The organism is Vibrio sp. B1FIG11 (assembly GCF_905175335.1).
GTDB classification, from domain to species: domain Bacteria; phylum Pseudomonadota; class Gammaproteobacteria; order Enterobacterales; family Vibrionaceae; genus Vibrio; species Vibrio campbellii.
The window spans coordinates 1037671-1095341 of sequence record NZ_HG992752.1 but is presented as its reverse complement, the minus strand read 5'-3'; the positions used below and the strand labels follow the sequence as shown (position 1 = coordinate 1095341).

Below are 57671 nucleotides of genomic sequence, written 5' to 3'. Positions count from 1 at the left end.
CATGGTCAGCGGGTAGCGTTACGTCATAAGCTTTGTTTACAACAGCGCATAGAATAGAAAACACCTGTAGGAATATAAAGTGTGCAAAAGTAGCGTTGACTTCCATGAAAGGAGAGACTTCATCTGGATCTCCCTCATCTACACCAGAGATAGTAGCTTTGAAGTCTTCGTCACCGATCGCAACCCACATAGCAAAACCGCCAAGAGTGAAGCCCAATAGGTTAGGCATTACCGACAGTACAGTGTCCCACCATCCTGTTTTTGTCCACTGTGTGTATAGTAAGGCAGTAAAGGCTATTGCTAGATAGAAAAAGGCACTACTAAACAGGGCTTTAATCCCACCGTAAGCCTTCCAGTATCTTCTAATAACATTTTCCCGATTGAGCTCTGACATAGTTTAAATTAACTGATCCAATCTTTTACTCGTTGTTTGATCGTAGCTCCGACACGAATGAGTTCGTCGTAAGCACTGGAAATTGCAGGGTTATAAAAGTTGTCTTCTTTTAATGGATGTTCCTTAGTGCTAAACACTTCTATATGTCCAGATTCATTCTTTCGTTTGAACTCAACTTCACCATTCTTTGCAGCGACCTTAGCTTCAAGTTTAGTTATCTCGTCTAGCAATAGCTCAGCTTCTCGGTCTGCTTTTAGGATGCGTTCCTCACTGATGGCATTGATTTTTGCGAGACGCGATTTAATCTTACCTTCAGTTTTAGATAGCTGATCCGGATTAGGGCGGTTGGTAACCATGCGTAAGCATTTTAAACCCGAAAGAGACAGGAAACTATCGATTGTATCTGTTTCTGGGACGATTGTTACTTCTACATTACCAAATTTATTCGCAATTGATGGCGAAGCAAACAGTGATTCAAACAATGACTTGGCATAGTGCGCGCTGAACGTTTGTCCATCATATAAAGATTCAAAAACCAAAAGGTGTGTATCTGGGTAAAAAATGAAGCTGAATTTCGACATGTTCGGCTTCAGGTGATCTGGAATATCTTTGATTTTTTCTAGGTCTTCATCTGATGCGATATCTTGAGAGTTGATGTCATACCAATCTGCATCTTTATCGATGTTTGTATACTTAACGATCTCACCAAGAACAGGACTACTAGACTTATTCTGCTTATCGAAGTAACTAATATGAATAACTGTAGCGTAAGTATCCCCTCTAAGTTTAACTGGAGCACTTTGCTTCTTTAAAGTGAAAAAGAGCTCAATGTAAGTCTGTTGCGAGTGGGGGTGGGTGACGATATTTAAGGCAGAGTAAGAAAGTTTTTTCGTTAGCTTCATGCGTTTTTCTCTCATTAAACAGGATGATGTACTACACTTGTCCGGATTCTATGCTATGAAACGAAAGCCATAAAGCTGAATTTTGTTAGATAGTGAAAATACGTCACACTTATTTGATCCCAAACATACGTTTTTGCGATCAATGATTAGTAGACACACCGAAAAAAGGCTCAATGGAGCCTTTAATTAACTTTGTCTTATTGGTTTCTAGATGAAGCTTGAGTATTTATCAATAAATGCTCTAACTTCGCCAATAGATTTTGCGGCCACAGCTTCTGTTACAGCTCCGTCTGGCAACTTACCATGCTGGTTATAAATGCTTGCTGAAGTAACAAAAGCTGCATGTGTCACTGGATCTAAGACATCACTGTCACTCCCTTCGAAAGCACCCTGGTTTGCAATCCAACGACCATCTTCACCTTTCACTTCGTCGAAGGCTCTGCGTACAAAACCTTCATCTCTAATACCACGATCCATTTTTTTCCTCGATCAATAATTTATTCGTCAACCCCATAAGTACAAGGGGAATAATTACCACTGCAAATTACAGTAAGCGCGATGATAGCAGTGCAATGGCATAGGGTATAGTTGCATATTCGTATCTAATTATTTCAGAAAAACAATGCACACTGAAAAATCGAGGAATTTACCCCCGTAATACAGATACGGGGGTTTTGACCTCCCGCCGCACGTCGCGCAATCGTCCTAGCCCGTCCTCACTTGCTCCGCGCTCTAGTCGGCAGTCAAACCAAATCATTAGAAAGAGAAAAGCCTTGCTCGACACTCGCAAAGCTTCAGATGTGTCCCGGTGGGTTTGCGCGCCTCTGTTGTGGTGAGGCTCTGCAAGGCGGGCTTAGCAGGAAAGTAGGGCGACGGAAGCGCTGCCAGACAGCTGGAAACCAAACAAAAGTGTAGGGGGCTTGGATGGAAATCGCCCTAGTTAACGCATTATCCGATCTGGACTTTTTGTCTGAGTCGCTTGTGATGTTTGCGCTGACGGGGATGAATCTGAAATAACAGATTGCTATCAACAAGCAACTCCCCAAGGGGCTGCAAGATATTCGAGAAAGCGTGTTGGTTCTAAAAGCTCCGCGCAACGCTCACGCATAAAGGATTAAAACGTGCGACTGACTTCGAACCCACACTAATGACTATTTATACAGCGGGCAGGGAGCCTATACATTTGACAGGTCGATTGACCTCTACAGGCTTCCAATTCGTTTTCATCGACGTCCACCAAAATCAAGAAGCCTAAGAAAGCCGAACCTTAGCGATGGGGTTCGACTTTTTTGCGTTAAACATTAGGCAATTAGTTTATATGAAACCATAAATAAATGATAATGAGGCGTGAATGTGAAACTTTAAAGAGTAAACAATGTGTTTGATAGAATCATTAGTTACATAGAAGCAGGAGATTATCTATTTGTTTTTATGGCAATTGCCTTTTCTCTTCTAGTGAATCTTAAGCATATCTTGGACAGCATAAACGAGCACAAGAAAAAGAGGTTTAAGATTCTTGAGCAATCCATAAACCTACCAATCCAAGATCATCGGCTAAAATCACACCTCAACTCTGAGTTAGATGCGGAAATTTTTTACTTAGCGCACAACGTTCGAGTAAGCAGCGTATTACTCGATAGCCTGTTAAAGCTAAAAGATGAAATCGGGGACAGAATATCATTCTTGCATATCGTCAGGTGCAGTAAACTCGCTCCAGATTTAACAAATATAGAAGATAAGGATTTCCAAATAAAGCTTAGCTTTTTTGACAGGGCTTATGGAATATACAATTTTTCATTTGGATTAATTGGGTTCACCATTGGGATATTTTGGTTTGCCTATAGTCTGTACTTGCTATCAACTTCACCTAACGTTAATAGCCTCATAGTTTCCTTACTAACTTTAATTGTTGGCTTTGCTATGATGCATCAAGCGACACCAATGATATCCACTAGGTTGATAAACAAAGAATTAAAGTTAAGATAAAATCAAAGTCAGGAGTTAAATTTGGGGAAAGAAGTACAATTGATTTAGAACCTTAGAAATGACTCCTGAAACAGGACAACGCTCGCATATTGGATAATTCAAACCAATCTTTGAACGAGCTCGCCTAAACAATCACGTCGGTAGCGAGGTTGGTAAACTTTAGGCTTGCGTTTAGAGTGTGGAACCCAAAGACCATCAGCGATCATCCATTGGCGAAGCGTTTCCAAGGAGATATTAAATCCGTGAATCTCTATAAGCTTTTCATGTACGAGCGTTGGGCCAAAATTTAGATAGTATTCTGAGATAAGTTTGAGTACGTGGAGCTTGGTGTCATCGCTGATGCGATTACTCGAAGGTTTACCACGGTTGCCATGAGCTAGGGATTCAACGCCAAGTTCCTTAAAAGCTTTAAGTATGCGAGACAAGTGTCGGTAGCTTATTCCAAGAATGGATATGGCATCTCGGCGCTTTAACTTATTGTTTAACACATCTTGGATAATGGAGAAACGTTGTAATTCATGGTCGTTCATCGTAACTAGCATCCTAAATACCTCCAAGCAAACATAGGACATATTCACTTGGAAATATTAGGACATTATCGCTTTGGGTTTACAGATTCAGTACGCATTATGTATATTATGTTAAATCAAGTATCAACGTACGCCAAATCTTCTCTGGATTGGTCTCCTATCCTCTCAGATTTTAAAATACGACGCTTTTTGATAGTGTCATTAAACATAACCGTTATTTACCATAAAATAGCTAATCTGGATCTATCAATCTACGATTGCTCGCTCTGCTATTAGCTGGGTTTCTTTCAATAGCTGTTTTGTGTGTCGTGCTTTGCAGATGTTTATTTGGGTTAAGTTCTACAAACTTGTCCAAACTGCAGATAAAAAAAGAGCGTCATAGTCGACGCTCTTTAAAATCTTTTGCTCAGTTTGAATTAACCACCGGCTAATTTTACTGTCATGCCTTTCTTTTCAAGATGTGCTTTGATCTTGTCACGAGCATCACCTTGGATTTCGATGTTGCCATCTTTTACAGAGCCACCACAGCCGCAAACTTTCTTAAGTTCAGCTGCTAGTAATTTCAGTGGTGCGTCATCCAAGTCCAAACCTGTCACGATGCAAACACCTTTGCCTTTACGGCCTTTAGTTTGTCGTTGAATACGAACAATGCCGTCGCCTTTAGGGCGTTCGACTTTTTCTTCTTCTGGTTTGATGCGACCAGTCTCTGTTGAATATACGAGTGTCATATTCTTATTTCTTTTGTTGTTGTGCTTGTAGCGCTTTTTGTTTTGCAACTAAATACGCTTCGATATGGCGTTGAATGGCAGGTTTGGCACCTTTTATCAACTTGCCGTTGAACATACAGTACCAAGCATTTGCCTCACCTGTATCGTTCTTTATCGTGTAGCCGTTAAATACTTCAGATTGTGGACTGCTGGTGCTTTGTGCTCTCTGACCAAGAGTCGCAAACTCTTTAGGGTCAATGATAGATGCAGTGTCACACCACCAATCTATGCTCTTTTTTACCGCCGTTAAACTGCCTTGTAGAACGTGGTTCTTGATCTTGACCTTCCAAACGGCACCGTCAGGTCCGCCTGATTGCAGGTTAAAACCTCTATAATTTGAAATTGCCATACCACTGAGCCATCTATTTAATGCTTTGATACAATCATAAATGCAACCGAGTAATAGTCAAAGTTTAGCACTGTGTCATTACTCAGTTATGCTTAGGTTTACCACAAAATGAACGACGGTAACGTTAGTTAGATTGCAGTATTAATACAATCTGCTAAGAACTCATGGAACTTGTGACCGTTGTTTTGTAGCATTTTCGGGAACATCGAGATTGGCGTCATTCCTGGGAAGGTGTTGACTTCGTTAAGGTAAATCTCACCATCTTCTGTTAGGAAGAAGTCGATGCGCGATAAATGACGTAAATTCATTTGCTTAAAGACGGTTTCCGAAGCAACTCGAATCGCTTCCACCTGCTCTTCTGTCAGGTTTTTCGCTTCTACTTCAGTCAGTGAATGGCTAGACGTGCTGTACTTCTCATCGTAAGAATAGAAGGCACCATCAGGCGCAATCACTTCACCAGGCTTAGTAATGTGTAACTCGCCGTTCATCTCATAAGCGGCAACTTCCAGTTCACGAGGTTTGACTGACTTTTCTACCAAGACTTGCTCTGAGTAACCAAATGCATCGTTCACAGCTTGGGAAACAGATTGCTTATCAGTGACACTGTAACATCCAACAGAAGAACCTTGACGTGCTGCTTTGACAAACACTTTTCCCCATTTATCAAACGCTTGTAACGCTTGTTCATGAGCTTGCTCATCGTTACGTGTTAAGAATAAGTATGGAGTGTTCGGAATGCCAATCGCATCGTACCAAAGCTTAGATGTGATTTTGTTGAAGCTGTTGCTGCTTGCTTCAGGGCCACAGCCTAGGTAAGGAATGCCCGCGATTTCAAACATAGATTGAATGTCACCGGTTTCGCCAGGGAAACCATGAATACAAGGGACAATGAAATCAACGTCTAGGCTTAGGTTGTCTGAACACAGCTTTTTCTGGTTAAGGTCTAAGTAAACCAATTCACCTTGGTTTGTTACCCAACCTTCATTTTTGATTTCTACGCGTGTAACGCTCACGTTTTCAATCAGATTCAGCTGTTGCTCTACAAAGTTTGCAGAAAGTAGTGAAATCTCGTGCTCTGAAGAGCCGCCACCGCATAGTAAAAGAATATTTTTAATCATGAATCAATCTTTCCGTGATCTCCAAAAGATACTATTCAGTATGATAAACCTTTGAGTAGTAACGTACAGTAATTTTACTGTGAGGAATGCTGTTCGAATAGGATTTGACCAAAGAAAAAAGGGAGCAAAACGCTCCCTTCTCTTGTTCTATTAATTTAGCTTGTTAAGCGTTGGATAAGCCGAGTTCTTAATGGCATCAATGCTCTTCACAAATGGCTTAAGCTGTTGGAAGTGCGTTGGCAATGTCGAGATTGCTTGCTTGGCTTCTGCACTTGTTGCGTAGTCACCGTAAAGTACTGAGAACCACTTAGTTCCATTTACCACTTTGTAGTTTTCCCAAATTGGCTGGCTGTTTTGTGGTAGCTGACGCGCAAACTGGTCGACTTTTGCTTGGCTGCCTACGGCAACAACTTGGATGGTGTAACCAAAGCGCTGAATGCCCGCTTGTTTCTTACTAGGCGGAATGATCTTAACTGGTTTCGCCTGATCTTTAGGTGTTAACTTAACGACCTTTTTCTCTTCAGGCTTCGCAGTCATTTTTACAACTGTTGGTTCTACGTCTTTCTCTACCACTGCGTTCTCAGACGACATAATTGGCTTTGAAATAGACTGAGATTGGTAGTCTTCTCGGTAGCTTTCTGACGTTACGTCAGTGATGTAAGATTCAGATGCACAAGCAGAAAGCAGTACTGACAAGCCGATGATTGCGATTTTTTTCATGAAGTAACAAACGCTCTGGATAAATATTACGATAAATCATGCCGATAGCAGGCTATTTTATCAAGCACCAAACACAATAAACTGTGATTTTGGTGTGATGAGCGACACAAACTCTGTACGCATGGTTTAGTTTTGCACCAATGTCTGGCTTGTTCATATTTAAAGAGAAGCTTATTCGTTTATGATTGTATGAGGAATGACCGACCGTTCTCGTCGTCGATGGCAAAGGAGTCACAATGAATAAGCTACAAAAACTCTTCAAACCGAATTCTGTTGCTGTGATTGGCGCATCTCAAAAAGCGCTGCGCGCAGGCCAAATTGTAATGCGTAATTTGCTTCAAAGTGCTTTTGGCGGCGCGATCATGCCCGTGACACCAAAATACAAATCGGTGTCCGGTGTTATTGCTTATCCAAACATTGCTTCCCTGCCCTATACCCCTGATATCGCCATCCTCTGTACTAATGTGGCACGCAATAAGAAGTTGCTGAAAGAACTGGATGAGCGAGGGACAGAATTCGCGATTGTTATTTCTGACGATGCCGAAAACATCGATGTTTCTGACTTAAACATCCGAGTCATTGGGCCAAACAGTCTTGGCGTTATTCTTCCTTGGCATAACTTCAATTGCTCGTTTTCTCCTGTTGCTGCGTTACCCGGCAAGATTGCTTTTATCTCTCAATCCGCGGCCGTTTGCACAACGGTATTAGATTGGGCGAATGACAAGAATATCGGTTTCTCCTCTTTTATTTCTATTGGCCAAGGACAAGATGTCGATTTTGCTGAATTGCTCGATTACTTGAGTATGGATGCAAAAACAGAGGCCATTCTTCTTTACGTGGATACGATTAAAGATGCGCGCCGCTTCATGTCTGCTGCTCGTGCAGCCTCTCGTAACCGACGCATTTTGGTTTTGAAAGCCGGTAAATCGACTCAGGCTAGAACACTGGGTGATCAAGACGTTGATTCGTTGGATGTGATTTATGACTCGGCGATTCGTAGAACCGGTATGCTACGCGTAGGTAACACCCACGAATTGTTTGCCGCTGTAGAAACTCTGACCCACTCTGTTCCACTCCGTGGTGAACGTCTTGCGATCATTACTAACGGTGGCGGACCTGCTGTTATGGCAGTGGATACGTTGCTAGAACGCGGCGGTAAGCTTGCTTCACTTGATGAGGTGTCTGCCGAGCAGTTGAGCACGGTATTACCAACCAACTGGCGCGGTGTGAACCCTATCGACCTTGCGGGCGATGCGACGAAAAAGCGCTATGTCGATACGATAAACACACTCATGAATAATGACTGTGCCGATGCGATTTTGATCATGCACAGTCCTTCTGCTGTGTCTGACTCTTTGGAAACCGCCCACGCGGTAATTGAAGCTATTCAAGCCCATCCGAGACACAAACACTTTAATATTCTGACTAATTGGTCTGGCGAACAAACCTCTCGGGAAGCTCGTCTTGCGTTCACTCAAGCTGGCATTCCTACTTACCGAACGCCAGAGAGTGCCGTTGTCGCTTACATGCACTTGGTCGAGTACAGGCGTAACCAAAAACAACTGATGGAAACACCAACGACGGCGGAACCATTACACTCTGGTAGTGTAAATTCTGCGCGCGAGTGGGCCCGCGAACAATTACTGGATAAAAACACAGCAACACTAGATACCCACCAATCCAGTCCATTATTTGAGCAGTTTGGTTTTCATATTCTCCCTACTTGGATCGCTTCGGAAGTCACAGAAGCCGTACATATGGCAGAGAACATCGGCTATCCGGTGGCGGTAAAACTTCGCTCTCCTGACATTCCTCATAAATCGGACGTACACGGCGTCGCGCTTAACCTACGTAACAGCCAAGAGGTCTCGAGTGCCGCACAAGCGATCTTAGACACCGCCAAGCTAAGTTACCCTACCGCGAATCTTCAAGGCCTTTTGGTGCAAGGGATGGCGAAGCTTGGTAGCGCCGAAGAGTTGCGCGTCAGTATCGCGGTGGACAAGGTGTTCGGGCCGGTGATCTTACTTGGGCAAGGTGGTTCAGATTGGAATATCACGCAAGATGCGGTTGCTGCCCTGCCTCCGCTCAATATGAACCTGGCACGCTACTTAATCGTCATTGCACTGAAATCAGGTAAGGTTCGATTACAGAAACATAAAGATGCGCTAGACATTACCGAACTGTCTAAGTTCTTAGTTCGTATCTCTCAAATGGCAGTTGAGTTGCCAGAAATAGAGAGGCTTGATATACATCCAGTACTCGTATCTGGTAGCGACTTAACCATTATTGATGCCGACGTAACATTGAAGCAATACAAAGGTGATGCGCAAGAACGGTTAGCGATTCGTCCTTTCCCTGCCGAGTTTGTTGAAACCGTCACATTGAGAGATGGCCAACCTATTCTGCTTCGTCCTATTTTGCCGGAAGATGAACCTATCCACGCAGAGTTCATCAATAGTGTCTCTAAAGAAGATCTGTACAACCGATTCTTTTCTGACGTGGGCGAATTTAACCATGAGGCGCTCGCTAATCTCACTCAAATCGATTACGACCGAGAAATGGCGTTTGTTGCAGTGGCGTTTGATGAGAACGGTCCTTCTATCATAGGTGTAGCGCGGGCGCTGATTACTCCGGACAACAGCGATGCCGAGTTTGCCATTTTGGTGCGTTCAGATTTAAAAGGAAAAGGTTTAGGCAAAGTGTTGATGCAAAAGATCATTACTTACTGCCAAGCGAAAGGCACAAAGCAGATGTCTGGTATGACAATGCCAACCAACCGAGGCATGTTGTCACTCGCGCAAAGTTTGGGTTTTGAATTGGATGTACAGTTCGCTGATGGTACTGCCGATATGATTCTTCCTCTCAACTAATTGAGTCCTATCAAGAGAAAGATCGGCATAACTGATTAAAAATAAATAAAGGGACGCTCAATCGCGTCCCTTTGTTGAGCGAACTTACTGTTTGCCTTGCAAAACTAAAATAAAGTTACAGCATCACTTTAATTTCCAATTCTTCTTTAAGTATTGAACGCACCATGATTTCGCTTCACCCATCGCGTTTCTGCGCCACGCAAGAATAATATCAACCGGCTGGTCTTCTGTACCTTCGATTCGCTTTAAGGCGCCACTTTCAATCAAAGGCTGAGCAATTTGGCTTGGGAGAGTGCCGATCCCCAATCCGGAAGTCAGTGCTTCCACTTTCGCGGGAAAGTTGGTGACGGTGAGCCTTGGCTGTTTCTGCATAACATTAATCGACATTGCTGGCTGCTCTCTTGCCGTATCCGCGATCGCAATCACTCGGTATTTCGCCCTCGCAGCATCATCGAAGTCACCACTCCGTTTATGTACATAGTGATCGGATGCAGCCACCCATACCATGCTCATTTTACCTATGTTTTCGGCCTTTACGTCCTGAGGTAAAGTGTCTAGCGGAGGACAAACGAGCAGATCTGCACGGCCTGCGTTGAGTGACTCCCATCCCCCCGCGAGAATCTCTTCTTGCAGTCTTACCCGCGTACTACTTACGTTGGCTAGCGCGTCGACCATTGGGAAAAAGTTTGAAATCGGAATAATGCCATCAAACGCGACCGTAATATCGAGCTCCCACCCATTAGCGAGCAAGGTGGCGTCATTAACGAGCTTTTCGCTTGCTTGCAGAATCGCCCTGCCACGTTCAAGTATCAATTTTCCCGCTTCAGTGAAATGTGCTTTGTGGCCTGAACGGTCAAAAATGTTGATATCAAGGTCTTGTTCAAGCTTTTGTATTTGATAACTGAGTGACGAAGGCGCGCGATCTAACTCGTTCGCGGCAGCAGCAAAACTTCCTCTTCTATCAATAGCATCAAGAATATGAAGTGCTTCTAAAGTGATTGGGCTCTGCACAGAAACTCCTATTTATGTGATAGCTATCACAGTAGTGGTGTTTGAGAAAAAATTAAAAATGTAGCTTCAACCAATATAACAGATTGATATTTAAAGACTACCTTTCCTATAGTACAAATTTTGACTTACAGAATTAACAATAAACACTAATTGTAATGATAGTAATTACCATTTAGATCCAATAAGATACCGCACGTTGTTATTGCCTCTTATGGATTTAAGGTATTGAAGCCAATGTATAAAAAATCAATTTTGTCAGCCTCTATTCTTATCGCCCTCTCCCAAGGTGCTTACGCTGAAGATACATCCACATTTAATGAAGTCGTTGTATCAGCAACTCGTACAAACCAAACTATGGATACTGTAGCAGCTTCTGTTGCCGTTGTTTCTGAGAAAGATCTCGAAGAGAACATGGCAAAAGATCTCAATGATGTATTCGAGTACACCCCTGGTGTTACGGTGAATGGCACTCAACGCCAAGGTGTTCAAAGCATTAACATTCGTGGCATGGAAGGCAAGCGAGTGAAAATCTTGGTGGACGGTGCATCTCAGCCAGGTGTTTTCGATGGCGGCCCATACTCTTTCATCAACTCTAGTGCGGTTACTGTAGACCCTGACATGCTAAAGAGCGTTGAGATCGTAAAAGGTGCGGCTTCTAGCTTGCATGGTAGCGATGCTATTGGTGGCGTTGTGGCGTTTGAAACCAAAGATCCAAGTGACTTCTTAAAAGATGGCAAAGACTTCGGTGGTCAAGCTAAGCTCTCTTACTCTTCTGAAGACAACTCATTTAGTGAGCATGTTGCTTTGGCAAAGCAGTTTGACAATGTTGAAGCATTGGTCGCTTACACACGCCGTGATGGCTCTGAACTACAAAACTTCGCAAAAGCCCCTTATGACGATTATTCAGTAACAGACCAAGATTACTACAAGAACGATTTGTTGGTAAAACTGCAGTCGCAACTTAATGACGATCATCGTTTAGAGTTTTTGGGTGAAGTTATTTACAACCAAACGGATTCAGACATTGCGAGTTCGTCTTACAAAAACTTCAATGCTGAAGACACAACCAAACAAAACCGTCTAGGTCTGAAACACATTTGGTTCGCAGATTTGGCCATCTCTGACACCATCACTTCTCAACTTACTTGGATCAGTAAAGAAGAAAATGGCGTAACAAATCGATTTAAAGAAGCCAGTGCAGGTCATCCACCTTGGGTTCCAGCAAACGGTGACAACCAGCAGAAGAAAGATTACGAATACACGGAAGATAAAATTGAATTTGAAACTCAGCTAGATAAAGAGATTCAAAACCACTACCTCGTGTACGGTTTATCATACAAACACAGTGACATAAGCAATACTAACCGCGAGTTTAACTCTGATCCTAGTACTCCAGACAAGGTTTATGTCTACACACCAGACGCGAAAGAACAAAGCTTTGGCCTGTTCCTTCAAGACGAAATCGCGTTGCTAAACGACAAGCTAATCTTAACGCCGGGTGTTCGCTACGACTACTTCTCTACCGATCCATCAGATACGTCTGACGAGTCATTCAAGAAGTTTAGTGACTCTGCATTTACGGGTCGTCTAGGTGCAACTTACAAAGTGTCTCAGCCAGGAACTGTGTTCGCTCAAGTAAGCCAAGGTTTCCGAGCTCCGTCATTTGATGAGCTTTACTACACGTATGACAACCCAGGCCATGGTTACACTAACCGCCCTAACCCAGATCTAGAATCAGAAAAAAGCTTGTCTTACGAATTGGGTTACCGTCATAACACAGCAGCATCGGCAACCGAGTTCGCGCTTTACTACAGCGATTTCACTGATTTTATTGTTCAAACATCAACAAGTAATGGCGGCTTAACAGAGTACACATTCATCAACATCAATGAAGCAACCGTAAAAGGTGTTGAACTGTCTAACAGCCTTGATTGGCATGCGATTGCAAGCCTTCCGCAGGGTGTTACAACGCGCGTAGCCGCTGCATACACTGAAGGTGAAGATGGCAATGGTAACCCACTTAATAGTGTCAACCCTTGGAATGCTGTGGCAGCGGTTAACTACGACTCGCCAAACGCGCTTTGGGGTACAAGCTTAAAAGTTAACTACACTGCGAAGAAGTCTGACAGTGATATCAACTCAGATGGTAATAATGGCGGAACTAAAGACCAAGTTGCACTACCATCAGCGACAGTTGTCGATCTAACTGCTTACTACAAGCCAATGAAAGACCTGACCGTTCGTGCAGGTGTGATGAACTTGACGAATGAAGAGTACTACTTGTGGAACGATGTACGTGGTGAAACTGAGCTAAGCCGTGACATCACGCAGGCAGAGCGTAACTACAACATTAGTGTCAAATACGAGTTCTAAGTGTTACAAACACAAAAAAGCCAGCATTATGCTGGCTTTTTTTATCCGTTTTCATTTCAAAAATGTTAAGAAAAGAATGAAAAATGAAAACTTACTGCTTTGCCATCTCTTTCTTCACCATAACTGCTGCTGCTACGATGAAAGCGATGATTAGACCAAGTTCCATGAACTACCCCGATAGTCTTGAAAAAATTTACGACCTAAATTAAGAGTCGGACATAGTTTAGCACTTCTATTTATTGAAGCTACCTTTTAACCAGTAATTTACGAATTTTTCCGATTTAGATCAAAAAAGGCGCAGAACTGCGCCTTTTTGTTAATAAAGTGTAAAGCTTAAGATTTTAAGCGTCTGGGTAACCTTGAGGGTTATTTGACTGCCAACGCCAAGTATCACTTGTCATCTCTTCAAGCGTACGAACCGCTTTCCAACCAAGTTCGTTAGCTGCTTTTGAAGGGTCAGCCCAACATTCAGCAATGTCACCAGGGCGACGATCCACCAGCTTAAACGGAACTTCTTTACCAGATGCAGCTTCGAACGCTTTTACCATTTCTAGTACGCTGTAACCGTTGCCTGTACCAAGGTTGTAAATATGAAGGCCTGCTTTGTTACCTACTTTGTCTAGTGCCGCTACGTGACCATCAGAAAGATCCATTACATGGATGTAGTCACGAACGCCTGTACCGTCTTTTGTTGGGTAATCACTACCAAATACTGATAGGAATTCACGACGGCCCACTGCAACTTGAGAAACGAATGGCATCAAGTTATTTGGAATGCCTTGCGGATCTTCACCAAGCTCACCCGTTGGATGAGAGCCAACTGGGTTGAAGTAACGAAGCAGCGTAATACTCCAATCAGGGTTTGCTTTTTGGAAGTCAGTCAAACACTCTTCTACCATCAGCTTGCTGCGGCCGTATGGGTTTGTCGCGCTTGTTGGGAAGTCTTCCATAATTGGCACAGAAGCTGGATCACCATAAACCGTTGCAGAAGAGCTAAATACGATAGATTTAACACCCGCTTCGCGCATTGCATCAACCAGAACAAGCGTACCGTTAACGTTGTTGTCGTAGTATTCCAGTGGCTTTTCTACAGACTCACCCACTGCTTTAAGGCCAGCAAAGTGGATAACGGCTTCAATGTTGTGCGCTTTCATTGCATCGACAAGCGCAGCTTTGTCACGAATGTCAGCTTCAATGAATACTGGTTTTACGCCGCAAACTTTTTCAATGCGCTCGAGCACGGTTGGTTTGCTGTTGTAAAGGTTATCGAGAATCACTGGTGTCATACCAGCTTCGATCATTTGAATACAAGTGTGGCTGCCAATGTAGCCCATACCACCCGTAACAAGTACTTTCATTTTATCATTCCTTCTGACGCGAATCGGGCTAGTCTAAAGGTTTCTAACCCGTTTTTAAACTGTATCTGGGGATTCGCAACCCATTAAAATTGCTTGGCCTTTACCTGCTTTCTTCGCTTGATACATGGCAGTATCCGCGCTCTTAAGAATTCTAGTCGCATCTCGTTCATTTACACCAACCAGTTTCACACCAATACTAACGCCAACTTTAAGTAGTGAGCCTCGGTATTCAATTGGCGAACAAATCGTCTCAAGCAACTGTTCCGCGATTCGTGTTACGACTTTTTGATTGGCAGGATTAACCAACATTACGAACTCATCGCCAGACAAGCGTGCGATTAAATCGCTGTGCCTCGTTGCACCAGTCATACGTTTAGCAACGATCTTGAGTACTTCATCGCCCGCATCATGACCATAAGTATCGTTGATACCTTTAAAGCCGTCCAAGTCGAGATAAAGTACCGCAAACTCGTCACGTAGATAGCCTGATCTTTGTACTAATTCTTCAAGCTCTAGATGGAACTTGGAACGATTCGCCAGTCCTGTTAACGCATCGTGATGAGCTAAGTACTCTAGACGCTCCATCTCTTTTGCACTTGAGAGGTCGGTTAAAATAATCACCATGTCATACGCATTTTGATCTTCGCTCTTAATGATACGATTTACTCTTGCGAACATGGGTATGAGCTGACCTAGATGATTCTTTTCAATGACTTCCCCTTGCCACATGCCATAGTTATCGATCGACTCGAGGATGCTTGGCATCATGGCTTGCAGTTTGCGCCAGCGAATAGATTTTATGAATGGCTTACCAACTAATTGGTCCGAATCCAAACCAACAAGTTTGGTCACTGCGGGGTTCACCATGGTAATGATGCCTTGATGATTCAGTACAACGAGTCCATCTTGACTGCTCTCAAACACACGCCCCGCGACACGCTGACGATTCATTGCTTCTTCAATTTCAGTAATATCTTGAATCACGAATAAAAGGTAGCCGTGCTTGCTAAGAAGTCGGCTCGTTAGGCTCAGCTGCTGTTCGCCTTCCCTATTTTCAAGGTGGATGTCATCGCACTCTAAGCCACGACTCAGAATTTGTCTGAGCTCATTTGGTGTTTTAGTCTGAATCAAATCACAAATGTTAGCCGTTTCTATACCATGGTAGGTCTTTTCAAAAATTCGATGTGTCGCCCTGTTGCAATGTATTACACGCCCTAAATTGTCAGTCACGATCAGTGCATCTTGAATAGAGTCCACGACTTCTTCAGCGAAGGCTTTACGGCGCTCTAATACTTCCAAGCTGTGCTTACGTTGTTTCTCCAATCTTTGTTGGCGATCGAGCATGAAGTTAAAAGAAGACACCAACTCACCGACTTCATCTTTCGCGCGATGCTCAATACGGCCACTAAGATGATGACCATTTGCTACGTCCTGAAGCGCACGATTCACTTCAATGATTGGTCGCAATACGCGGCGCTCTACACCAATGTAAAACACAACACTACCGACCAAAAGAATCGCCAAGAACAGCAGCCCATCTTGCAGAAGCGCATCTCTCACTTCCATCAGAGGTAACTGGGAAATAGTGACCCGTATTGTACCGACAACCTTGCCGTCATGAATGACAGGTTCTAATACATAAAGAAAGTGCGCCGAAAGAGCGTAACCCACCTCATGCAGACGACTACGCTCTGTCACTGTCGGCGAAGGGAGCGTCGCACCATCCAAAGTAAAGATCGCAAATAACTGATTCTCTTTGTCGTAAAGCTTGACGCGTGATACGTTTGGCTCCTCCAAGAAATCAGCCAAGATCAATTGTGCTTGTTGCTTGTTCTTTGTTGCGAGCGCATCTTTAATTGAATGAGAGACATCGTTGATGAGAACCTTGGTTTGATCAACCAGTTCATGTTTCGCGGATTGATAAGTAATGTATGACGTGTAACTTTGAGATGTAACAAAGATGACCGTGATGAAAGCGAGAATCGGCCATATTAGCTTTGCTCGTAATGACATATATATTCCTGTCGCAGAAAGCAATCAAAAGACCAAAAGGATTGCTATGCAAACTATCACACAAAAAGAAGAAATAAGATTAACACGACATGCAATGAAATAAACCTGAAATTCTCAGATATTAGACTGATCAGTCATGAATTTCTTGAAACTTCGGATCATTTCAAAGAACTGATGATCTTTTCATCGTTCTATCAATAACCTTCTGCTCGAAAAATGAAGTTAGTCACTGAACTTAAACGCATTTTCCTGCATTTTTAAGCATACTTTGGACTTTATAAACGTATGACATTGAATAATCAGCAACTGACACTAAATTGCGACATGGGTGAAAGCTTTGGCGCATGGAAAATGGGCGCAGATGAGTGCGTGATGCCTTTTATCGATATGGCAAACATCGCTTGTGGTTTTCATGCTTCTGACCCGAATGTCATGCACGATACGATTACCCTCGCCAATCAACACGATGTAGAAATCGGCGCTCACCCAGGCTACCCAGACCTACAAGGTTTTGGGCGTCGCAGCATAAAAATGACCAACGACGAAATCACTAATATGGTGATTTACCAAGTCGGAGCTCTGCAAGCTTTGTGCAAAGCGCAATACACAGACATTGGCTATATCAAACCCCATGGTGCGCTGTACAACGATATGATGCAAAGTGATGGCGTTTTTCTTGCCGTCGTCAAAGCTGTGGCGCTGTTTAAAGTGCCGTTGATGATTTTAGCCTCCAAAGAAAACGAAAAGTATCTCGAAATTGCTGACGATTTCGATGTGCCATTGCTGTTTGAAGCCTTTGCCGATCGTCTCTATCAAGATGATGGAATGCTCACACCAAGAACGCAGCCTAATGCAGTATTAAACAGTGAACATGCCATTTTAGAACAAGTAAGAATGCTGGCAGAGTCTGGTCGGGTAAAAACCGCTTCTGGTCAGTACATTCTTCTAGAAGCCGACACAATTTGTGTCCATGGGGATAACGACGAATCCATCGCTCTCGTTCAAAAGATTCGTCAAAGTCTCTACACCGGAGGAAATTAATGAATCAAGGGCAGTTTTCTATCTCTCCCATTTCTGAATGCAGCATCTTAATTCGATTCGACGACACCATTACTGTCGAACATATTGGTGAATTAGCGCATCAGATTGTCGATAAGCTCAAACTTATTGTTATGAACGTGGTTCCTTCTTATCGAACCATATTGATCGATTACTTGCCCTTTAGAATTCAAGAAACCACGATTCTGCAGGAGCTCAATCAAATCGTCAGCCGGTTTGATGTCCAGTCAATGGCCAACAAGCAACCGAACTATATTTCCATCCCCGTTTATTATTCGCAAGAAACCGCTCTGGATTTTGCGCGCTTCGAACAAAACGGATTATCGATGAATCAACTCATTGAGTTACATACTAAACCGATTTATACCGTTTCGGCGATTGGATTTGCCCCTGGCTTTGCTTTTCTCTCTGACGTAACTCAAGAGCTGCAAATACCAAGGCATCAAACACCTCGAACACATGTTCCTGCGGGCAGTGTTGCCATTGCTGACAGTAAAACCGCAGTCTATCCAGCAGACAGCCCTGGTGGGTGGAATATCATAGGCCGCACGCCAATTTCGCTATTCACTGATACCCCTCCCTTCATTCCATTTGAGGTGGGTGACAAGGTCACGTTTGGTTCGATATCCAAGCAGGAATTTGTGAATTTAGGAGGCGTTTTATGAGCTTCGTAGGTTTATTGGTAGAAAAGCCAGGCCCGCTCTCTTTGATTCAAGATTTCGGTCGATTCGGGTTAGCACACATCGGTATCACTCAAAGTGGTCCAGTCGATGATTACGCTTACAGTTGGTCTAACCATCTTTTAGGCAATCCAGTTAACTGCTCTGTGATCGAAATTACATTGGGCAATGCGAGCTTTAAGGCCCTAAGCGATTGCCATGTGGCGATTTGTGGTGGTGACCTTAATGCAACGGTTAATGGGGAGCCCATTGCCAATTGGTCTGACTTTTGTCTACGTAAAGGCCAAACACTCAAGTTTGGTATCGCGAGGAATGGCCTTCGTGCTTACTTAGCAGTTAAAGGCGGCTTTGATGTGCAGACACACTTAGGAAGTACATCCACCGCCGTACGAGAGTCGTTGGGTGGTCTAACGCAAAACGGCGAACCGCTGAAAGCCGGAGATATGATTGGATTTGAACCGCATACACTTCCCTCATCAAAATCGAGGCAGATGACGTTCCGATTCAAACCTGATTACAACTTACCCTTAACGCTTAGGGTTATCGAAGGCTATCAGTACGAAGATTTTGCTCAACAATCGATTGATGACTTTTATTCAACTAGCTTTACCATCTCCCCCAATTCTAACCGCATGGGTTATCGTCTTGAGGGCGAAGCGATACAGCCACCTTATGATGGGGTGCTTTCAGAAGGTATTGCGCTTGGCTCTATTCAGGTTCCTAACGACGGGAACCCCATCATATTATTGAACGATCACCAGACCATCGGTGGTTACCCTAAATTTGGCTGTGTGGCGAGAATTGACTTACCACGATTAGCGCAAGCCAAACCGGGACAAGAAGTGCGTTTTGTTCGCGGAGACAGACAAGGTCTGCAAGATGTGTGGTGCCAATGGGCTCAATTCTTTGGTTATTAGTCAGAGAGTCGAGCCCAGATTGAAACACACCAAATTGAAAAACAAATGTGAGCGTTACATGCCGTAACGCTCTGCAAGTGCTTGAGGGTAGCCGCGTTCTTGCGTCAGTTTAATCGCAAACTGTTCTACTTCTTTTTCACTCCAATGCACAGTGACCGGGTGTTGCGTTTCAACATTAGATTCAGGCTCAACCCCAAACCAATGTTTTGCCATCTTTTGTGCGGCAAGTAAGGTAGAAGAAGCCTTAACAACTTCGATTCGAGCGTAGTTATTCTCTTCGAATGTCACGTCAGCGGCACGCAATACAGGATCGGTTCCCGGGATTTGCTGCGCACCAAACAGTGCTTTGCCACCCTTAACGGCATTTTTGTATTCAGGAATAAACTGAGCCATATGCTTAATCGCATTGCCCGTACGCTCATCTAGGATTTCTTGTCGCCAACCATTTCGGATCTTAGACAACAATCGTGTAGGCAGCTCAGGCTGTGCAGAAGTGTTAGAGCTCTCCACCAAGCCGTCATCAAATAATGTGATGCCTTTTGTCATACCGTGCAATTGGAAGTAACCGTCACCATAAGGCGTTAATTGAGCCATGCCTTTATCGGTACCCCGAGGGCCATGGAAGATCACTTCTGGCCACTGCTGCGTACATTCATTCCAACGCGTAACGTAAGCCGCCTTAAACTCAACCAATCGATCGCGTTTCACGCCAATAGCGTCATCCACTGCACCAGTTTCAAAACCGCAAGCATTGATTAGGTAGTCACAGCTCAAAAGCTGATACTTATCGTCTTTAAGATATGTGAGCGCCCAATGTGAACCATCCCAATGGGCTTGCTTAAGTTCCGCTTGAGTCAATACCTCAACATTAGAAAGTTGATCTAGCGTCATATTCGCTACCGCAGCTAATCTGAACACGCTCCATCCGTATTCCTGAACTGCGACGACCGGATATTTAAGAGCTTCCAGATCGGCGTGTTGAGCAAACGGAATACACCATTCATCGATGCTCTTTGGGCTTTGCGGTTGTGTTTGCTGCGCCAGCGCAAGAAGTTCTGCTTTCGAGTACAGCTTGTAGTACTCATCGGGCTCACCAAGCACTTTGTTATCAGGCGCTTGTTGAACGAGCTTTTGATACGCCGATTTGATGACCTCTAAGCGTGGTAACAACGCTTCCGGATCTCCTCCATCAGAATGTGGAACCGCGATTAAGGTAGGACGGACATTCAGTGAATGCGGATACAAACGAATCGTATCGATAGACTGAGCCAGAAGATCCAAGCACTGTTGCTCGGAAATCTCTCGATAAAGGTTACCACCAGCATGTAAATGACAAATTGGAGGACCATTGACCAAAGAGACGCCTTTTTCGATTACGGAGACTTTGAAACCTAACTCGGCAAAGTGAATGGCTGCAGTTGAACCCGCAACCCCACCACCGATAATAGCGATGTGTTTATCTTTACGATTTGGAAACTCAGACTTCATTGCTTCACTGAAAATTTTATAAGGAGAAATCTTTACTTAGTGTGATTCTACTCGGGTTTGAGCATGATTAAAATCACAAAAAGTTCATGGGTTTGCATTTGTTAACGGTGTACGAAAAAAGTTACTTTTGAGAGCAAAAAATTTCCTAAAAAAGTGCTTGACGAGGTTGTTGGGAAAGCCGTTTTTTCTACCTGTGTGAATAATATTTTAACGCTAACACCCATGGCATAAAGCCTGCGGAAACACCCCACTTTACTAACACTTCAGTTATCCCAAAAGTTATCCACCGTTTTTGTGGATAACTAAAATAAAAGTGTCATGGAGTGCTTCCACTTGCTGCGAAACAAGGCAGACTAAGTGTTTACCGGTGTTAACAATCTTTTTATAAGACTCATTACTACGAGTGCTAACACAGAGAACGTGGCTACTGGTAAAGCTATCCACAATTCAGGGTGAATCTGTGGACTAAGTTGGAAACCATACTTCATTACTGCTGCTACACACGCTTCTGCGGCAAACACTGCAACACCACTTGCGACAAGCGCCATAATCCCATATTCAGCCCACAACGTCGTGTTGATACGTTTCTTACTGGAACCTAGGGTTCGATAGAGTCGAATCTCTTCCTGACGCTGAGATAAGCTCAAACGTAATAGTGTAAATATCAACAGCAAACCCGCAACGACACCGAGAAGCGCCAAAATGGTAATCGCTGATACTATCTGTTGGATAAGTTGTTGGATTTTGTCACCCATGGTTCGAATATCGAGCACTGATACCGTAGGGTGAGCCCGAGACATTGAAGTCAGCAGAGCTTCATTACCATCGTCGATTCGATAGCTGATCAAATAAGAACCCGGCAAGCTTGCCATAACATCTGAAGAAAAGATGAAGTAAAAGTTTGGCTTCATATCTCGCCACTCGACATGACGAATGCTGTCGACGGTAGCATCGAAGTTCTGACTGTTAATCACAAAACGCAGTTTGTCACCCAGATCAATACCAAGTTCGTCCGCGACTTGTGCCTCGACAGACACGCTTGCTTTGTTCGTCCAAGAGCCTGACAGGATTTCATTGTATTCTGGCAACGCATCCCCCCATGTTAGGTTTAACTCTCGGCTTACTGCATCAGAACCTTGACCTTGAGATTTTATCTCTTTGACACTCACATCGTTAATTTCGGCAAGTCGACCACGAATAATTGGGAAAGCCTGTGACCTTGTCACGCCATTTTTATCCAATGTCTCAAGGTAGCTATCGAGCTCATAGTCTGCAATATTCAAAGCGAAAACGTTGGGAGCATCCGCTGGTAGCGTCCTCGCCCAATCAGCAAGGATATCGCTGCGTACAAGCCAAATAATAGAGAGCAACATTAATGACAGAGATAAGGCGCCAAACTGCAAGCCACTCGTCACTGGGGTTCGGTTAATTCGACTTAAGGCGAGCTTCATCGCGGGCTTTGTCGATATTCGAGCAAACAACTTGGTAAGCATGACACTCACGACGGCAAGCACAACAAACAAGGCAGCAATGCCTGCAAGCACAATCCACACTAACGTGTTATTTGCGTATAGAATCAGCAATGGCACCACTGGGACCAGAACTAACCACATGCGCTTCCAAGAACGCTTACCAGAACCTTGCTGCAGCACTTCTAACGCAGGCGTTTTTATTAGACCAAGCAAAGGAATACCAAGCGCTGGTACCGTAATAAGAACGGCTGAAACAACAGAGATTAAAACCGGAGTGACGCCGTAACTAGGAAGTGGATTTGGGAGAAGATCTTTGAGTGGAATTCGCAACAAATATTCCAAGCCGCTACCCAATAACAGGCCAACGATGCTCGCACTCACCAACAAGATTGTGACTTGAATCAGTAACCATTTTTCAATCCAACGACGACTTGCACCCAAGCTCTTCAGCATCGCGATGGTTTGAGTTCGGCTGTTTACGTAACTTTGGCAAGTCAAAACCAACGTCGTTGCCGCCATAATGATGACGATCGCAACTGTTAGCGAAAGATATTGAGTTGTGCGCTCGAACACTTCATTACTGCGACTTGCCGTATCTTGCGTGCGCCAGCGATCACTCGGAGAGAGTTCAGTATTGTCTTGAAGTTGAGTCAGCGTTGTATCATCACCTTTGAGGAACAGGCGATATTGCACACGGCTGCCAACCTGAATGGCGCCCGTTTTCTCAACGTCACTTTGGTGAATATACGCCGAAGGCATTTGTTGGAAAGGGTTGAAGCTCAGTCCAGGTTCCATCAATACGGCACCAGAGACCGTGAAATCAGCATCGCCAATAGTGACAATGTCACCTTTATTCACATCCAACTGCGCCATAATGCGCTCGTCTAGCCAAAGTTGGTTTGCCTTCACATGGCCTGACGAATTGCTGTCGAGAACCAGATCGCCCATCAATGGGTATTGCTCATCAACGGCTCGAACGGAAATCAGCTGCATCCCCGTCTCGCTGAATGCCATCGTCGCAAAGCGCGTCATGGTTGAGCGTTCTAGTTTATCTGTCGCAGCAATAAGTGCATCAGGAATGGGGTTAGCGGAAACAAATACAGCATCGGCGGTTAATGCATCTTTGCCCTGTTTAACGATGACCTGCTCCATTCGCTCCGCCAAAGCAGAGAGCGCGAAGATGCTGGCAATCACCAAAATCAATGCGACGCTGATCGGCCACAGGTTCCCTTGACGTATTTCCCCCAAGCTCCAACGCACTAGGCTTTTGTTCGGAGAATGCTTCGCCTTTTGGTTGCTTGGCGCCGAGTCTTGTTCACTAGAAGAGATCACGGACATGTCACCTCCTCTTTCAATTCTCCGGCTTCCATTCGATACACTCGATCACAACGGCTGGCTAAAAGGCTGTCATGCGTAACTAAGATTAAGGTCGTACCGTGCTGTTCGTTCAAGTCAAAAAGCAGCTCAATGACTTTCTCGGCGGTTTGGTGGTCCAAATTCCCTGTTGGCTCGTCTGCAAACAACAGCTCTGGCTGAGTCATGAAAGCACGAGCAAGGGCAACCCTTTGTTGTTCCCCCCCTGATAGCTGACTTGGTAAATGGTCTAAGCGTTTTTCTAGGCCTACCGCAGTCAGCAAATCCTTTGCCCTTGAATCATCTTCAGCCTCACCACGTAAAAGACAAGGCAGCGTTACGTTGCGCAGAGCAGTTAGGCTCGGGATAAGAAGGAAGCTCTGAAACACAAAGCCCAACGAGTCAGCGCGAATCTTTGCACGTGCTTCGTCGTCCATTTTGGAGAGTTCATGACCGAGCAACGTAATCTCACCCGACGTTGGTGTGTCCAAACCGGCAAGAAGTGTCATTAGCGTAGATTTGCCCGCGCCAGATGTGCCGACGATGGCAATTCTTTCACCCTTTCTAATGTCAACATTTACATTTTTAAGGATTGTTAATTGTTCTTGATTAGTAGAGACTTGTTTAGAAACCAAATTCGCTTGAACAATAGGTGCGTTAAGTACAGGTGTTTGCATGATTCGTATACTTTCCTTAGTTCTCTTTTTCTGCCTTTCCGCTACAGCCCATGCGAGCGAAAAGCTACTTGTTTTGGGCGACAGCCTAAGCGCTGGTTATCAAATGCCTATTGAGGAGAGTTGGCCTAGCTTACTCCCAGACGCGTTATTAGAACATGGCCAAGATGTAAAAGTTGTAAACGGTAGCATCTCTGGTGACACCACAGGCAATGGCCTTGCACGGTTACCTTCTCTCCTTGAGCAGCACACGCCCGACTTGGTTCTGATTGAGCTTGGCGCTAACGATGGCCTGCGTGGTTTCCCACCTAAACTTATTACGTCAAACCTATCGAAAATGATTACCATGATCAAAGATTCTGGTGCGGATGTCGTCATGATGCAAATCCGCGTTCCACCAAATTATGGTAAGCGTTACAGCGATATGTTCTACGACATCTACCCTAAACTGGCAGAACATCAGCAAGTAGCACTAATGCCATTCTTCTTAGAGCATGTCATCATTAAACCAGAATGGATGATGGACGATGGCTTGCACCCAAAACCGGAAGCTCAACCCTACATTGCTGACTTTGTCGCTCAAGAATTGGTTAAACATCTCTAATTTTACTGGTCTAGCTCAATAAGTTTTACCTAACTTTACGTTACCCTAACCGGTATCTTATTCACCAAGGTTAGATAATAACAATGCAAATAGAACCGTTAATTCAGGGTGTTGTAGCTCGCTCGGCACACCCGTATGGGTGCCGCGCTTCCATCAAAGAGCAAATTGAATACGTAAAACAGGCACCACCGATCAAAAATGGCCCCAAGCGCGTTTTGATTATTGGTGCCTCTTCAGGTTTCGGCTTAGCCGCTCGCATCGCCCTTACATTCGGCGGTGCAGAAGCAGACACGATCGGCGTCTCTTTTGAACGCGGCCCATCAGACAAGGGCGTTGGCAGCGCAGGTTGGTACAACAACATCTATTTTAAAGATGAAGCCACTCATCATGGCCGTACTGCGGTTAACATCGTAGGCGACGCCTTTTCTGATACTGTTCGTAACCAAGTGATTGAAGCGATTGAAACCTACTTCGAAGGTGAAGTAGATTTGGTGATTTACAGCTTGGCGACAGGTGTTCGTCCAAAACCAGAATCCGACGAGTTCTGGCGCAGCGTCATCAAACCTATTGGTGAATCGGTGACGGGTGCTTCTATCATGCTTGAAAACGACCAGTGGGTTGAATCAACGCTCGCTCCAGCGACAGAAGAAGAAGCGGAAGCAACGATTAAAGTGATGGGCGGTGAAGACTGGGAGAGTTGGATCGACACACTGATCAACTCAGAATCGGTAGCCAAAGGTTGTAAAACCATCGCCTTCTCCTACATGGGACCGGAAGTAACACACCCTATTTACTTAGATGGCACGTTAGGTCGCGCAAAAGTGGATTTACACCAAACCAGCCATTCATTAAATATCAAGATGGCAAACTTTGGTGGCGGAGCGTACGCCACTGTCTGTAAGGCCTTGGTAACTAAAGCGAGTGTTTTCATCCCAGCTCTCAGCCCTTACCTTCTGGCGCTATATCGTGTGATGAAAGAAAAAGGCACACACGAACGTTGTATCGAGCAAATGCAACGTCTGTTTACGACCAAGCTTTATGACCAACCAAAAGTGCCTGTCGATGGCGAACGTTTGATTCGTATCGATGATCTTGAATTGGATCCTGAAGTCCAAAAAGAAGTGTCGGCTTTGTTAGAGCAAATGAACGCGGACAACTTTGCCGAAATCGGCGATTATGAAGGCTTTAAAGACGAATTTATGAAGTTAAATGGCTTCAACTTTGAAGGTGTCGATTACACTCAGGACATCTCAATGAAAACGCTTAAAGCATTGAAACCGTAAACTGCCTCCCAACTCTGACGTCTCACTCCTGAGATAGTGCCAAGTATTTCAAAGTCCTGAAAGGTTTTCGGGACTTTTTTTTGTCTGAAGTTCTCGTCCCCCTATACTTAATTTAAACGAATGGTTAAATAACAAGTTCATCTAACAACAAATAGAAAAATGACGCTTGTTCACAGGATGTGGACCAACGGGAAAGGACTGCCTTTATGGGTACATTACAAACACTAGATTACGAGATACCCGAATCGATGCGGAGAAGTTGGCAAAATATCGTCAATCTCCTAGCCCGCATTGCCGATGTACCCACCACGCTGATCATGCGAATACACCCCGATTACATCGAAGTAAACACCTCCAGTGAAACCGAAAATAATCCTTACCAAGTCGGCGACAAAGAAACGCTCGGGCACGGTCTTTATTGCGAACATGTTATTGAAAACAAATGTGAGTTATTAGTCCCAAATGCGCTGGTTGACGAACATTGGAAAGATAACCCAGACATCAAGCTCGGAATGATCTCTTATTGCGGGCTGCCGCTGTATTGGCCGAACGGAGAAACCTTCGGCACCATCTGCATGTTGGATGCGAAAGAAAACCAGTACAACGACACCTACCGAGAACTTCTCGCCTCTTTCAAAGAGTCTATCGAAGCGCAGCTTGCCGTCGTTTTTCAACAACATAAGCTTGTCCGATTGAATAACGAACTTAAAAGCCGAGTTGAGACCCGCACTACTGACCTTGCTCAGCTTAGCTACTCTTTGACAAGAGAGATAGACCGCCGTAAAGCCGCCGAGAAGCAAGTCAGTTATCAGCAGACTCACGATCAAGGGACAGGCTTTTTGAATCGGGCAGCACTCGAACAAGTGTTAGACCAAACCTTGGATGGCATTGATACTGAACAACACTCTTTAGTGGTGATTAATGTCGGCTTTAGCAATGCTCGAAGCATACAAACGAAATACGGCTTCGAAGCCTTTGACGAGGTATTGAAAGAGTTTCGTTTTCGCCTTGGCCACACCGAATCCAGCTATTTTGTCACAGGAAGACCAAGCTCTAACGACGTCGTTATCATCGTTACCGGCGAAAACATAGAAACGAAAGTACAGCACCTCCTCGACGACATTAATCATGTCAGTTTGGGGGATTTTTGTATTGAGGACAACGAAGTCCACCTTCACTCTTATGTGGGCGTTGTGCAAGCTCATAAAAACAGTTACGCGAAACAGTTACTGCAAAACGCGTGTTATGCAATGTTGCTGTGTAAAGAATCCGGAGAGTCCTATAGCTATTTCTGTGAAAGCCAATCCCAAGAGCTAAACAATCACAACCAACTTGAGAGCTACTTACTGCAAGCGGTTCGTAACGACGACTTAATGCTGTACTTCCAACCGAAAGTCCTCCCACATACACATAAATGGATTGGTGCTGAAGCACTACTACGTTGGCGCCATCCGGTGCTGGGCGATGTCTCTAATGAGGCCCTAATTCACATGGCCGAGCAAAATGGCTTAATCTTTGAAGTCGGTTCGTTTGTACTTCGCACGGCAATAGACAAAGCTAAGCAATGGTCTGAGCTGGTGGATAATTTTAAGATTGCTGTGAATGTCTCACCTATCCAATTGCAAAACGTTAACTTCGCAGAGCAGATTGAACACCTATTAGATACCTTTCACCTACCCGCACACTTCCTCGAACTGGAAGTCACCGAGAGCGCGCTCATTGCCGATGAGGTTGTTGCACGTAATACATTGAATAAACTGCACAAACTTGGAGTGACATTGTCACTTGATGACTTCGGAACGGGTTATGCCTCTTTCAGTTATTTGAAAAAATACCCGTTTGATGCAATTAAAATTGATAAAAGCTTTGTGCAACAAATGGAAAAATCTGACGACGACAAAGCCATCATCTGCTCTATCATCCACATCGCCAAAAAACTGGAACTTCAAGTGGTCATTGAAGGGATTGAGTCCACTCAACAAGAGCAATTTTTGATTGGTGAAGGCTGCGATATTGGACAAGGCTTTTTGTACGGTAAGCCAATGCCTTGCAATGAATTTGAACAAAGTTTGTTTAATCAAAACCTATTAGGTGGACAATACACCTATTCTTCCTAAGCATTTCCTTTACTCTGCTGGCGGTGGTTTCTATAATCGCCGCCCGCTTCCAATAAAAAGGCCATTATCTTCATGGATCAGTTGACTGCCACGCTTAAGAAAATCGAAAAGCAGAACTATCGCGCATACCAACAAATCAAAGGTCAGTACGACTTTGGTGATTTCGACTTGTACATTGATTACGTACAAGGTGACCCGTACGCATCTGCTTCTCGCCTACGTGCTACTCGCGCGTGGTCTTTGACCGGTCTTGAATGGCTTAAAGATGAATCCCCTGCATTCCAACGCGCGGCTCGTGACTTTATTGCTCGCAGTTTTGATGAGTTTGCAAAACAAGAGAACGCCGTTTCTATCTCTCTAAGCGGTCAAACCGTTCTAGATAACACTGCGGTGCTTTTCACTGAAGAAGGCATTGAGCTTCGCTTCCGCGTGAATTTGCCAGCTGAAGGTCGCTCTGTTCTTGGTAAGAAAGCGAACAACATTTTGACGTTCTACTTGCCGAAGTTTATTCGTCGCGCAACGCTGGAGCGTGAGCTGAACAAAGACGCGTTGATAGAACACTGTAAAGTGGTGGAAGATCAAGCGTCACTGCGTGAACAATTAGAAGCAAATAATCTTGTCGCTTTCGTTGCGAATGGTAGCGTGCTTCCACGTATTGCCGGTAACTGCGATCTACCGATGAAAGATGCGGTCGAATTTAAAGCGCCAGAGTCACTTCAGGTTACTCTACACGCACCAAACAAAGGCTATGTAACCGGTTTGGGCATTCCAAAAGGCATCACCTTGATTGTTGGTGGTGGTTTCCACGGTAAATCAACGCTACTGAATGCAGTAGAACGTTCTATCTACGATCACATCCCTGGCGATGGTCGTGAATACATCGTAACAGATGCGAATGCGATGAAGATCCGTGCGGAAGATGGTCGCTGTGTTCATCACTTGAACCTATCGAACTACATCAACCACTTGCCAATGGGCAAAGACACGGCGGATTTCTCTACACAAGACGCGTCGGGTTCAACTTCTCAAGCGGCTTGGCTACAAGAGTCTATCGAAGCAGGCGCAAGTTCACTGCTTATCGATGAAGATACGTCAGCAACTAACTTCATGATTCGCGACGAACGTATGCAGGCGTTAGTAGCAAAAGGCGACGAACCCATCACTCCATTGGTTGATCGTATTGGTCAACTGCGTGACGAGTTAGAAATCTCTACCATCATCGTTATGGGTGGCTCTGGTGACTACCTAGACGTTGCGGATACGGTTATCCAAATGCACGACTACCAAGCGGTTGATGTAACAGAAAAAGCCAAAGAGGTTATCGCTCAGCACCCTAGTCAGCGTCATAACGAATCAGAAGAGAGCCTACAAACGTTCCGTCCTCGCGCGCTGAACCGTGTAGCACTGATGAACATTCTGACAGATGGTAAGTTCCGCGTGAATGCAAAAGGCAAAGACTCTCTTCGCTTCGGTAAAGAGTTTACAGACCTGAGCGCACTTGAGCAGCTGGAGTCCGCAGATGAAGTCAACACCATCGGTTGGCTATGGTTCCAAATCGCGCAACTTCCTGGTTGGTGTAACCACCCAGCGAAAGAAATTGAAGACATGCTATCTGGCGAATGGTACGCAACACTGCCGAAACAAGGTGACCTAGCAAAACCACGTACATTAGATGTCATGGCGGCACTGAACCGCATGCGTAAGTCTCAGTTCAAACCTTCTCGTTAATACTGAGCAACACGAATAGCAAAAAGGCAGCGATAGAACGCTGCCTTTTTTGTTTGAATTAGATTGGGGAGTATCGCCAACAAGCTTAATTTGTTACGTCGTCACGCAAAACCGATCATCCGTTACGTAAAACATTCCATGCATCGCATAAAACCCGAAAGCGTTCTGAATCCCCATTATCTCTGTCTGGATGCCAACGTAGCGCGAGTTTGCGCCACTGCTTTCGGATTTCTGCTTTAGTCGCATCAGCACTTAACTCAAATAAACTCAGCGCCTTGGCGCGATCTAAATCTGAAGATGAGCTTCCACCGATATAACGTTGGTATCGGCTCCAGAATTCATTAAGCAGCCTACGTACCTCACCTTCATCCGCTTCGTAGTTCTTCCAATCAAGGTAATACTCTCTTAGAGGATCATTGATATCGATACTGTGGCGAGAGGCTTCAATGGCCGACATCAGGACAATATTCATTGCTTCAACTTGCAGCCAGCCGTCGGGGTATAACGTATCTTGTAGCTGATAAAGAGCGTTCATCAGTAAGAAGTTACGTTTAAACAAGTCTTTATCTGGGGATGAATCTAATTGAGGGATGTAACCGTGCTCACCAAGCTCCTGCGCGAGTGTGTGCACCTTCCAGTTGGTAGGTTGTTTTCGGAGAATGTCTAGAATCGGCCATAACAATGGGTTTTCCATATATTGCTGTCCGTTGTGGCAAACATCAAATTGTTCGTCCATGTATCCCCTAACCGTTTTAAGTACCTGTTATTAAAGCTAGTCAATTTGTACCATAAACACAAAAAGGCTGACAGTCATAAACCGTCAGCCTTTTGAAGGGGGATCTCGTTAACTTAAATAACGCCCAGCTCTCTCAGACGCTCCATCAAGTAACTGTGTGCGGTGTAACGCTCAGAAAGCACAGTATCCGGTTTTGGGTGTAGGAACAGTGGCAAAGAAATACGAGATTTTTCTTGGCGACCGCCTGTTGGGTTGATAACGCGATGAGTCGTCGATGGGAAGTAACCACCCGATGCTTCTTGCAGCATGTCACCAATGTTGATGATTAGGTTACCGAAGTCACATGGCACATCTAGCCAATCACCTTCTTTGCTCTTAACCTGAAGACCCGGCTCGTTCGCTGCTGGCAGTACCGTCAGAAGGTTGATGTCTTCATGGGCAGCCGCACGAATTGCGCCTGGCTCTTCTTCGCCAGTCATCGGTGGGTAATGCAGAACGCGTAGAAGTGTTTTATCGCTGTTGTTGATCATTTCAGACAACGCGATAGAGAACTTCTCTTGTACCTCTTTTGGTGCGTATTCTTCTACCCAGCCAAGCAGTTCTTGAGCAAACGCGTTAGCACGGTCATAGTATTCCATGATTTCCGCTTTTAGCTGCTCAGGCATTTGTCCCCAAGGGTATACATGAAAGTACTCTTTAATATCTTTGACTGAGTGGCCTTTCGCGACTTCAGAAACTGATGGTGGAAAATAACCGTCTTGTGTTTCAACATTGAAGTGGAAATCGTTCTTTTGCTCAGAGCAGAAAAACTCGTACCAGTTTTTGTAAATAGACTCCACCAGCTCTTGAGGAATTGGGTGGTTTTTAAGGACACCAAAGCCTGTTTCGCGCAGTGAGGTGACGAACTGTTGAGCAGCGTCGTCAGCAAGATAATCGACAGTTTCCAGTTTCATGACATTACTTCTTTTATATTAGACTGAGCGTTGAATTCTATGGATGGCCATGTTGTAAATCAAATTTTAATGAAATGTTTGTGCGCAAACGTTTTATTGTTGAGCAGTTTCGCAATATATCAACATAAAAAGTAAGCATTACCCCTGCAAAAGAAACAATTGCACACTGTACAATTAAGTGTAATCATAAACACAGTTTTCAATTGAAGGATCAATTTCTCTATGAAAAGTACTTCTACTTTATTAGGTTTAACGATTTTCTACGCGATCGTTTTTTTGTTTTCTGCGTTAGAACCAAATTCCCGCGCGGTATGGTTTGCAGAGATCGTTCCTGCCATCGGTATTCTTGTGGCCATTTGGGCACTGTCCATTCGCTACCAATTTAGTAACACCGCTTATGTGCTGATGTTTATCTGGCTGTGTCTTCATACGATTGGCGCCAAATATACCTTTGCCGAGGTGCCTTTTGATTGGTTCAACAACTTGATAGGTTCGGAGCGCAATAACTTTGACCGCGTTGCTCACTTTTCTATCGGTCTCTATGCGTACCCTATTGCTGAATACCTAATTAACAAGAAAAAAGTCAGCGCTAAATTGGCTTGTTGGTTCGCGCTCTTTGCCATCATGTCACTGGCAGCAGGCTATGAAATCATTGAATGGTGGTATGCCGCAATCGCTGGCGGAGATGAGGGTATTGCCTTCCTAGGCTCCCAAGGAGATATCTGGGACGCCCAGAAAGACATGTTATGTGACACGATGGGTGCTGTATTATCTTTGGTTTTACTGACAACTCAGCGTCGACTGGCGAAGCCACTCTAGATAAGGGTTAAAGCCCTCTACAATTGGGACTTGCACGATTTGAGCAACTTCATACTCGTGCAGGTCTTTTATTTTGTCTTCAACCAAAGCGTAAAGATCTTTGCGCGTTTTAATGATCAATAGCCATTCACTATCACTGCACACTTCGCCTTTCCAAACATAGTTACTTTCAATGGCCATGGTTTGAATGCAAGCCGCTAGCTCTCCTTCCAACAAACCTTTGATGATTTCGTCGCGGTTCTTTTCTGTACCAGCGGTACTCAATACCATGCAGTATTCGTGTTGTTCGCTCATAACTGACTCTTATTTCATCGTCACCTTGCCGCCGATCATCTTGTAGGCAGGTGTTCCTCTTACTAACGTATCTCTTGCAAACTCTTGTTCACAACCCGGGCAAATGCAAGGTGTCTGAGTGAAGTCTTCTACAATGCGTTCTTTGAAACACTTCACCAGCGCGCCTTTGCCGCCTTTTCGATATTTAAACAGCTGCGTCTTGCATTTCGCACAATATACCTCGACCGTTTTGGTCGGTTGTTTCTTATTCGGTTTTGCCATCTTGCTCTATTTTTGGTTTTACCCACACGTTGCTGAAATCAAACCAACCAAGGGCATTGCACTTGGCATTCTGTAGTGCACCACTGTGGTCTTTGTTCACGCCTAACCAACAGTGGAACATTGGGATCACCTGACAGCTTTTCACAAGTTGCCTTCCCAGTTCTCGAGCGGGGAAATCAGCATGTTGCCCTGCTCGCCATTGGTCCACCAGCCCAGCCCAACCAGAGAAATCATAACCTGCACTAAACTTGTCGATGTCGCTGTAATCCAGTAACCATCCAGCTAACGCATCGTTACGGTTAGTGGCAATACCCATTGCTTTAATCCAGATATCGACCTCTTCTGGTGATGGAGGTTGCGTGTCATAGCGAATAAATTCAACATCAATACCATGAGGTTTTAATAAGGTTCTAATCGCCTTTGCGATGACCGGAAACATCGGATGCTTCTTTTGATAAGCAACACAAATGGCTTTTTCTTTCTGAGGTGCTTCGCCTGCAATGGTCGGCCTAAGGTCTATCCAGCCCGGCTTTAGACCAAACGCTTGCAGAACGCCGAGCTCTATTACCTTGTCTTGAGGCACATGGGCATACACTTGGTAACTGTTCAGTGTTTGGCTTAAAAACTCCGCCCAACGCGGGTCTCTCGCAATACCTGTATTTTTATTCAGTAATAAGAATGTACAGCCCGGATCGAGCTCAACTTCGTCCGTCGACGCTTGTTTGTCCATTTGTGGTTTGGTCAGGCTTGGATACACCATCGAGGAATATGCCTCGTCGATCACCCATACCTCGACTTGATCCAAGAGCGGACGTAGCCCGAAGTAGCCATCGAATGCCGTCAAAATTAAACGTTTGTCATCGTTGACTTTCACTTGAAACGGCCCAGTTCCTACTGGCTTTCTATCAAACTCTTCCGAACGCATATTGTTTGGCAAAAGGACTTTGGCTTGAGACTCACTCAGAGCAAGCGGTAGGTACTTATCAGGACGAACAAGATGAATATCGACTGTCCAAGGTTCTGGCGAAACGACTTTTTCGATGTGTGAGAATAGATTCAATTCGCTTAATACGCTGATGCCTTCAATCACGCAGTCGGTTGTGAGCGGTTCCCCATTATGGAAACGAACACCACGGCGCAAATAAAAACGCCAATGGGTATCTGAGAGCGCTTCCCAATAGTGGGCAAGGTCTGGTTGAAGCTGCTCATTGTCATCTAGCTTAGTTAAACCACTAAACACTTGGCGCGCAATATGCTGCTCTGAACGGCGCATCGGTTTTTGTGGGTTCAACATCGCAAGTGGACGATAGTAAGGCAAACGGACGACCTGCTCGCCTTGACGGTGTTGTAAGCCGAGGTAGCCTTGAATCACTTGAGTGAGTTTAGCTGCGTCATTATCCAACGCCTCTAACGCCTGCCCGATTTTGCCTTCGTCTAAGTAACGACGTGCAAGGTTTTCACTGACATCACTACGATTGCGCTTAAAAACCAGTTTAGAGAGTTTTCCACGACCTGCGGCAGGATGCCATTCGATCCAGCCTTCTTCTTCTAACTTATTAAGAACGATTCGAGCGTTGCGGCGGGTACAAAAGAGTGCTTCGGTAATGTCTTCGAGTTGCACTTCCGTGTCATTACCAGAGAACTTTTCAAACAGCGTTTCGAACTGAACGCGTAAACGAGGGCTACTCATAAAGAGGAAATTTTAGTTTTCATAACGATAAACTAAGTTTCCTCATTTTTTACGGAAAGTGCAAACTTCGACGTGCAAATTATTGAATGTCGATACCAATTTCTTGCGCTAGGTGGCGTAATTGATCTTCATCGTCGAGTTTGATCGACCATTTGGTTTCCGCACCATGCGCCAAAACCACGTTAGCACCGCGACCAAGCAGCTGAATTGCATCGGTTTGAGCTTGCAATGTGACCATCGCACTTCCGGATAGCTTAATCACGACTTCACGCTGCGTTGCGATAATTTTTCCTAAAGAGAATTCAATAACCATATGAGTATTCTCTTATTGAACCGTTTTTTCTTTTGGATGTTTTACGGCAATCGTCAAACGGCTCGTGCAAACCAAACGTCCGCGTTCATCCGTTATTTCGATTTGCCATACTTGAGTCGATACACCCAAGTGAACCGGCTTCGCCGTGCCAATAACGTGCCCACTGCGCATAGCTCGGATATGGTTTGCATTGATGTCGAGTCCGACGCAGTAACTGCCCTCACCAACACAGAAATTGGCAGCCAGTGACCCCAACGTCTCTGCAAGTACAACAGAAGCGCCACCATGAAGCATCCCAAGAGGCTGATGTGTAAAGCTGCAAACTGGCATGGTCGCACTGAGTGAGTCATCCGTAAAATCGGTATAGACGATTTGCAGGTGCTCCATCATGGTGTTTTTCGACGTCGCGTTAAGAATGTCTAGATCGATTGGCTTTTTCCAAATACTCATTTTTCGCTCTTATCTCGCCCCGTATTGCACTGGGGGATTTATCTATGAAAAGTGCGCCTAGCATAGTCCTGATCGCATTGTGACTTCAAGGTCAAACGCAAGTCTCAACGTGATCAACATAATGACTTAACGTTTCTTTACGAAGCGTTATACTATTGCTACAAAACAGAAAATATTTATATGGACCCCATTATGAGAACATGGATTAAAGCCTCAGTGCTTTTGACAATAGCTGGCTTAACGGCATGCAGTTCCTCACCGACTGGTCGAAATCAAATTCTTATGTTTTCCGATCAAGAGATGTCTTCGCTCGGTGCTAAATCTTTTGATCAGATGAAGCAAGAAATTCCGATAAGTAAAGATAAAAAGGTCAACGCATATGTTCAATGTGTTGCCAAGCAAATTACCGATACGATCCCGCCTCAAGCAGGGTTTAAAAATTGGGAGGTTGTGGTGTTTGATAGTGACCAAGTCAACGCATTTGCCCTACCCGGCGGTAAAATCGGCGTTTACACTGGATTGTTGAAAGTAGCGAAAAACCAAGACCAACTTGCAACGGTTATTGGCCACGAAGTAGCACACGTTTTAGCAGACCACAGTAATGAGCGTTTGTCTCAAAGCCAACTAGCAAACGCGGGGTTGTCGCTAGCTAACGTGGCGATTGGTGCCTCTGAATACAAAGAGTATCAACAGATGACCATGGCAGCACTCGGTGTCGGTGTTCAGTACGGTGTGATACTTCCTTATGGCCGCACTCAAGAATCGGAAGCTGATATTGTGGGTTTAGGCTATATGGCGAAAGCGGGCTTCGATCCAAATGAAAGCGTTGATCTTTGGAAAAACATGGCTGCTGCGGGTGGTGGACAACCGCCGGAGTTCTTCTCTACTCACCCATCACACAGCACTCGCATCAAAGACTTACAGGCAACCATAAAAACGTTACCAGCGTCGAATGCGAAAGCACCAAGATGTGGTTAGTTTAAATTAGTAGTGAATGCAGTTCTAAAAAATAAAGCTCCGTAATGGAGCTTTATTTTTATAGATAGAATTATGCTTTAAGTGCCGAGGATCTGCAGCGGCAAACTTAACAAGCTATCGCCTAACCCTGCGAAGTACCAAATGATCGCGATAAAACCGCCAACCGATACCAAGTACCACGCAAACGAAAACAGCTGACCATAACGTGTTAACGGCAATAAGTGGCTATGATGGCGAGTTCGCCATTCCATTACCACTTCGAGCATTCCCATCGTCAACAAGAAACCAAGCAGTGTTAAGCCGAAGGTATAGCTGATGTAGATACCGAGCAACGCCGTGACAATACTACCTGCCAAACCTATCCATGTGTTCATTGAAAAAGTAATGCTTTTAAGTACATGCCCGCCATCTAACGGCAAAATTGGCAATAGGTTGAATAGGTTTAACAAGGCGTTAAATACGGCCAATCCAGCAAAGATCATCTCACCGGTCATCCAATACAAGACGGTGAACACAATGCTGAGCACCAAACCAAAGAACGGCCCCATGATGGAGATAACTACATCTTGCCAACGCGTGTTTATCTTTTCATCGCTCAGCGCCAAGCCGCCCAAGAATGGAATTAAGTAAATGCCTTTCGTCTTCATGCCAAAGTACTTCATCGCACGGATATGACCATATTCGTGGAATACCAGACACGCAACCAAAGCCAACGCAAACTCAATCGAAAACAACCAAGAATAAGCAGCCAAACTTGCGGATGCTAACGCAACCTTGATCACTTTGGCGCTTTTTAGCGCTTTCATTCCAAGCGAGACGAGGCCTATTAAGCTAAAACGTTTTTCTGCTGGTGGCGCTTCAACTGGCACTTGGCGTTCGATGTCCTTCTCGTCACGACGCCCTTCAGTCACAAGCGTTTCATTGACGCTCGCTTGGTATTTAAAATCAAACGGTTGCCAGTTTAATTCACAGCTCAATTGGCAATGCAGAACTTCCTCACCAGATGAGAGTTTAAATTCATGCAGCGACTTCCCAGTCTCATCATCACTGGCTGCGATTTGTGAAACCAGAGTGTTATCCCAAAACAGCTGTTGCCAACCTGCCATAGAGCCTTCGAGCCTCAATGGCTTTCCTAAAAATTCAATGTGTAGTAATTCCAACGCGATTTCCAATGCGACAAACACAAAGTGCGAATTATGCCTGTAATGGAATAGAACGCAAACCATGTTAACAACACGTATTTGATTAGCTTTTAACCATAAGATTTACAAAACAACTCTGGTCATACCATTCTTCAAAAAAATATCACGATAATACATGGCCTTATTGATTGCGGTTTGACCTATGCATCAAATTTAAAACGTAATATAGACGTGATCTTTGACAAGTTAATAAACATACAATTAACATTATATTTACATTGCAGTTGTAACGCGAACCGACAGCAACTGGTGTAAAAGGCACACAACAAATACAAAGACTTCGGTCTATTATAATGACACCCTAGGAGGGTCAAGGATGAACAAGAAGCACTGCTCTCTGCTGACAATTTCAATATTGTTTGCGTGTAATGCCCAAGCTGCGGGCTTTCAGGTAGCTGAACATTCGGCATCTGGTCTTGGTAGAGCATTTTCAGGTGAAGGCGCGGTTGCGGATAACGCCAGCGTTTTAGCACGAAACCCAGCTGCGATGACACTTTTTAAAGAAGCTCAATTTTCAGGCGCGCTGTCAATCGTCGACCCTGAAGTTAACGTCTACGACACTTATCACAACGAACATGCAAAAGACGTAGCACCGCTACAAATTGTCCCAGCGGGTTACTACATCAGTCCAATCAATGATCAATGGGCTTGGGGTATTGGCATGTTCACGACCTACGGTGTTGCAACCGATTACCCAGATGATATCTCTGCTGGTGATATGGCAGGTGATACTTCCCTACTTTCCGTTAATATCAACCCTAACGTTGCTTACCGCATCAACGAACAGTTCAGTATTGGTGGTGGCATTAACCTTGTTTACGCCCATGCAGAATTGACTCGTCACAAAGGTGAGTTAGCGCCGCTATTTGGCCCTGACAGCAAAAAGTCTGACAACCTAATTGGCATGGAAGGTGACACATTTGCTTGGGGTTGGAACATTGGCGCTCTCTACGAGCTAAATGAAAATAACCGCTTCGGTTTTGGCTATCGCTCTAAGGTTGATCTCGACTTTGATGAGGGTGAATTCAGCAGCTACGACTCTGGCATTGCTACCGCTTCAAAAGTGGATGGCCGCTTACAAATCTCACTGCCTTCTATCATCGAACTTTCAGCGTTCCATCAACTTAACGATCAGTGGGCGATCCACTATGGTTGGCAACAAACGGATTGGAGCACTTTTAAAGAGCTGAAAGCGACCAGCCCTCAATGTAATGATGGAACAGCTGGTCAATGTTTCTACAAACCAGAAAAATACGAAGACAACAACCGTTACTCCTTCGGTGGTACTTACACGCTGAATAGCGAGTGGACGCTTCGCGCAGGTATTGCTTATGACGAGCAAGCAGGCAAAGCAACATTGAGTATCCCTGACAGCGACCGTTTTTGGTACAGCGCAGGTGTGACTTACGCAATGAAAGAGAACTTAACATTCGATGCAGGCTTTGCATTTGTTAAGAGTAAGTCAGGCTCGTTTAGCGAAACCAACGCAGCAGATCGTGAGATCACGTTTGATTCAGAAGGTACTGCATACATCAGTGCTGTACAGATGAACTACACCTTCAAGTAATTAGGATTAACGGAGTAAACCAATGAAACACACGTTTAAACTATCACTGCTTTGTTCTGCGATCCTACTTGCAGGTTGTGGCGATGACACATCAAGTTCTGGTACATCTGATACCGTAAAGTTTGAACCAGCAGTACAAGCGCTACTTGATCGCAATACGTCGATTAGCTTTACCTTACAAGGCGCGGACGCTGACGTCCCAGCTCCTTCTTACTTGTTGATGGATAGCACAGACGGAACGCTTGGCATACCAACAGACGGTGATGATGCGCTAACAAACCCGATTGCCTCAATGAACACGATGGATGGCTGGTCAACATCAATGCCAATCGTGCTTAACTTTAATGGCGACGGTTTCTCAGATGGTCTTGTTACGTCTGGCGTCAGCGTGATCAAAATTAACCAGCGCCTAACGGATTGGGACGGTGCTTCGAACCCAATCGAGAAAGTACTGACGCTTGGCACTGACTTTGTTGTCCAAGCAAGCGGCAACTCGCTGTATATCCAATTCATGAACTCGCTTGATGAATCCGGTGAATACATTTTCGCTGTAACGCAGGCCATTGAGGATGTAAACGGTAACCCTATTGGTACATCTGGTAGCTATGCGGTTGGCAAATCTAAAGAAGTCGTATACGAGTCAGGTGACCTAGCTTCAGTACAAGCGGCGACCACGGCAGTTGAAGGTATCTTCGGCCTTGCAAGTGTTAACCCTGCCGATATTGTTTACTCTTCATGGTTCAGCACTCAGTCTGTCGGTGACACGCTTGCTGCCGTTAAGGGAGTCACTGCGACAGGCTTCGCTACTGGTGCGAATACGCTAAACACCGTTTACAAGAATGATGCAAATGAAGGTTCTGTTGATCTCGCTACTGCATACACAATGACATTGGGTACTACTCAGGACTTTGTGACAGCACTGGATGCAGATGAAGACTTCAATAAATACATCAGCGATCTCGATGCCGCTAAGACAGCGATCAAAGGTTTGTACGCTGGCGCAGCAGTCAATGTAAACGTCACTCAAGGTGTTGTACGACTTCCACATTACCTAGAGAAAGGTGCAGACTGGAACATGCAGCCGATGGTTTCTGCGATGCCTAGTCTTGCTAAGCTAAGTGCAGCGTTGGCCGATCCTGCAGAGCAAGCAAACATGGTTCAACAACTATCTAGCGGTGTCTTTGCAGATGATCCTGTTGATGTAACTAAGCTAGCAACCGATCCAACTGAACAGTTGAAACTGGTTGGCTCTGAGCTGTTCCTATCGGACGGAACACAACTGGACAGCGACCGTATCATCACTCGCTACTCACCTGTTCCTGTAGTTAAGTCATTAGAAGACGTTGAGTTCCTGCTGTTTACACCAGAAACAGGGACACCGACTGACGTCGTGATTTACCAACACGGCATCACATCAGCAAAAGAAAACGCCTACTCTTTCGCGTTCAACATGGTGAAAGCTGGCGTTGCTGTGATTGCAATCGACTTACCTATCCATGGTACTCGTAGCCTAGACGAACAACGCTCTGCTAACGCGGATGTACTGGCTTACTTGAACTTATCTAATCTGGCTGTAGCACGTGACAACCTTCGTCAAAGTGTGCTTGATGTTCTAGGTCTTCGTGCAAGTTTAGTAGTTTCAGCACAAGCGGGCCTTCTAGCAAGCAGTCCTCTTCAAGGCTTTAACCCAATGGCTGGCTCAAAAGTGAAGATGCTTGGTCACTCACTGGGTGGTATCGTTGGTACTTCAGCGGTTGCAGCTGCAAATAACACATTAGGTAGCCCAACGGCAGACGCGTTGTACACATTTAGTGGTGCATCAATCCAAAACGCAGGTGGCCAAATTGGTAACCTACTGCTTGGTTCGTCTAACTTTGGTCCACAGATCAAACATAACCTGGCTTATGCAGCGTCAGCAGACTACGCGAGCTACGCAGACGCATCTTGTGCAGAGCTATCAGATAAAGCGTGTTACGAGGCATTTGAACAAGTAGCAACAGAAGAGCAACTCAAAGCACTTAACTCTGGCTTCTCTAGCTTTATCTATGCTGCGCAAACAACGCTAGATACGGTGGATCCATTTACTAATGCAAGTGACCTAATGTCTACAGGTTCACTATCAACACCGTTCTTCATGACCGAAGTAGATGGTGATGCAACCGTTCCAAACAACGTACCTAAGGCGCCATTTGCAGGTACCGAGCCACTTGCGAAGAAGCTAGGCTTGAAAACGGTTAACAGCTCAGACACTGCTGTGAATGCAACAGCAAGCTTTGTTCAGTTTAACGCGACAGCAACGCACAGCACGTTTGCTTCTCCAGCAGGGACACTGGCTGACTTTGACCATCACGTAGAAATGCAAATGGAAAATGCGGACTTCCTGGTGGATGACATTCTGACTGGTGTCACCAATACCTCAGTGCTTAAATAAGCTCTCACTTTAGACCAAAGCCCAGTTTCGACTGGGCTTTTTCGTTTCTACGCTATCAAACCCTGAGTAACTTCCTCTGCTATAGTTAAATCGTTGTCTTTATCTAACTCACTTGTTTGAAAAGGAAAACTCTATGCGCGTATTGACCGTGATTGCCACTGCACTACTTCTTGTCGCTTGCGGCAGCAGCCAATATCTTATGTCTACGGACGAAGGGAAAATCATCACTTCTTACGGTAAACCAGACTTAAATGAAGATACTGGCATGTACGAATATGAAGACGTAGATGGCAAAGAAATGAGCATTTCTAAAGACAAAGTCGTACAGATTATTGAACGATAAAACACTGTGCCCTCTGAAAATCAGGGGGCATTTCTCATTCACCTTGCAGAACTCTCGCCACAATCAATAATAGTAATCAATGCAACTGATTCATCATTCGAAGTAATCAACACCTTTATTTATATTCTAGATATTATTTGTTTAGCCAATATTTTACATCTTCACTCATTTCAGGTTGGAATATTGTAAAATCTCGCCTTTAATTCTCTAACACCCTTTTATTTCTCAGGATAAAGTGGATAATACCGCCACCAAAAAAACATTACTAAGGTGAGTCCTTATGTCTATCGAAGCTACTCTGCTTGCTCGCTGCGAGTCAAAATGTGAACTGTGTTCTTCTGAATCTCAACTAACTGCTTACGCTGTGCCACCACACGGTAACGTAACGGTTGATACTGCTATCATGGTTTGTGATAAGTGTCATGGTGAGATCGAAGATCCTAAAGACATTAACCACTGGCGCTGCTTGAACGACAGCATGTGGAGTCAGGTTCCTGCGGTACAAGTAACTGCATGGCGCCAACTTACTCGCCTAAACACTGAAAGCTGGGCTCAAGACGCTCTTGACATGATGTACATGGAAGAAGAGCAAATGAACTGGGCTATGAAAGGTATGTCTGCTGACGACAAAACTGTTGACTGCAACGGCACTGAACTTAAGAAAGGTGACGACGTAACAGTAATCAAAGACCTACCAGTTAAAGGTACAAACCAAGTAATCAAACAAGGTACTGTTATTCGCGGTATCAGCCTTGGTGATGATCCTAAACTTGTTTCAGGTAAGGCAAACGGTGGTCAGTCAATGTACGTGATCGCTGAGTACTGCCGTAAGAAGTAATCTCAACATTACTTTCGAGATTAAACGGGGTTCCAATTGGAACCCCGTTTTCGTTTTGCATCCTCTTGTCTTCCTCTCCCTTCCTTTGAGCCACCTGACGCAACGCTTTCGCTCTTAAGGATTTTCGATTAAGGTTCGGAAAGGAAGAAAATAAGATGGATTGTAGTATGAAGAAGTTAACCATCCTTGATGGCGGCATGGGACGAGAGCTTAAACGCATGGGCGCCCCATTCTCTCAACCGCTTTGGAGCGCACAGGCTCTGATTGAAGCACCAGAGTTCGTTTACCAAGCACATAACAACTTTATCCAAGCGGGAGCAGAGATCATCATTGCGAACAGCTACGCCTGTGTACCTTTCCACCTTGGTCAAGAACTTTACGATCAACAAGGCAGTAAGCTAGCACGCTTTGCGGCCAAAATTGCACGTGAATGCGCGGATAAGTCAGACAACCCTGTTCGAGTTGCGGGTTGTATTCCTCCCGCGTTCGGTAGCTACCGCCCTGACCTTTTTGAGCCAATTCAAGGCGAAGCCATTTTCCAAACTTTATTTGAAGCGCAAGTAGAATATGTTGACCTTTGGATCGCCGAAACCATCTGTAGTCTAAAAGAGCTCAAGTGTTTGCAACGTGTCTTTGCAAATTGCACCAAACCTACCGCTTACGCTTTTTCCCTTAGCGACGATTCATTGGAAACCGCACTTTTACGTTCAGGGGAAACCGTTACACAAGCCATTGAGCAACTTACACAAAGCAAACAAACCGACCATACCATCAGCATTTACTTTAACTGCTCGGTACCTGAAGTGATGGCAAAAGCTGTCAGCGATACCAAAACAGTTTTAGACCAGCACAATCTTGATATTGAAATTGGGGTGTACGCGAACAACTTCACCGCTATCAAATCTAACCATGAAGCCAACAGCGCATTACAATCGATGCGAGAACTATCACCAGAGGAATACTTAACTTTTGCGCAAGAATGGCACCAACAAGGGGCAACCATTATAGGTGGATGCTGCGGAATTGGTCCAGAACACATCAAAGCCCTGTCAGATTGGAAGCGCTCCCTTTAAGAATAAAGGTAACCGCTACACTCTTTGATGAAAGCGTAGATTTAGTGAAAGTGTAAATTGCAGATACAAAAATGCCGGCGATTAAACCGGCCTTTCGAATTCGCTTTTCACTCAGATTAACGGTACATACCGATGTCTTTCTGAATGTGTGCAGATAAGTCTTCAGCGTAGTAGCTGCGAGGTGCAGAGTTATCTACGAAAAGAATATCCAGTAAGTGAGCAATCAGTCCTTTGAAGTTAACCGAGTAGGTTTTCTTATCCATAGAGGTTGGTAAAGCTACATTTGTCATTTGCATTGCTTGTGCCATGATTGCCTCTCTATAAAGCAGTAATTTGTTTTGTTGGTTGTATATTAGTCATTTTTTCTTTGAGCAAAAAATGACAAAATTTGGTTTTTCAGATTAGTTTTTCTTATAAAACAAATCCATTACAAACCCTAAGAATACAAAACCCAACTAACTGCATATCCATTCAATAAAGCCAATCTTTAGTTGAATAACTTGGATTTACATGTGTAAACCCAAGTTAATTTGCAACATTTAATTAACTAAATAATCTTTTTAAGGATTTCAAATTTACAAAATACTTAAGAGTTTTGATTAGTAATATTAACGCTAGAACTATCGCTTTCTCTGTTCTTATAGATAGAAGCAATAACCGCGGTTGTCATCACTGTCACCAGGAAGGTCAAAGACCAAACGGTTGGAATTTCGTACTGGCTACCCACCAATAGCATCTTCACACCAATGAACATCATGATCACTGAAAGCGCTGGTTTTAGGTACACAAACTTGTCCAACATCGCTTGAAGTACAAAGTACAGAGAACGTAAACCAAGCAGAGCAAATACGTTAGCTGCTAATACCAGGAACGGTTCGCGTGTAACTGCAAAAATTGCAGGGATCGAATCCAAAGCAAACATTACGTCCATCACCGCAATCACACCAACAACGATCAGCATCGGCGTCGCGACCCACTTACCCGCTTGTTTCAACAGCAAGTGGTTTCCTTGATACTCATCTGTCACTGGTAAAAATTTGCGAATGAACTGCTCTGGGTACGGGTTAACCTCTTCTTCTTCGCCTTTATCTCGCGCTAGTTTAATACCAGTCCAAATTAAGAACGCTGCGAATAGGTAAAGTACCCAATGGTATTGTGCAAGTAACTGAGCACCAACTCCGATCATAATCGCACGTAGTACAAGTGCACCAATCACGCCCCATAATAGAGCACGTGGACGCAAATGCTCTGGCACCTTGTATTGCGCAAAGATAATCGCAAATACAAATAGGTTATCAACGCTTAATGACTTCTCAAGTAAGTAACCTGTTAAGAATGATATCGTTGCTTTCTCGTGACCATACACGCTGTGTGGCGCGTAATAATCCCAAAAGAAATAGATTGAGCCTGCAAAGACAAACGCTAATAAGAACCAGAATACGCTCCAACCAATCGCCTTTTTCATGGTAATGACGCCGCCACGAGTCTGATAAATATCGAGAGCGACTAAAACCAAAGTAAATAGGCCGAATACACCGTACATTGTCAGTGATTCTTGCAGTGGAACAGACTGGGTTAATTGGGTGGTATTTTCGATAAGAGACATGCTTCCTCCCATGCGGAAGGACATTATTCGGGCTGACCTTCCGCAAACAATACAAACCAGCAGTCACATTACCCATGTGTCCGCCAGCCAATGAATGCGTTGGTCTCGTTGAAGTGATCACTTGATGAATCAGGTGACACCTTTATTTACCGGATAAGCTGATGCTTAACGAGATGACGATAAATAAACTTGCGCTAACTACTCCCCAAACGCCGCCATCATACGCCTGCACTGCGGGATCTCCAACAAAAAATCGTTATCGATAACAGCAAAGTATTTTGTGAAGAATGTTTATCAACGTCATGAATTTGAAGCCGTTCAGATACAAAAAAGGAGCACTTATGCGCCCCTCATTTGTTGAATAGTCGGTCTTTAAAAACCAGTTAGCGGTACAAAATAAACCAGTGTTGACCAAACTGCTACCCATGCTACGACAACCGCAGCATCAGCCCAATCTTTCTTCCACATACTCTCTTCCCTCTTAATCGCATGTGCATTAGAAAGAGAGCAAAAAAGATACCAATAGTCGTTACTGGTTTCTCTGAGAGTAAAGTTTGTGACCTCGGTTCAGACAGTTTGGTTCATCCGTTAGTAACTCGATAAAACAATCTGCCATGGAAAGGTTGCTGACAAAGCCTTCACCCTTCATGTTGAGCAGTGCTTCATAGCCCTCTTTACCTTTCATTGTGTATGCAGAAGAAGCGCCACAATACCAAGATTCGTCTTCCATTTCGCACCAACGATTGCCATCGAATACCTCAAGGTTTTTAATGCGTTGTCCCTTCGGTGCATCAGCTTGATATTCAAAATTCAAATTATGTGTGTATGGGTAGCTGCCAGAACCTGTACCTTCAACCCCATTGTTGAGTGCATTGTTGATCGCCCCTTCTAATGCCAAGCGAACGGCTTTTCCTTGCACCTCATAGCAGCCAATCGGAACGGCAAATGGCAACAATCGTCCGGCAACATCTGCCACAGTAATATTCCCTGGGTTGAGAGATGTACGCACGCCTCCCGCATTATGAATGGCAAATTGAACCTTATGGCCACGCTTGTTGAGCGCATATAAGAAAGAATGCGCAACGGAAGGGGCAAGTTCACTGCCACCGAATTCATCCGGAATGCGAATATGGCGCTTCTTCTCTGCGACATTGGCAATCACTTGAGACTGAAGCTTGCGCACTCGAGGAATGTATTTGTCTCTTAAAATGGCTTGTGTCTCTGGGTGCTTTTTACAAACAACCACATTGGGTTGACCATGGATAAAGTCACACGCTTCTTCAAAAACGCCTTGGTCTAGTTGTTCATTAAGCGTTGAATCCCAGAAAATTCGACGTCCCAACAGCAATTCATTTTGACCACTTAACATGGTTGCTTTGCCGTGTTCATCAAACTCAAGTACACAGTGCCCCATGGTTAATGCATGATAGCCAGCCTGAACCACACAAGTATCGTTGACTTTGATGCCATAAGGATCATCTTCGCCTAAGCCAATAGATGTAAAGTTACCTTGTAACCTATGACTATGGCCACCAACAATGATACCAATGCCATCCACTTGTGCTGCGAGCTCTAAATCCCCTTCATAGCCTAAGTGACTTAAAAGAATGATATTTTTGATACCGGCTTGGTGGATTTCTTCAACGGTATGCTTTGCGGTTTCGATTGCGTTGATAAATGGTGTATCAGCATCAGGGTTAGCAATATCGCTCATCTTGTCGATAGACAGACCAAAGATGGCAACTTTCTCTCCATGAAACTCTTTCACTAGGTATTGCGCGCTTTGGGTGTCAGTATCGAAACTCAGCACGTTATCGCAATCGCCCATGCGATGTTCTTTATTAGGCAATTCGTTCGACAGATCCCAGTTGCCCGCGAGCAATGGGAATTGCGTACGCTGACAAAACAGAGCAACCGGCTCATTACCCATGTCGAGTTCGTGATTGCCTAATGCCATCGCATCAATGTTAAGCGCATTTAATAAGTCGGCGTTTGCTTTGCCTTTGAATAACGAAAAATACAGAGTGCCTTGGAAACAGTCACCTGCATGAAGAAATAACATGCCCTGACCTTGACGTTGCGCGTCGTCGCGTAACTGCTCTACGCGAGTCGCAATACGTGAAAAGCCACCAGCACTCACGTAAGGTTCTAGTGTTCTTTCGTTATCGATATTGAGTTTTAGCTGTAATGACGTTGGCTCAAAGTAGGAATGAGTGTCATTGATGTGTGCCAATTTGATTCTGACTGGCTTATGATTTTTATTCATCGTCATCTTCTCTCTTTTCATTCCTTTTAATTATTAGAACTGAATCATGACAGAATCATGAATTTTATGAAACAGAGAAATTGTCATTTCATTTTAACGTGATCAAGATTCATCTTGCGTACAAGTTTGAAAGTGACTTTACGCCTAATCGGTCTTTATTCATAGGATGAATGCTCTTAATTTTGTGAACTGAGCTTAACTTGACATGATCAATTTCATATATGCTTATGAGGAGCAAAAGAACTCTCGATAATTCAAATAATTGCAAGGAGGAGTGAGATGAGACTAGAACGCATCGAAATCTCTGGGTTTAGAGGCATCAAACGCCTTTCACTCTCTTTTGACGAACTGACAACTTTGATCGGTGAGAATACATGGGGTAAGTCTTCCCTACTCGACGCTTTGTCTCTCGCCCTGCCCGCTGACGGTTCTCTTTATCAGTTCCAAATGACGGACTTTCACGTCGACTACGCAATTTCACACCCACAAACCCAGCACCTTCAAATCGTACTTTGCTTCAAAGCGCAGGATAAGCAAGAAGTAAACGCTGGTCGCTACAGACGAATTAAACCAACATGGTGTGTTAACGAAAATAATGAGCACATGATTTATTACCGTTTAAGCGCAAGCAGAGACGGGCATAACATCACCACCAAATACGCATTCTTGGACTCCGATGGTGAAGCCAAACAACTGCACCATTCTGAAAAACTCGCAATAGAGTTGATGACACTGCATCCCGTGATCCGGTTGCGTGACTCTCGCCGTTTCCCTGAGCCAAATCACATCAATGGTGACAACAAGAATGCTCGCATCGAGAAGCGCATCAATAACACCTGCCGCCGCCTATTTGCCATGCCTGGTCATGTGAACAAAGGCGAAGTGCGCAGCAGCCTTGATTCAATGCACACTCTGGTCGAGCACTACTTTGCATTCCGAAGTGTGAAAAAAGGTCACCCGAGAAAACCGCGAGATGGCTTGTTCTACGCCAGTCCGTCGGCAGAAAAAGGATTGTCGCAGTTTTTAAGGGAAACAAACAACAAACAAACCCGACTGCTACTTATGGGGTTGTTAAACGCGTACCTACAAGCAAAAGGTCCTACAGATTTAAGACGTTGCGCTCGCCCCATCTTAATCATTGAAGATCCAGAAGGTCGTTTGCACCCGACTCACTTATCTCGCGCTTGGAGTTTGTTGCAGTTACTACCAATGCAGAAGATCCTTACGACAAACAGTGCGCGTTTACTTGGCTCCGTACCTTTAGCATCAATTCGTCGTTTGGTTCGCTTGTCAGATCGAACCATCGCAAAATCGCTCAATACTAATCGCTTTAGTGTCGACCAATTACGACGTATTGGTTTCCATATTCGCTTTCATCGCGCTGGCGCCCTATTTGCTCGTTGTTGGTTATTGGTCGAAGGAGAAACGGAAGTCTGGCTATTTAACGAGTTAGCACGCCAATGCGGTTACGATCTCGCAGCGGAAGGGGTTCAAATCGTTGAATTTGCCCAATCGGGTCTGAAGTCATTAGTTAAAGTGGCGCAAGAGTTTGGTATCGACTGGCATGTGGTGACTGACGGGGACCCGGCTGGTAAAAAATACGCGCACACAGTGAGAGCCCATTTAAATAACGACCAAGAGCGTCATCGCCTTACTGAGCTACCCGATAGAGATATCGAGCACTTCCTCTATAACAATGGCTTTGAAATTTTCTTTAAGGACATCATCAAAGTTCCTCATGATCATCCAATCCCAGCTAAGAAAGTCGTAAACCGCGTTTTGAAGAAACAAGCAAAACCGGATCTCGCACTCGCAATTGTTGCCCATTGTGAAGAACGTGGCGTAGATTGCATCCCTGTGCTTTTGCGCTGGACGCTAAAACGTGTGGTAACTATGGCAAACGGGAATACTTAGAGAGCGATCCCCAAAATAGACAGACAAAAAAAAGCACACCAATTAGGTGTGCTTGTATCAAGAATCAGTAATTTTGATTAACTGTATTGACCGGGATAAGTCTCAATACACAGCGGATACAAATAAGATCGGGGGTTCACTACTGTACTTGCTCTGCGAGCGAAGAAGTAGCAGCTGATTTCGCATGCAACCAAAGTCCTGTTGCTTTCATTAGGTAACCAAACACGCCACCTAAAATCAGCGATGGCACCACAAGTTGCCAATTGCCGTCTGCAGCAAAAGTCGCGCATGAGCCAATGAAAGTACCAGGGATGTACGCTAACCAAGCTTGTTTCGCTTGAATACACATAAAGAACGCTACGATAGCCGTAATTACATATCCGATGATCTCCATACCTACGTAAGTCGAACCATAGATGATAACCATCGCCCAGAAAACACCTGTCATATTGGTAATCAAGCTTTCTGCTAGCCCTTTCAAGCCACTTGTCGGGGACGCAAAGTAACTCGTACAGCCAAGAAAGCCAGCCCAAGATAACAGGCCAAGGGAGACAGCGATCCAGCCCCATACGCCAGAGAGAATGCCAGTTGTAATTGAAATAGCTAAAAGTGTGGTCATGGTATTCTTACCCGCTTCGTTAGTTTCGCACCATTTGGTTTGAAAACTGCCTTCATACATTGAAATCAGGCAGTCAATACTAGGCATATCCCCCACGAACTTCGGTGATCAAGATCTCATTAAACTCCTATTGCGTTGCATATTTTACACATAAAATTTGACGCAACCGATAAATCAACAGATTTCGAAAATAACAAAATCACAATCAATTGGGCAAAATGAGCAATAAATGACAAAAAAAGGCCCTGCGAGATGCAGAGCCTTTTTTTAAAATAACAGCAAGTTATTACGTATATCGCTTAAAGCACAGAAGGTTTGCCTTTCATCATGCGTAACCCTTCACGCTTGATACAGTCAACTAACGGGTTTTCCGCCATATCTGCTCGCCAGATAAACGATAAGGTTCGATCCATCTTGAGATCAGGTACATTTAACGCCACCAAATCCCCTGCTTCAATGTAACGTTCTACATCAAGATAAGGCAGACACGTCAAATACTGCCCGTTTGATACCAAACTTCTTAATACTGGAACGTGTTCGTATTCACGCCACACGTCTAAATCTTCAATAAGGTGGTGAATAGAGCTATCAAAAATCTTGCGGGTACCAGAACCATGTTCTCGCAATACCCATTTTGCTTGTTCAAGTTGAGCTAAGCTCACCGATGAGTTACGCGCAAATGGATGATGCGACGCTGCGACTACAGTAAGGTGGTCTCGGCACCAAATCTCTTGGTGTAAACGGTTATCGTCGCAGCGACCTTCAATGACGCCCAGATCATATCGGTAATCCAAAACGCCATCGATGACGGCCTGAGTACTCTGTACACCGAGAGAGATACGCATCTCTGGAAAATCATTATCAATGATACTGATAAGGTCAGGAACTAGGTGCTCTGCTGGTGTTTGACTTGCGCCTAATCGAATGTGTCCACTCAACAGATGTTGCTCGTAAAAACCCATTTCAATTTGTAGCGCGTCTTGCAGTAAACGCTTTGCTTTTGGTCTTAACCACATCCCCCAATGCGTTAAAGCCATTTGCTTGCCTTGCCTTTCAAATAAAGGTCTGCCAAGCATTTTTTCTAACTGAGCAAGCGACATGCTCGTCGCCGATTGTGTCAGAGCCAGTTTATCCGCGGCCTGGCTTACACTGCCGGTGTCTGCAACTGCGTCAAATACCGCTAATTGCTTAAGTGAGTAGCGCAAAGTTTCCTCCCTAATTGGCGAGTATTCCCCATACTCTCGCAACCCCAAAATACATGCGCTGATACGCAATGAGGTTCATTTTACCTGCCTTGAAAAACTTATCAAATTATTTGATGAGGATTCTAAATATTATCAATTTTACCTGTAGCTCTAACCTGCTTAATCTGGATATGCGGTTCGGGAACACCGCAACAAAAAACAATAACACCTTCACTTTCGAGTACAGACAACGTCTCGATTTCACTAACCAAGGAGTTCATATGGAACCACAGACTAAGGAGTCATTATGGCGGTGACCAGCTCTCAAAATAACCAGTATTTCTCTCCAAAAGAAATGATGGCTGAAGCTGAGAAGTTTGCACTTAGTAAAGCAAACAAAACCAGCGGCATGACACTGGGTTTGGCAATTATGGCAGGCGCATTCATCGGTTTAGCATTCTTGTTTTACATCACAGTGACAACAGGTAGTGCGGATGCAGGTTGGGGCCTTAGCCGTCTTGCAGGTGGTTTAGCATTCAGTATGGGTTTGATACTCATCGTTATTTGCGGTGGTGAGTTGTTTACCAGCTCAGTGCTTTCGAGCATCTCATGGGCAAACAAACAAATCTCATTCGGCAAAATGCTGTCGATTTGGGGCAAGGTTTATGTGGGTAACTTCATCGGTGCAATGTTCCTACTTGCATTGGTAAGCGCTGCAGGCTTGTACCAAATGGATGCGGGTCAATGGGGCTTAAACGCACTAAACATCGCACAACACAAGTTACACCACACATTGGTACAAGCTTTTGCGTTGGGCATTTTATGTAACCTGTTGGTTTGTCTTGCTATTTGGCTGACATTCAGCTCTGCAAACGCAATGACAAAAGCGGCAATGACCATCATGCCAGTAGCAATGTTCGTCAGTAGTGGCTTTGAGCACTGTGTAGCAAACATGTTTATGGTGCCGCTAGGTATCGTTATCGCAAACTTCGCACCGGAATCTTTCTGGACAGCGGTTGGCGTACCGGCTTCTCAATATGCAGATTTAAATGTTGGTCACTTTATTACTGCCAACCTAATTCCAGTAACCCTAGGCAACATCGTTGGTGGCGCAGTATTAGTTGGCTTAGCTAACTGGTGTATTTACCGTCGACCAGAACTTAAAGCAGCAAAAGTTGCATCAATTACAAACACTACAACACTCACGTCAGTTAAGGAACGCACTATGAAAAACGCATCGATTGTAAAAGAGATCATGAACCCGAGCCCAGTTACTCTGAGCGTAGAAATGCCAGTATCAACTGCACTAGATACCCTATTGGACAACAATCTAATCAGTGCACCTGTTGTTGACATCGAAAACCGTTTGGTTGGTTTCTTCTCAGCACACGACGTTATGGTTGAATTATGGTGCCAAGATTACATTCCAGCTCAAGAACAAAAAGTTGTCGATTTGATGAGCCGTGACGTAGTAGCCATTGATGCAAATGACCGCTTAGTCGACGTTGTTGAGTTTCTATGTATCGATAAAGAACAACTTTACCCAACAACAAGCATGGGCATGGCAACACGCTTTACTTCTCTTTCTTTAGAAGAGCGTGCTAAGAGCATCAAAGTAAGTAAGCCTCAAGTGCTTCCTGTATTAGAAAATGGTTTGATGGTTGGCGTGGTGACACGTAACGAAGTACTTAAAGCACTACGTCCAGTTTATGGCGAGCGTCTAAACCTAGTTGAAGATAACGTTCTAGAAACGGCATAAAACTATTACAACTAGCAACTAGCAACTAGCAAGACAAGTTGGCACCAATAAAAAGCGCTCTTATTTAAGAGCGCTTTCTGCATTTATGTCGTTGAGAACGAGGTATATGGTGAAGAACGAGAAGTTACTTCTTAACACCTTCGATGTGCAGTTCCATATCAACGTAGCTTGAAGAACCCATTACTGGAATTTCAAAATCAGCAAGCTCAAGACGAGTTTGACCGATGAAACCTGCACGCTCACCACCCCATGGGTCGTTACCTGCACCAACAAATTCCGCTTCGATTGTGATTGGTTTTGTTACGCCGTGAAGAGTCAGATCACCCGTTACGTCTAGCTTACCGTTGCCTTTGTCTACAACTTTTGTACTCTTGAACGTCGCTTCGCTGTATTTGCCTGCGTCGATGAAGTCGCCGCTACGGATGTGCTTGTCACGTTCAGCATGGTTTGAGTCAAGGCTTGTCGTATCAACCACTACGTTTACTTTAGAATCAGCGATGTTTTTTTCATCAAAAGAAAAGTCACCAGAAAATGTATTAAAACGACCTTTGATGAAGCTGTAACCTAGGTGGCTAACTTTGAAGTTGATTGATGCGTGAGCACCTTTTGTATCGATAACATAATCTGCAGCGTTAGCACCAAACGGTAGTGCCATAGCGATTGCTAATCCTGTAGCGAAAAGTGACTTTTTCATTTTGAAGCTCCTAACATTTTTCTTAATGTGTTGTCTTTATCGATAAAGTGATGTTTTAGTGCAGCAACAGCGTGTAAACCTGCCATTAGGATTACAGCCCAAGCTGCGTAGAAGTGAATTTCACCTGCAATATCCGACTGGCTCGGGAATAACTCCCCTGCGCCGGGTACCGTGAACCAATTAAATACTTCGATTCCACGGCCATCAGATGTTGAGATGAGGTAACCTGAAATAAAGATAGTGATGAGTAATAGATACATCACACCATGCGCGGATTTCGCGGCAACGACTTCATAAGGTTTCCCTTCCACTTTTGGTGACGCCGTCACATGTTTCCATACGATGCGTGCCAAAGTGAGGATTGCTAATAAAATGCCCACAGAGCGGTGATAATGTGGTGCAGTACGATACCATTCACTGTAATAGCTAAGATCGACCATCCACAAACCCACAGCAAATAAGCCGATAATGCAAAGCGCCGATAGCCAATGCATAAATCGCGCAGGTAGGTTGTAATTCTTTACCAGTGTTTCCATCTCACGTTCCTAGATATATTCCTAAGTTGATGTTGAGCAAGAAACACAACATTAACTTATTTACCTTGTATGAAACAGATTATTTACCATCCTTTACATCCAACCAATAATACCTTTTCAAACAACTTGTTCGAAAAATTAGAAGGAACTTTAAATCACTTTAAAAACTGATAGTTAGAGTTGAACTTCTTGCTCGATCTCATACAGTTCATCATTCATCTCAAGCATACGTCGTTCAATAACGGATTTTGCGTCCTCAATGCCTTTGTTGTAATAAAAAGGCGCCAGTTTCTCCGTGATGAAATCAATCAAAAACTCACTATCAAATTGACCGATTTCCACTTCTAACTCGTCTTGCATATATTCTTGGATGGCGGCTGCCAACACTTCTTTTTGTGCTCTTTCTAGTTTGATCATATTTTACCTGCGGAACTCTATTCTCAATTTTGATGTTTAGATCAAGAAGTTGCCTATCGAAATTAGTCTATCCTAAAAGGACTATGCTAACCTTTCGCCGTTCAATTTGTTAACCGTTAAGGGATATTCTTTGCTACTCGACTTAGTCATCCAAAGTGTCAATGATTTTCAGGACGATTGCCTCAAACTTTGTGAGAAGCATTATCCTGCGGTGCATAACCAAGGAATGAGCGAACACCATCTAGGAATGGCCTTCGCAAGACGAATGGAACATACGTTTCGTCACTTTGGCCACAGCAGTATCATCAAACCCATTGAAGTACTTGATTCTCCCGACTTGCCTCACCATTATCGAATCACCTCTGAGATAGGCACAGTTTGGGTGTTAAGTCATCATATGGTGAGTGCCGGTAATTCTTGTCGAGAGAACTTGCTCTCCTCCATCATGGAATGGCAAAGCGAATATGGCTATGCCCTACAGCCCAACGACTTGTTGTTTTTAGTCAGTGACCACTGGATCAGTCGCAGCAAAACCAGCCGCGAACTTTTGCACTGGTGGATGGGTGAACTTCCTGAGCCAATCACTGAATACACAGAACAAGGCATTACGCTTTACACAAGTGAGTCACAGCTGACCCGCTCACTTGATACGCGCTTTGGTATTAGTCCTTGCTACATTAAATTTGGCCATCCTTTGCGCCGATCGAACAAGCAACAACTGGTTCGAAAATACCTTCAACTTTATGCGGTCTTACAGTGGTAGCATCAAATTGCAACGGGTAGATTATCAGCCCGTTCATCGATTTGTTTGATGCTGGTCGATATTTCCGTTCAATCAACGCTAACTCTCTTGCCTTAACCCCACTGCCACAATTAGATTCAAACTACTGTAGTAAAACTAGATGCACAACAATCAGTTAAGCATCAGTGGAAGTATCTTGGTCTAGGTTACAACAATAATGATGAGCATCACGCAGCTGCTTGGCTGCATTTCAAAACAATTAGATGGGCAGTATATTGCACACTACAAGCAACTGACGCTGAGGAGTGTGTTTCAACCTATTTATCAGAGAGATCTTTCTATCATCGGCCTTGAAGCTCTGGTTCGTATTAGTAACCAAGACGGACAAATGATAAGACCAGACCAATTTTTCCAATCCAATACCATTCCAGTCAAAGACCAAATTAATGTCGAGCGATTAAGCCGCCTGATCCACATCAGTAATTTTGGCCAATCCAAGTTTAGCAACAAAAAGCTTTTTCTTAATGTCTTACCTAAAGCAGCAGAAATGCTTGCGAAAGACATGTCGTACAGCAACCTATTGAAGCAAGCCATCATCGAAGCAGATCTCCGCCGTGAACAAATCGTGATGGAATTAGTGGAGTTGGATGCGAGTGACGAGAACTTTCTCTATAAAGCGACGAAAGAACTCAGTGATAACGGCTATATGCTTGCCATCGATGATTACGGAGTTGACGCCTCAACGGTTGAACGCGTGAAATGCGTGAGACCAAACATCATCAAAATAGACCGATCATTACTTTTGCGATATGAGAGTGGCGACTTTGCGTGTTTGATGGAAGCATTGTCTTTGGCAAAAGATATTCGCTCAAAAACCGTTATAGAAGGAATTGAAACCGAGCATCAACTTAATTTAATGAAAAAGCTCGGTTTCGATATGTATCAAGGCTATTTACTGGCGATGCCTCAAACGCTTGAAGCCTACCAAGAAGTTAAGACGGCGTAATCAAAGTCATTGATAACCGCCATCACCTTTTATTTTCGGTTTTTACCGCGGTTTTTATGAATAGCGAGTTTCGCTTTCATCTTACGTTTTTCCGAAGAGCGACTCTTACGGCGACCACCACCGTTACGCTCTGGCTCAACCTCTTCGATTAAACTCGGTTCGAAACCTTCTAACCATTCTTGCGGTAAACGTTGGTCAAGTAGGTTTTCAATCGCCGTCAATAAGTACTCTTCGTCGCGGCTCATTAAAGAAACCGCCAAGCCTGATTTACCAGCGCGACCTGTACGCCCGATACGATGAACATAATCTTCGGCTTTAAACGGCATATCGAAGTTCACCACTTGCTCTAGCTCTTGAATGTCCAGACCACGAGCAGCCACATCGGTTGCGATTAACGCACGTACTTTACCTGCTTTAAACTCATCAAGAGCACGTTGACGAGCACCTTGAGATTTGTCGCCGTTGATAGAGACCGCTTTGATCCCATCCAGTTTAAGCTCTTTTGCTAGCTCATCACTGCCTTGCTTGGTTTTTGTAAAGACAAGCACTTGTTGCCAGTTACGAGAACCAATTAAGTAAGCCAATAGCTCACGTTTACGCTTTTTATCAACTGGATAAACCATTTGCTTAACGGTTTCTGCCGTAGTGTTGGCTGGCGACACTTCCACTTCAACTGGAGAGTCCATCAGCTTATAAGCAATGGTTTTAATGCGCTTCTCAAACGTTGCTGAGAACAGCATGGTTTGTTTGTCTTGAGGTAGACGACGAAGAATGCGTTGCAGATCTGGCCAGAAACCCATGTCTAACATGCGGTCTGCTTCATCAAGTACAAGAATGCCCGTTTTAGCGATGATTACATTGCCGTTAAACAAGTGATCCAGCAAACGACCTGGCGTCGCGATAAGAATATCTGCGCCCTCTTCCAACTTTTTCTTTTGAACGCCGATGCTCGTACCACCATAAACACAAACAATCTGAAGGTTCGTATTTGCTGCGTACTGAGTCAGGTTATCCATAACTTGTTGAGCAAGCTCTCGCGTAGGTACAAGAATGAGTGCTTGTGGTGCGCCGTTACGTTTCTTCTGCTGAACCGATTGGATGATAGGTAAGCCAAATGCGGCAGTTTTGCCAGTACCTGTTTGCGCAGCAGCTAGGAGATCTTTGCCTTCCAATACGTGTGGAATCGACTTTTCTTGAACAGGTGTCGGAGTAAC

52 protein-coding genes (2 of these 52 only partly in view) are annotated in these 57671 nt (G+C 44.4%); 21 read left to right on the top strand and 31 right to left on the bottom strand.

The features are described 5' to 3' along the window. From KHO06_RS21740 to KHO06_RS21730, 3 genes are all read right to left on the bottom strand, one after another. A protein-coding gene (locus KHO06_RS21740) for a hypothetical protein (protein ID WP_212583393.1) crosses the window boundary here: on the bottom strand, positions 1–394 show its 5' portion. Its footprint begins 269 nt before the window's first position; only the first 394 of its 663 coding nucleotides appear in the window; it begins with the start codon at positions 392–394; the stop codon falls past the left edge of the window. A gap of 8 nt (positions 395–402) precedes the next feature. After that, a complete protein-coding gene (locus KHO06_RS21735) occupies positions 403–1296 on the bottom strand; it encodes a DUF4747 family protein (RefSeq protein WP_005427078.1) in 894 nt (297 codons plus the stop codon). 207 nt (positions 1297–1503) lie between these two features. Then, the gene (locus KHO06_RS21730) at positions 1504–1773 is read right to left on the bottom strand and encodes a hypothetical protein (protein WP_005427025.1); all 270 of its coding nucleotides are present in this window, start codon (positions 1771–1773) and stop codon (positions 1504–1506) included. A 900-nt stretch (positions 1774–2673) separates the two neighbouring features. Between KHO06_RS21730 and KHO06_RS21720 the strand changes: the two genes are divergently transcribed. Next, positions 2674–3282 (top strand): hypothetical protein, encoded by a 609-nt coding sequence (locus KHO06_RS21720; protein ID WP_043883027.1) that lies wholly within the window; start codon positions 2674–2676, stop codon positions 3280–3282. Positions 3283–3380: 98 nt separating this feature from the next. Here the strand turns inward: KHO06_RS21720 and KHO06_RS21715 are convergent, their stop codons facing one another. The 5 genes from KHO06_RS21715 to KHO06_RS21695 all read right to left on the bottom strand — a co-directional run bounded on the left by KHO06_RS21715 (position 3381) and on the right by KHO06_RS21695 (position 6766). Further along, entirely contained in the window at positions 3381–3812 is a 432-nt protein-coding gene (locus KHO06_RS21715; protein WP_212583392.1) for a helix-turn-helix domain-containing protein, read from the bottom strand. A 416-nt stretch (positions 3813–4228) separates the two neighbouring features. Further along, on the bottom strand, positions 4229–4540 hold the full coding sequence (yciH, locus tag KHO06_RS21710) for a stress response translation initiation inhibitor YciH (RefSeq protein ID WP_005531338.1): 312 nt from the start codon (positions 4538–4540) through the stop codon (positions 4229–4231). 4 nt (positions 4541–4544) lie between these two features. After that, positions 4545–4928: a DUF3319 domain-containing protein gene (locus KHO06_RS21705; protein WP_005427077.1), complete on the bottom strand. Its 384-nt coding sequence runs from the start codon at positions 4926–4928 to the stop codon at positions 4545–4547. 128 nt (positions 4929–5056) lie between these two features. Next, complete coding sequence (locus KHO06_RS21700; RefSeq protein WP_050909946.1) at positions 5057–6046, bottom strand: D-alanine--D-alanine ligase; 990 nt, start codon at positions 6044–6046, stop codon at positions 5057–5059. 150 nt (positions 6047–6196) lie between these two features. Further along, entirely contained in the window at positions 6197–6766 is a 570-nt protein-coding gene (locus tag KHO06_RS21695; protein WP_005427030.1) for an SPOR domain-containing protein, read from the bottom strand. A gap of 236 nt (positions 6767–7002) precedes the next feature. On the opposite strand from KHO06_RS21695, the gene KHO06_RS21690 reads away from it, so the two are divergent. Next, complete coding sequence (locus KHO06_RS21690) at positions 7003–9636, top strand: bifunctional acetate--CoA ligase family protein/GNAT family N-acetyltransferase (RefSeq protein ID WP_212583391.1); 2634 nt, start codon at positions 7003–7005, stop codon at positions 9634–9636. Positions 9637–9759: 123 nt separating this feature from the next. On the opposite strand, the gene KHO06_RS21685 is transcribed toward KHO06_RS21690, so the two are convergent. Then, on the bottom strand, positions 9760–10647 hold the full coding sequence (locus tag KHO06_RS21685) for a LysR family transcriptional regulator (RefSeq protein WP_010644119.1): 888 nt from the start codon (positions 10645–10647) through the stop codon (positions 9760–9762). A 234-nt stretch (positions 10648–10881) separates the two neighbouring features. Here KHO06_RS21685 and KHO06_RS21680 point away from each other — a divergent pair, with 234 nt between their 5' ends. Then, a complete protein-coding gene (locus KHO06_RS21680; RefSeq protein ID WP_212583390.1) occupies positions 10882–13020 on the top strand; it encodes a TonB-dependent hemoglobin/transferrin/lactoferrin family receptor in 2139 nt (712 codons plus the stop codon). Between the two features lie 341 nt (positions 13021–13361). Here KHO06_RS21680 and galE read toward each other — a convergent pair whose 3' ends face one another. Both galE and KHO06_RS21670 read right to left on the bottom strand, forming a co-directional pair. Next, positions 13362–14378 (bottom strand): UDP-glucose 4-epimerase GalE, encoded by a 1017-nt coding sequence (gene galE / locus KHO06_RS21675; protein ID WP_005531327.1) that lies wholly within the window; start codon positions 14376–14378, stop codon positions 13362–13364. A 54-nt stretch (positions 14379–14432) separates the two neighbouring features. Further along, entirely contained in the window at positions 14433–16391 is a 1959-nt protein-coding gene (locus KHO06_RS21670; RefSeq protein WP_045376607.1) for a diguanylate cyclase, read from the bottom strand. 285 nt (positions 16392–16676) lie between these two features. On the opposite strand from KHO06_RS21670, the gene KHO06_RS21665 reads away from it, so the two are divergent. The 3 genes from KHO06_RS21665 to KHO06_RS21655 are packed head-to-tail and all read left to right on the top strand — an operon-like array spanning position 16677 to position 19047. Then, complete coding sequence (locus KHO06_RS21665; protein ID WP_212583389.1) at positions 16677–17432, top strand: 5-oxoprolinase subunit PxpA; 756 nt, start codon at positions 16677–16679, stop codon at positions 17430–17432. Then, on the top strand, positions 17432–18115 hold the full coding sequence (locus KHO06_RS21660; RefSeq protein ID WP_212583388.1) for a carboxyltransferase domain-containing protein: 684 nt from the start codon (positions 17432–17434) through the stop codon (positions 18113–18115). Before KHO06_RS21665 ends, KHO06_RS21660 begins: the two co-directional genes overlap by 1 nt. Beyond that, positions 18112–19047 carry a biotin-dependent carboxyltransferase family protein gene (locus KHO06_RS21655; protein WP_212583387.1) on the top strand — a complete coding sequence of 312 codons (936 nt, stop codon included), beginning with the start codon at positions 18112–18114 and terminating at the stop codon, positions 19045–19047. Before KHO06_RS21660 ends, KHO06_RS21655 begins: the two co-directional genes overlap by 4 nt. Before the next feature lie 54 nt (positions 19048–19101). On the opposite strand, the gene KHO06_RS21650 is transcribed toward KHO06_RS21655, so the two are convergent. The 3 genes from KHO06_RS21650 to KHO06_RS21640 all read right to left on the bottom strand — a co-directional run bounded on the left by KHO06_RS21650 (position 19102) and on the right by KHO06_RS21640 (position 24037). Beyond that, the gene (locus tag KHO06_RS21650) at positions 19102–20535 is read right to left on the bottom strand and encodes an FAD-dependent oxidoreductase (RefSeq protein WP_212583386.1); all 1434 of its coding nucleotides are present in this window, start codon (positions 20533–20535) and stop codon (positions 19102–19104) included. 353 nt (positions 20536–20888) lie between these two features. Next, a complete protein-coding gene (locus tag KHO06_RS21645) occupies positions 20889–23345 on the bottom strand; it encodes an FtsX-like permease family protein (protein WP_212583385.1) in 2457 nt (818 codons plus the stop codon). Continuing rightward, positions 23336–24037: an ABC transporter ATP-binding protein gene (locus tag KHO06_RS21640; protein ID WP_005430709.1), complete on the bottom strand. Its 702-nt coding sequence runs from the start codon at positions 24035–24037 to the stop codon at positions 23336–23338. The genes KHO06_RS21645 and KHO06_RS21640 overlap by 10 nt, the downstream gene beginning before the upstream one ends. On the opposite strand from KHO06_RS21640, the gene tesA reads away from it, so the two are divergent. From tesA to KHO06_RS21620, 4 genes are all read left to right on the top strand, one after another. Continuing rightward, the gene (gene tesA, locus KHO06_RS21635; RefSeq protein WP_038889230.1) at positions 24036–24638 is read left to right on the top strand and encodes a multifunctional acyl-CoA thioesterase I/protease I/lysophospholipase L1; all 603 of its coding nucleotides are present in this window, start codon (positions 24036–24038) and stop codon (positions 24636–24638) included. The two genes, KHO06_RS21640 and tesA, sit on opposite strands and share 2 nt — an antisense overlap. An 83-nt stretch (positions 24639–24721) precedes the next feature. Further along, positions 24722–25921, top strand: a complete 1200-nt coding sequence (gene fabV, locus KHO06_RS21630) for an enoyl-ACP reductase FabV (RefSeq protein ID WP_212583384.1) — start codon at positions 24722–24724, stop codon at positions 25919–25921. 206 nt (positions 25922–26127) lie between these two features. Further along, a complete protein-coding gene (locus KHO06_RS21625; RefSeq protein ID WP_212583383.1) occupies positions 26128–28038 on the top strand; it encodes an EAL domain-containing protein in 1911 nt (636 codons plus the stop codon). 72 nt (positions 28039–28110) lie between these two features. Beyond that, positions 28111–29766 (top strand): ABC-ATPase domain-containing protein, encoded by a 1656-nt coding sequence (locus tag KHO06_RS21620; protein WP_103414201.1) that lies wholly within the window; start codon positions 28111–28113, stop codon positions 29764–29766. Positions 29767–29881: 115 nt separating this feature from the next. Here the strand turns inward: KHO06_RS21620 and KHO06_RS21615 are convergent, their stop codons facing one another. Together KHO06_RS21615 and KHO06_RS21610 are read right to left on the bottom strand one after the other, a co-directional pair. Continuing rightward, positions 29882–30502 carry a DNA-J related domain-containing protein gene (locus tag KHO06_RS21615; RefSeq protein WP_047477234.1) on the bottom strand — a complete coding sequence of 207 codons (621 nt, stop codon included), beginning with the start codon at positions 30500–30502 and terminating at the stop codon, positions 29882–29884. A 113-nt stretch (positions 30503–30615) separates the two neighbouring features. Continuing rightward, positions 30616–31455, bottom strand: a complete 840-nt coding sequence (locus KHO06_RS21610; protein WP_012129391.1) for a 2OG-Fe(II) oxygenase family protein — start codon at positions 31453–31455, stop codon at positions 30616–30618. Between the two features lie 222 nt (positions 31456–31677). On the opposite strand from KHO06_RS21610, the gene KHO06_RS21605 reads away from it, so the two are divergent. Beyond that, positions 31678–32274, top strand: a complete 597-nt coding sequence (locus KHO06_RS21605) for a DUF2238 domain-containing protein (RefSeq protein ID WP_212583382.1) — start codon at positions 31678–31680, stop codon at positions 32272–32274. Here the strand turns inward: KHO06_RS21605 and cutA are convergent. The 5 genes from cutA to KHO06_RS21580 all read right to left on the bottom strand — a co-directional run bounded on the left by cutA (position 32236) and on the right by KHO06_RS21580 (position 35282). Continuing rightward, positions 32236–32568, bottom strand: a complete 333-nt coding sequence (gene cutA / locus KHO06_RS21600; RefSeq protein ID WP_212583381.1) for a divalent-cation tolerance protein CutA — start codon at positions 32566–32568, stop codon at positions 32236–32238. The two genes, KHO06_RS21605 and cutA, sit on opposite strands and share 39 nt — an antisense overlap. Before the next feature lie 9 nt (positions 32569–32577). Next, entirely contained in the window at positions 32578–32829 is a 252-nt protein-coding gene (locus KHO06_RS21595) for a hypothetical protein (RefSeq protein WP_051117081.1), read from the bottom strand. Continuing rightward, complete coding sequence (locus tag KHO06_RS21590) at positions 32813–34519, bottom strand: SgrR family transcriptional regulator (RefSeq protein WP_081234659.1); 1707 nt, start codon at positions 34517–34519, stop codon at positions 32813–32815. Before KHO06_RS21590 ends, KHO06_RS21595 begins: the two co-directional genes overlap by 17 nt. Before the next feature lie 79 nt (positions 34520–34598). Then, positions 34599–34832, bottom strand: coding sequence for a DUF3389 domain-containing protein (locus tag KHO06_RS21585; protein WP_005531297.1), 234 nt, complete (start codon positions 34830–34832; stop codon positions 34599–34601). Positions 34833–34844: 12 nt separating this feature from the next. Beyond that, positions 34845–35282: a hotdog fold thioesterase gene (locus tag KHO06_RS21580; RefSeq protein WP_081234660.1), complete on the bottom strand. Its 438-nt coding sequence runs from the start codon at positions 35280–35282 to the stop codon at positions 34845–34847. Positions 35283–35474: 192 nt separating this feature from the next. Between KHO06_RS21580 and KHO06_RS21575 the strand changes: the two genes are divergently transcribed. Then, entirely contained in the window at positions 35475–36260 is a 786-nt protein-coding gene (locus KHO06_RS21575; RefSeq protein WP_005531292.1) for a M48 family metallopeptidase, read from the top strand. Between the two features lie 77 nt (positions 36261–36337). Here the strand turns inward: KHO06_RS21575 and KHO06_RS21570 are convergent, their stop codons facing one another. Further along, the gene (locus KHO06_RS21570; protein WP_212583418.1) at positions 36338–37366 is read right to left on the bottom strand and encodes a site-2 protease family protein; all 1029 of its coding nucleotides are present in this window, start codon (positions 37364–37366) and stop codon (positions 36338–36340) included. Between the two features lie 412 nt (positions 37367–37778). On the opposite strand from KHO06_RS21570, the gene KHO06_RS21565 reads away from it, so the two are divergent. The 5 genes from KHO06_RS21565 to KHO06_RS21545 all read left to right on the top strand — a co-directional run bounded on the left by KHO06_RS21565 (position 37779) and on the right by KHO06_RS21545 (position 43714). Continuing rightward, positions 37779–39029 (top strand): outer membrane protein transport protein, encoded by a 1251-nt coding sequence (locus KHO06_RS21565; protein ID WP_005531288.1) that lies wholly within the window; start codon positions 37779–37781, stop codon positions 39027–39029. A 22-nt stretch (positions 39030–39051) separates the two neighbouring features. Beyond that, positions 39052–41460, top strand: coding sequence for a VolA/Pla-1 family phospholipase (locus tag KHO06_RS21560; protein ID WP_081234662.1), 2409 nt, complete (start codon positions 39052–39054; stop codon positions 41458–41460). 133 nt (positions 41461–41593) lie between these two features. Continuing rightward, positions 41594–41803 (top strand): YgdI/YgdR family lipoprotein, encoded by a 210-nt coding sequence (locus KHO06_RS21555; RefSeq protein WP_012129402.1) that lies wholly within the window; start codon positions 41594–41596, stop codon positions 41801–41803. A gap of 280 nt (positions 41804–42083) precedes the next feature. After that, complete coding sequence (locus KHO06_RS21550; protein ID WP_010451854.1) at positions 42084–42641, top strand: alkylphosphonate utilization protein; 558 nt, start codon at positions 42084–42086, stop codon at positions 42639–42641. A gap of 167 nt (positions 42642–42808) precedes the next feature. Then, positions 42809–43714 (top strand): homocysteine S-methyltransferase family protein, encoded by a 906-nt coding sequence (locus tag KHO06_RS21545; protein ID WP_244858460.1) that lies wholly within the window; start codon positions 42809–42811, stop codon positions 43712–43714. A 116-nt stretch (positions 43715–43830) separates the two neighbouring features. Here KHO06_RS21545 and KHO06_RS21540 read toward each other — a convergent pair whose 3' ends face one another. The 3 genes from KHO06_RS21540 to KHO06_RS21530 form a co-directional block, all read right to left on the bottom strand. Then, positions 43831–44022 carry a hypothetical protein gene (locus tag KHO06_RS21540; protein WP_005424996.1) on the bottom strand — a complete coding sequence of 64 codons (192 nt, stop codon included), beginning with the start codon at positions 44020–44022 and terminating at the stop codon, positions 43831–43833. Between the two features lie 278 nt (positions 44023–44300). Then, entirely contained in the window at positions 44301–45320 is a 1020-nt protein-coding gene (locus KHO06_RS21535) for a TerC family protein (protein ID WP_212583379.1), read from the bottom strand. 529 nt (positions 45321–45849) lie between these two features. Beyond that, positions 45850–47592, bottom strand: a complete 1743-nt coding sequence (locus KHO06_RS21530) for a bifunctional UDP-sugar hydrolase/5'-nucleotidase (protein WP_212583378.1) — start codon at positions 47590–47592, stop codon at positions 45850–45852. Between the two features lie 273 nt (positions 47593–47865). Between KHO06_RS21530 and KHO06_RS21525 the strand changes: the two genes are divergently transcribed. Next, the gene (locus KHO06_RS21525) at positions 47866–49500 is read left to right on the top strand and encodes a DUF2813 domain-containing protein (protein ID WP_212583377.1); all 1635 of its coding nucleotides are present in this window, start codon (positions 47866–47868) and stop codon (positions 49498–49500) included. Positions 49501–49639: 139 nt separating this feature from the next. Here KHO06_RS21525 and KHO06_RS21520 read toward each other — a convergent pair whose 3' ends face one another. Together KHO06_RS21520 and KHO06_RS21515 are read right to left on the bottom strand one after the other, a co-directional pair. Further along, positions 49640–50119, bottom strand: a complete 480-nt coding sequence (locus KHO06_RS21520; RefSeq protein WP_212583417.1) for a DUF1097 domain-containing protein — start codon at positions 50117–50119, stop codon at positions 49640–49642. Between the two features lie 299 nt (positions 50120–50418). Next, on the bottom strand, positions 50419–51324 hold the full coding sequence (locus KHO06_RS21515) for a LysR substrate-binding domain-containing protein (protein WP_005425005.1): 906 nt from the start codon (positions 51322–51324) through the stop codon (positions 50419–50421). Positions 51325–51610: 286 nt separating this feature from the next. On the opposite strand from KHO06_RS21515, the gene focA reads away from it, so the two are divergent. After that, positions 51611–53062 carry a formate transporter FocA gene (gene focA, locus KHO06_RS21510; RefSeq protein WP_051117637.1) on the top strand — a complete coding sequence of 484 codons (1452 nt, stop codon included), beginning with the start codon at positions 51611–51613 and terminating at the stop codon, positions 53060–53062. 124 nt (positions 53063–53186) lie between these two features. Here focA and KHO06_RS21505 read toward each other — a convergent pair whose 3' ends face one another. From KHO06_RS21505 to KHO06_RS21495, 3 genes are all read right to left on the bottom strand, one after another. After that, a complete protein-coding gene (locus tag KHO06_RS21505; protein WP_038889246.1) occupies positions 53187–53756 on the bottom strand; it encodes a YceI family protein in 570 nt (189 codons plus the stop codon). After that, positions 53753–54292: a cytochrome b gene (locus tag KHO06_RS21500; protein WP_212583376.1), complete on the bottom strand. Its 540-nt coding sequence runs from the start codon at positions 54290–54292 to the stop codon at positions 53753–53755. Before KHO06_RS21500 ends, KHO06_RS21505 begins: the two co-directional genes overlap by 4 nt. A 174-nt stretch (positions 54293–54466) precedes the next feature. Further along, a complete protein-coding gene (locus KHO06_RS21495; RefSeq protein ID WP_038889249.1) occupies positions 54467–54709 on the bottom strand; it encodes a DUF2164 domain-containing protein in 243 nt (80 codons plus the stop codon). Between the two features lie 130 nt (positions 54710–54839). Between KHO06_RS21495 and KHO06_RS21490 the strand changes: the two genes are divergently transcribed. Beyond that, positions 54840–55472 carry a hypothetical protein gene (locus KHO06_RS21490; RefSeq protein WP_010649307.1) on the top strand — a complete coding sequence of 211 codons (633 nt, stop codon included), beginning with the start codon at positions 54840–54842 and terminating at the stop codon, positions 55470–55472. Positions 55473–55668: 196 nt separating this feature from the next. After that, positions 55669–56457: an EAL domain-containing protein gene (locus tag KHO06_RS21485; RefSeq protein ID WP_038889250.1), complete on the top strand. Its 789-nt coding sequence runs from the start codon at positions 55669–55671 to the stop codon at positions 56455–56457. Between the two features lie 29 nt (positions 56458–56486). Here the strand turns inward: KHO06_RS21485 and KHO06_RS21480 are convergent, their stop codons facing one another. Continuing rightward, a protein-coding gene (locus tag KHO06_RS21480; protein WP_038889251.1) for a DEAD/DEAH box helicase crosses the window boundary here: on the bottom strand, positions 56487–57671 show its 3' portion. Its footprint extends 69 nt past the window's final position; 1185 of the gene's 1254 nt are visible here — the last part of the coding sequence; its start codon lies beyond the right edge, outside the window; the stop codon is at positions 56487–56489.

Bases quoted from the DNA above. Each gene is read 5' to 3' on its own strand.
- KHO06_RS21540 (WP_005424996.1), bottom strand. From the start codon at position 44,022: ATGGCACAAGCAATGCAAATGACAAATGTAGCTTTACCAACCTCTATG.
- KHO06_RS21690 (WP_212583391.1), top strand. From the start codon at position 7,003: ATGAATAAGCTACAAAAACTCTTCAAACCGAATTCTGTTGCTGTGATT.
- fabV (WP_212583384.1), top strand. From the start codon at position 24,722: ATGCAAATAGAACCGTTAATTCAGGGTGTTGTAGCTCGCTCGGCACAC.
- KHO06_RS21730 (WP_005427025.1), bottom strand. From the start codon at position 1,773: ATGGATCGTGGTATTAGAGATGAAGGTTTTGTACGCAGAGCCTTCGAC.
- KHO06_RS21530 (WP_212583378.1), bottom strand. From the start codon at position 47,592: ATGACGATGAATAAAAATCATAAGCCAGTCAGAATCAAATTGGCACAC.
- KHO06_RS21495 (WP_038889249.1), bottom strand. From the start codon at position 54,709: ATGATCAAACTAGAAAGAGCACAAAAAGAAGTGTTGGCAGCCGCCATC.
- KHO06_RS21545 (WP_244858460.1), top strand. From the start codon at position 42,809: ATGAAGAAGTTAACCATCCTTGATGGCGGCATGGGACGAGAGCTTAAA.
- KHO06_RS21610 (WP_012129391.1), bottom strand. From the start codon at position 31,455: ATGAAACTGGAAACTGTCGATTATCTTGCTGACGACGCTGCTCAACAG.
- KHO06_RS21625 (WP_212583383.1), top strand. From the start codon at position 26,128: ATGGGTACATTACAAACACTAGATTACGAGATACCCGAATCGATGCGG.
- focA (WP_051117637.1), top strand. From the start codon at position 51,611: ATGGCGGTGACCAGCTCTCAAAATAACCAGTATTTCTCTCCAAAAGAA.
- KHO06_RS21485 (WP_038889250.1), top strand. From the start codon at position 55,669: ATGATGAGCATCACGCAGCTGCTTGGCTGCATTTCAAAACAATTAGAT.
- KHO06_RS21620 (WP_103414201.1), top strand. From the start codon at position 28,111: ATGGATCAGTTGACTGCCACGCTTAAGAAAATCGAAAAGCAGAACTAT.
- KHO06_RS21715 (WP_212583392.1), bottom strand. From the start codon at position 3,812: ATGAACGACCATGAATTACAACGTTTCTCCATTATCCAAGATGTGTTA.
- KHO06_RS21505 (WP_038889246.1), bottom strand. From the start codon at position 53,756: ATGAAAAAGTCACTTTTCGCTACAGGATTAGCAATCGCTATGGCACTA.
- KHO06_RS21590 (WP_081234659.1), bottom strand. From the start codon at position 34,519: ATGAGTAGCCCTCGTTTACGCGTTCAGTTCGAAACGCTGTTTGAAAAG.
- KHO06_RS21695 (WP_005427030.1), bottom strand. From the start codon at position 6,766: ATGAAAAAAATCGCAATCATCGGCTTGTCAGTACTGCTTTCTGCTTGT.
- KHO06_RS21700 (WP_050909946.1), bottom strand. From the start codon at position 6,046: ATGATTAAAAATATTCTTTTACTATGCGGTGGCGGCTCTTCAGAGCAC.
- tesA (WP_038889230.1), top strand. From the start codon at position 24,036: ATGATTCGTATACTTTCCTTAGTTCTCTTTTTCTGCCTTTCCGCTACA.
- KHO06_RS21555 (WP_012129402.1), top strand. From the start codon at position 41,594: ATGCGCGTATTGACCGTGATTGCCACTGCACTACTTCTTGTCGCTTGC.
- KHO06_RS21735 (WP_005427078.1), bottom strand. From the start codon at position 1,296: ATGAAGCTAACGAAAAAACTTTCTTACTCTGCCTTAAATATCGTCACC.
- KHO06_RS21650 (WP_212583386.1), bottom strand. From the start codon at position 20,535: ATGAAGTCTGAGTTTCCAAATCGTAAAGATAAACACATCGCTATTATC.
- KHO06_RS21525 (WP_212583377.1), top strand. From the start codon at position 47,866: ATGAGACTAGAACGCATCGAAATCTCTGGGTTTAGAGGCATCAAACGC.
- KHO06_RS21670 (WP_045376607.1), bottom strand. From the start codon at position 16,391: ATGTCATTACGAGCAAAGCTAATATGGCCGATTCTCGCTTTCATCACG.
- KHO06_RS21585 (WP_005531297.1), bottom strand. From the start codon at position 34,832: ATGGTTATTGAATTCTCTTTAGGAAAAATTATCGCAACGCAGCGTGAA.
- KHO06_RS21550 (WP_010451854.1), top strand. From the start codon at position 42,084: ATGTCTATCGAAGCTACTCTGCTTGCTCGCTGCGAGTCAAAATGTGAA.
- galE (WP_005531327.1), bottom strand. From the start codon at position 14,378: ATGAAAGTACTTGTTACGGGTGGTATGGGCTACATTGGCAGCCACACT.
- KHO06_RS21665 (WP_212583389.1), top strand. From the start codon at position 16,677: ATGACATTGAATAATCAGCAACTGACACTAAATTGCGACATGGGTGAA.
- KHO06_RS21575 (WP_005531292.1), top strand. From the start codon at position 35,475: ATGAGAACATGGATTAAAGCCTCAGTGCTTTTGACAATAGCTGGCTTA.
- KHO06_RS21595 (WP_051117081.1), bottom strand. From the start codon at position 32,829: ATGGCAAAACCGAATAAGAAACAACCGACCAAAACGGTCGAGGTATAT.
- KHO06_RS21500 (WP_212583376.1), bottom strand. From the start codon at position 54,292: ATGGAAACACTGGTAAAGAATTACAACCTACCTGCGCGATTTATGCAT.
- KHO06_RS21655 (WP_212583387.1), top strand. From the start codon at position 18,112: ATGAGCTTCGTAGGTTTATTGGTAGAAAAGCCAGGCCCGCTCTCTTTG.
- KHO06_RS21660 (WP_212583388.1), top strand. From the start codon at position 17,432: ATGAATCAAGGGCAGTTTTCTATCTCTCCCATTTCTGAATGCAGCATC.
- cutA (WP_212583381.1), bottom strand. From the start codon at position 32,568: ATGAGCGAACAACACGAATACTGCATGGTATTGAGTACCGCTGGTACA.
- KHO06_RS21535 (WP_212583379.1), bottom strand. From the start codon at position 45,320: ATGTCTCTTATCGAAAATACCACCCAATTAACCCAGTCTGTTCCACTG.
- KHO06_RS21615 (WP_047477234.1), bottom strand. From the start codon at position 30,502: ATGGACGAACAATTTGATGTTTGCCACAACGGACAGCAATATATGGAA.
- yciH (WP_005531338.1), bottom strand. From the start codon at position 4,540: ATGACACTCGTATATTCAACAGAGACTGGTCGCATCAAACCAGAAGAA.
- KHO06_RS21680 (WP_212583390.1), top strand. From the start codon at position 10,882: ATGTATAAAAAATCAATTTTGTCAGCCTCTATTCTTATCGCCCTCTCC.
- KHO06_RS21560 (WP_081234662.1), top strand. From the start codon at position 39,052: ATGAAACACACGTTTAAACTATCACTGCTTTGTTCTGCGATCCTACTT.
- KHO06_RS21565 (WP_005531288.1), top strand. From the start codon at position 37,779: ATGAACAAGAAGCACTGCTCTCTGCTGACAATTTCAATATTGTTTGCG.
- KHO06_RS21580 (WP_081234660.1), bottom strand. From the start codon at position 35,282: ATGAGTATTTGGAAAAAGCCAATCGATCTAGACATTCTTAACGCGACG.
- KHO06_RS21705 (WP_005427077.1), bottom strand. From the start codon at position 4,928: ATGGCAATTTCAAATTATAGAGGTTTTAACCTGCAATCAGGCGGACCT.
- KHO06_RS21605 (WP_212583382.1), top strand. From the start codon at position 31,678: ATGAAAAGTACTTCTACTTTATTAGGTTTAACGATTTTCTACGCGATC.
- KHO06_RS21645 (WP_212583385.1), bottom strand. From the start codon at position 23,345: ATGTCCGTGATCTCTTCTAGTGAACAAGACTCGGCGCCAAGCAACCAA.
- KHO06_RS21520 (WP_212583417.1), bottom strand. From the start codon at position 50,119: ATGACCACACTTTTAGCTATTTCAATTACAACTGGCATTCTCTCTGGC.
- KHO06_RS21570 (WP_212583418.1), bottom strand. From the start codon at position 37,366: ATGGCAGGTTGGCAACAGCTGTTTTGGGATAACACTCTGGTTTCACAA.
- KHO06_RS21640 (WP_005430709.1), bottom strand. From the start codon at position 24,037: ATGCAAACACCTGTACTTAACGCACCTATTGTTCAAGCGAATTTGGTT.